Annotated in this window: 48 protein-coding genes and 2 pseudogenes (1 of these 50 running past the window's edge); 32 read left to right on the top strand and 18 right to left on the bottom strand. The window is 47.4% G+C overall.

The window, feature by feature from the left end; translation table 11 throughout:
* The 4 genes from K0T92_RS04570 to K0T92_RS04555 form a co-directional block, all read left to right on the top strand.
* Positions 1-672: the 3' portion of a dihydrodipicolinate synthase family protein gene (locus tag K0T92_RS04570; protein WP_219871257.1), read on the top strand. It extends 204 nt beyond the left edge of the window; only the last 672 of its 876 coding nucleotides appear in the window; the start codon falls outside the window, past its left edge; the stop codon is at positions 670-672.
* Entirely contained in the window at positions 669-1,568 is a 900-nt protein-coding gene (locus tag K0T92_RS04565) for a dihydrodipicolinate synthase family protein (protein ID WP_219871256.1), read from the top strand. Before K0T92_RS04570 ends, K0T92_RS04565 begins: the two co-directional genes overlap by 4 nt.
* A 131-nt stretch (positions 1,569-1,699) precedes the next feature.
* On the top strand, positions 1,700-2,557 hold the full coding sequence (locus tag K0T92_RS04560; protein WP_281423105.1) for an aldo/keto reductase: 858 nt from the start codon (positions 1,700-1,702) through the stop codon (positions 2,555-2,557).
* Between the two features lie 338 nt (positions 2,558-2,895).
* A complete protein-coding gene (locus K0T92_RS04555; protein WP_219871255.1) occupies positions 2,896-3,123 on the top strand; it encodes a hypothetical protein in 228 nt (75 codons plus the stop codon).
* Between the two features lie 232 nt (positions 3,124-3,355).
* Here K0T92_RS04555 and K0T92_RS04550 read toward each other — a convergent pair whose 3' ends face one another.
* The 5 genes from K0T92_RS04550 to K0T92_RS04530 form a co-directional block, all read right to left on the bottom strand.
* Entirely contained in the window at positions 3,356-3,997 is a 642-nt protein-coding gene (locus K0T92_RS04550) for a L,D-transpeptidase family protein (RefSeq protein WP_219871560.1), read from the bottom strand.
* A gap of 180 nt (positions 3,998-4,177) precedes the next feature.
* Positions 4,178-4,576, bottom strand: a complete 399-nt coding sequence (locus tag K0T92_RS04545) for a LysM peptidoglycan-binding domain-containing protein (protein ID WP_219871254.1) — start codon at positions 4,574-4,576, stop codon at positions 4,178-4,180.
* 92 nt (positions 4,577-4,668) lie between these two features.
* Complete coding sequence (locus K0T92_RS04540) at positions 4,669-5,769, bottom strand: hypothetical protein (protein ID WP_219871253.1); 1,101 nt, start codon at positions 5,767-5,769, stop codon at positions 4,669-4,671.
* A gap of 127 nt (positions 5,770-5,896) precedes the next feature.
* Positions 5,897-6,202, bottom strand: coding sequence for a DUF6809 family protein (locus K0T92_RS04535; RefSeq protein WP_219871252.1), 306 nt, complete (start codon positions 6,200-6,202; stop codon positions 5,897-5,899).
* 324 nt (positions 6,203-6,526) lie between these two features.
* Entirely contained in the window at positions 6,527-6,769 is a 243-nt protein-coding gene (locus K0T92_RS04530) for a hypothetical protein (RefSeq protein ID WP_219871251.1), read from the bottom strand.
* A 451-nt stretch (positions 6,770-7,220) separates the two neighbouring features.
* Between K0T92_RS04530 and K0T92_RS04525 the strand changes: the two genes are divergently transcribed.
* The 8 genes and pseudogenes from K0T92_RS04525 (at position 7,221) to K0T92_RS04490 (ending at position 15,783) form a co-directional block, all read left to right on the top strand.
* Positions 7,221-7,586: a hypothetical protein gene (locus tag K0T92_RS04525; RefSeq protein ID WP_219871250.1), complete on the top strand. Its 366-nt coding sequence runs from the start codon at positions 7,221-7,223 to the stop codon at positions 7,584-7,586.
* Positions 7,587-7,674: 88 nt separating this feature from the next.
* On the top strand, positions 7,675-7,989 hold the full coding sequence (locus K0T92_RS04520; protein WP_219871249.1) for a hypothetical protein: 315 nt from the start codon (positions 7,675-7,677) through the stop codon (positions 7,987-7,989).
* Between the two features lie 551 nt (positions 7,990-8,540).
* Positions 8,541-8,796 (top strand): annotated as a pseudogene (locus tag K0T92_RS04515) (nitroreductase family protein); the annotation flags it as partial.
* Between the two features lie 464 nt (positions 8,797-9,260).
* Complete coding sequence (locus K0T92_RS04510; RefSeq protein ID WP_219871247.1) at positions 9,261-11,024, top strand: sensor histidine kinase; 1,764 nt, start codon at positions 9,261-9,263, stop codon at positions 11,022-11,024.
* An 8-nt stretch (positions 11,025-11,032) separates the two neighbouring features.
* Positions 11,033-12,595 (top strand): response regulator transcription factor, encoded by a 1,563-nt coding sequence (locus K0T92_RS04505; protein WP_343223638.1) that lies wholly within the window; start codon positions 11,033-11,035, stop codon positions 12,593-12,595.
* Between the two features lie 102 nt (positions 12,596-12,697).
* Positions 12,698-13,987 (top strand): ABC transporter substrate-binding protein, encoded by a 1,290-nt coding sequence (locus K0T92_RS04500; protein WP_219871245.1) that lies wholly within the window; start codon positions 12,698-12,700, stop codon positions 13,985-13,987.
* A gap of 90 nt (positions 13,988-14,077) precedes the next feature.
* Positions 14,078-14,953 carry a carbohydrate ABC transporter permease gene (locus K0T92_RS04495; protein ID WP_219871244.1) on the top strand — a complete coding sequence of 292 codons (876 nt, stop codon included), beginning with the start codon at positions 14,078-14,080 and terminating at the stop codon, positions 14,951-14,953.
* A 44-nt stretch (positions 14,954-14,997) separates the two neighbouring features.
* Positions 14,998-15,783 carry a carbohydrate ABC transporter permease gene (locus tag K0T92_RS04490; RefSeq protein WP_219871559.1) on the top strand — a complete coding sequence of 262 codons (786 nt, stop codon included), beginning with the start codon at positions 14,998-15,000 and terminating at the stop codon, positions 15,781-15,783.
* 133 nt (positions 15,784-15,916) lie between these two features.
* On the opposite strand, the gene K0T92_RS04485 is transcribed toward K0T92_RS04490, so the two are convergent.
* Together K0T92_RS04485 and K0T92_RS04480 are read right to left on the bottom strand one after the other, a co-directional pair.
* Entirely contained in the window at positions 15,917-16,618 is a 702-nt protein-coding gene (locus K0T92_RS04485; protein ID WP_219871243.1) for an ABC transporter permease, read from the bottom strand.
* Positions 16,615-17,568 carry an ABC transporter ATP-binding protein gene (locus K0T92_RS04480; protein WP_219871242.1) on the bottom strand — a complete coding sequence of 318 codons (954 nt, stop codon included), beginning with the start codon at positions 17,566-17,568 and terminating at the stop codon, positions 16,615-16,617. Before K0T92_RS04480 ends, K0T92_RS04485 begins: the two co-directional genes overlap by 4 nt.
* Before the next feature lie 144 nt (positions 17,569-17,712).
* Here K0T92_RS04480 and K0T92_RS04475 point away from each other — a divergent pair, with 144 nt between their 5' ends.
* From K0T92_RS04475 to K0T92_RS04455, 6 genes and pseudogenes are all read left to right on the top strand, one after another.
* Positions 17,713-18,387 (top strand): response regulator transcription factor, encoded by a 675-nt coding sequence (locus K0T92_RS04475; protein ID WP_219871241.1) that lies wholly within the window; start codon positions 17,713-17,715, stop codon positions 18,385-18,387.
* A 155-nt stretch (positions 18,388-18,542) separates the two neighbouring features.
* Complete coding sequence (locus tag K0T92_RS04470; RefSeq protein WP_246627892.1) at positions 18,543-19,475, top strand: HAMP domain-containing sensor histidine kinase; 933 nt, start codon at positions 18,543-18,545, stop codon at positions 19,473-19,475.
* A gap of 820 nt (positions 19,476-20,295) precedes the next feature.
* Positions 20,296-20,523, top strand: coding sequence for a hypothetical protein (locus K0T92_RS04465; protein ID WP_219871239.1), 228 nt, complete (start codon positions 20,296-20,298; stop codon positions 20,521-20,523).
* Between the two features lie 562 nt (positions 20,524-21,085).
* Positions 21,086-21,228: pseudogene (locus tag K0T92_RS25585) on the top strand (IS701 family transposase); the annotation flags it as partial.
* 271 nt (positions 21,229-21,499) lie between these two features.
* A complete protein-coding gene (locus K0T92_RS04460) occupies positions 21,500-24,610 on the top strand; it encodes an ATP-binding protein (protein ID WP_219871238.1) in 3,111 nt (1,036 codons plus the stop codon).
* The gene (locus K0T92_RS04455; protein ID WP_219871237.1) at positions 24,607-25,602 is read left to right on the top strand and encodes an RNA-binding domain-containing protein; all 996 of its coding nucleotides are present in this window, start codon (positions 24,607-24,609) and stop codon (positions 25,600-25,602) included. The genes K0T92_RS04460 and K0T92_RS04455 overlap by 4 nt, the downstream gene beginning before the upstream one ends.
* Before the next feature lie 503 nt (positions 25,603-26,105).
* On the opposite strand, the gene K0T92_RS04450 is transcribed toward K0T92_RS04455, so the two are convergent.
* The 3 genes from K0T92_RS04450 to K0T92_RS04440 form a co-directional block, all read right to left on the bottom strand.
* Positions 26,106-29,255: a DEAD/DEAH box helicase gene (locus K0T92_RS04450; protein WP_219871236.1), complete on the bottom strand. Its 3,150-nt coding sequence runs from the start codon at positions 29,253-29,255 to the stop codon at positions 26,106-26,108.
* 428 nt (positions 29,256-29,683) lie between these two features.
* Complete coding sequence (locus tag K0T92_RS04445; RefSeq protein ID WP_219871235.1) at positions 29,684-32,659, bottom strand: DEAD/DEAH box helicase; 2,976 nt, start codon at positions 32,657-32,659, stop codon at positions 29,684-29,686.
* Positions 32,660-33,251: 592 nt separating this feature from the next.
* Positions 33,252-35,360, bottom strand: a complete 2,109-nt coding sequence (locus tag K0T92_RS04440) for a heavy metal translocating P-type ATPase (RefSeq protein WP_219871234.1) — start codon at positions 35,358-35,360, stop codon at positions 33,252-33,254.
* Positions 35,361-35,677: 317 nt separating this feature from the next.
* Between K0T92_RS04440 and K0T92_RS04435 the strand changes: the two genes are divergently transcribed.
* The 6 genes from K0T92_RS04435 (at position 35,678) to K0T92_RS04410 (ending at position 41,200) form a co-directional block, all read left to right on the top strand.
* Positions 35,678-36,574, top strand: coding sequence for an SDR family oxidoreductase (locus K0T92_RS04435; protein ID WP_219871233.1), 897 nt, complete (start codon positions 35,678-35,680; stop codon positions 36,572-36,574).
* 146 nt (positions 36,575-36,720) lie between these two features.
* Positions 36,721-37,398 (top strand): NAD(P)H-dependent oxidoreductase, encoded by a 678-nt coding sequence (locus K0T92_RS04430; RefSeq protein ID WP_425517624.1) that lies wholly within the window; start codon positions 36,721-36,723, stop codon positions 37,396-37,398.
* Positions 37,399-38,072: 674 nt separating this feature from the next.
* Positions 38,073-38,552, top strand: a complete 480-nt coding sequence (locus K0T92_RS04425; RefSeq protein ID WP_219871232.1) for a DUF6530 family protein — start codon at positions 38,073-38,075, stop codon at positions 38,550-38,552.
* 21 nt (positions 38,553-38,573) lie between these two features.
* A complete protein-coding gene (locus K0T92_RS04420; RefSeq protein ID WP_219871231.1) occupies positions 38,574-39,728 on the top strand; it encodes an AAA family ATPase in 1,155 nt (384 codons plus the stop codon).
* A gap of 40 nt (positions 39,729-39,768) precedes the next feature.
* A complete protein-coding gene (locus K0T92_RS04415; protein WP_219871230.1) occupies positions 39,769-40,800 on the top strand; it encodes a vWA domain-containing protein in 1,032 nt (343 codons plus the stop codon).
* A 40-nt stretch (positions 40,801-40,840) separates the two neighbouring features.
* The gene (locus K0T92_RS04410; protein WP_219871229.1) at positions 40,841-41,200 is read left to right on the top strand and encodes a GIY-YIG nuclease family protein; all 360 of its coding nucleotides are present in this window, start codon (positions 40,841-40,843) and stop codon (positions 41,198-41,200) included.
* Positions 41,201-41,247: 47 nt separating this feature from the next.
* Here the strand turns inward: K0T92_RS04410 and K0T92_RS04405 are convergent, their stop codons facing one another.
* Both K0T92_RS04405 and K0T92_RS04400 read right to left on the bottom strand, forming a co-directional pair.
* A complete protein-coding gene (locus tag K0T92_RS04405) occupies positions 41,248-42,609 on the bottom strand; it encodes an SEC-C metal-binding domain-containing protein (RefSeq protein ID WP_219871228.1) in 1,362 nt (453 codons plus the stop codon).
* Positions 42,610-42,777: 168 nt separating this feature from the next.
* Positions 42,778-43,464 carry a hypothetical protein gene (locus K0T92_RS04400; protein WP_219871227.1) on the bottom strand — a complete coding sequence of 229 codons (687 nt, stop codon included), beginning with the start codon at positions 43,462-43,464 and terminating at the stop codon, positions 42,778-42,780.
* A 236-nt stretch (positions 43,465-43,700) separates the two neighbouring features.
* On the opposite strand from K0T92_RS04400, the gene K0T92_RS24850 reads away from it, so the two are divergent.
* Entirely contained in the window at positions 43,701-45,815 is a 2,115-nt protein-coding gene (locus K0T92_RS24850) for a hypothetical protein (protein WP_281423104.1), read from the top strand.
* Between the two features lie 59 nt (positions 45,816-45,874).
* Here the strand turns inward: K0T92_RS24850 and ytxJ are convergent, their stop codons facing one another.
* The 4 genes from ytxJ to K0T92_RS04375 form a co-directional block, all read right to left on the bottom strand.
* Positions 45,875-46,219 carry a bacillithiol system redox-active protein YtxJ gene (ytxJ, locus tag K0T92_RS04390; RefSeq protein ID WP_219871557.1) on the bottom strand — a complete coding sequence of 115 codons (345 nt, stop codon included), beginning with the start codon at positions 46,217-46,219 and terminating at the stop codon, positions 45,875-45,877.
* A gap of 116 nt (positions 46,220-46,335) precedes the next feature.
* Positions 46,336-48,252 carry a glycosyl hydrolase family 18 protein gene (locus tag K0T92_RS04385; RefSeq protein WP_219871226.1) on the bottom strand — a complete coding sequence of 639 codons (1,917 nt, stop codon included), beginning with the start codon at positions 48,250-48,252 and terminating at the stop codon, positions 46,336-46,338.
* 142 nt (positions 48,253-48,394) lie between these two features.
* A complete protein-coding gene (locus K0T92_RS04380) occupies positions 48,395-48,673 on the bottom strand; it encodes a YxcD family protein (protein ID WP_219871225.1) in 279 nt (92 codons plus the stop codon).
* A 5-nt stretch (positions 48,674-48,678) separates the two neighbouring features.
* Positions 48,679-49,098, bottom strand: a complete 420-nt coding sequence (locus K0T92_RS04375; protein WP_219871224.1) for a hypothetical protein — start codon at positions 49,096-49,098, stop codon at positions 48,679-48,681.
* Between the two features lie 133 nt (positions 49,099-49,231).
* Here K0T92_RS04375 and K0T92_RS04370 point away from each other — a divergent pair, with 133 nt between their 5' ends.
* Positions 49,232-49,774, top strand: a complete 543-nt coding sequence (locus tag K0T92_RS04370; protein ID WP_219871223.1) for a DUF309 domain-containing protein — start codon at positions 49,232-49,234, stop codon at positions 49,772-49,774.
* Positions 49,775-50,247: 473 nt separating this feature from the next.
* On the opposite strand, the gene K0T92_RS04365 is transcribed toward K0T92_RS04370, so the two are convergent.
* Together K0T92_RS04365 and K0T92_RS04360 are read right to left on the bottom strand one after the other, a co-directional pair.
* Positions 50,248-50,829, bottom strand: a complete 582-nt coding sequence (locus K0T92_RS04365) for a beta-class carbonic anhydrase (RefSeq protein WP_219871222.1) — start codon at positions 50,827-50,829, stop codon at positions 50,248-50,250.
* A gap of 114 nt (positions 50,830-50,943) precedes the next feature.
* Entirely contained in the window at positions 50,944-51,261 is a 318-nt protein-coding gene (locus tag K0T92_RS04360; protein ID WP_219871221.1) for an iron-sulfur cluster biosynthesis family protein, read from the bottom strand.
* A 125-nt stretch (positions 51,262-51,386) separates the two neighbouring features.
* Between K0T92_RS04360 and K0T92_RS04355 the strand changes: the two genes are divergently transcribed.
* The 6 genes from K0T92_RS04355 (at position 51,387) to K0T92_RS04330 (ending at position 57,263) form a co-directional block, all read left to right on the top strand.
* Positions 51,387-52,901: a carboxypeptidase M32 gene (locus tag K0T92_RS04355; RefSeq protein ID WP_219871220.1), complete on the top strand. Its 1,515-nt coding sequence runs from the start codon at positions 51,387-51,389 to the stop codon at positions 52,899-52,901.
* 148 nt (positions 52,902-53,049) lie between these two features.
* Positions 53,050-54,051, top strand: a complete 1,002-nt coding sequence (locus K0T92_RS04350) for an ABC transporter substrate-binding protein (RefSeq protein ID WP_219871219.1) — start codon at positions 53,050-53,052, stop codon at positions 54,049-54,051.
* Positions 54,052-54,079: 28 nt separating this feature from the next.
* Positions 54,080-54,859, top strand: coding sequence for an ABC transporter ATP-binding protein (locus tag K0T92_RS04345; RefSeq protein ID WP_219871218.1), 780 nt, complete (start codon positions 54,080-54,082; stop codon positions 54,857-54,859).
* A gap of 4 nt (positions 54,860-54,863) precedes the next feature.
* Entirely contained in the window at positions 54,864-55,685 is an 822-nt protein-coding gene (locus tag K0T92_RS04340) for an ABC transporter permease (RefSeq protein WP_219871217.1), read from the top strand.
* Positions 55,686-55,729: 44 nt separating this feature from the next.
* Positions 55,730-56,230 (top strand): hypothetical protein, encoded by a 501-nt coding sequence (locus K0T92_RS04335; RefSeq protein WP_219871216.1) that lies wholly within the window; start codon positions 55,730-55,732, stop codon positions 56,228-56,230.
* 70 nt (positions 56,231-56,300) lie between these two features.
* Complete coding sequence (locus K0T92_RS04330) at positions 56,301-57,263, top strand: aromatic acid exporter family protein (protein WP_219871215.1); 963 nt, start codon at positions 56,301-56,303, stop codon at positions 57,261-57,263.
* The last annotated feature ends 408 nt before the right edge of the window (positions 57,264-57,671 follow it).

Genomic DNA, 57,671 nt, shown 5'->3' with positions numbered 1-57,671 from the left:
CGAACGGCCGGCAGAGTTCCTTTCCTGATTCATGTAACCGCTTCAAATCTGCGTGACAGCCTCAGGCTGGCCGATCACGGAAGAGCGCTCGGCGCAGACGCGCTGGTCGCCGTATCCCCCTGGTTCTGGAAGCATGACGACGAATCGTTGGCGGGCTTCTTCGGAGCGATAGCCGAGCGGGTTCAGGATACGCCGCTGTATCTCTATAATATGCCGCATACCGGCAATGATCTGAAGCCGGAGCTGGTGCAGCGTTTAGTCGGGGAGTACAGCAATATTGCCGGGCTGAAGAACAGCCAGGACGATATGCTCCGCACGATGGCCTATTCGGCTATGCCGGACACCACCTTCTTCACAGGCTCGGATATAACCGCGCTGTACGCGCTGTCCCATGGCACGGATGGCATTATATCCGGGATGATCAATATCGTGCCCGAGCGCTTCGTCACCTTGAAGCGGGCGGTAGACTGCGGCGACAGCGCAACAGCGCTGAACTGCCAGATGGACTTGCATAAGTATGCGCAGCTGTTCGCCGGAGATATCCGGAAAATGAAGGCCGGAGCGGAAATAGCGGGATACGGCTCAAGACGCTGCAGAGAACCGCTCGGCACGCTGTCGGATGCGGATTACGAGGCGCTTCGGCTGACCTTGGTGAAGGAGCTGGCGCTATGACATATGCGATCGAGGATCTGAAAGGAATCGTGCCGCCCTTGTTCACTCCGCTGAACGAGGATGAAACGCTCGATGAAGGCAGCTTCGTGAAGCTGATTCATCATTGTCTGGAGGGCGGTGTCCACGGCTTGTTCCCGATGGGCTCGGCCGGAGAAGGGACCAATGTAAGCAGAGAGGTGTGGGAGCGTGCGAATGTGCTGTGCCTGCAAGAGGCAGGCGGCAAGATCCCTGTCTATTGCGGCGTCATCGATGTCTCCACACCCCGTGTAATCGAGGGCATCAAGAGGCTGGAGCAGCATGGAGCGGAGTATGTGGTGGCGACGCCGCATTTCTATATGAACACCTCCTGCCAGGAGGAGATTATCCGGCATTTCGAGGCGATAAGCAGCAAGACGGCAGCCAAGATGCTCGTCTACAACATCCCGGCACTAACACAAGTGAACATCCTGCCGGAAACGGTGCTGGCGTTGTCGCGGATCGATAACGTTGTCGGATACAAGGATACTTGCGGCAACTGGGATCAGCATTTCAAGACGCTGTCATTGCTTGCGGACACGGATATGCGGATTTTCTGCGGCGGGGAAGAGCTGTGCGGGCCAAGTCTCTTGTTCGGCACTCACGGGAGCATTGCGGGACTTGCGAATCTGTATCCGAAGGTATTCGCTGAAATTTATGAAGCCGCTCAGCAAGGGGATGCTGCCCGCACCAAGGAGCTGCAGCAGCAGATTATTAGCATCAAGCGAATATGCGGGATTGGAAGCTCTTGGCTGACCGGGATGAAATACGTGATGCACAGAATGAATCTGGGCAATCCCAAGGCGTCCATGCCGGTTGAACCGCTTCTCCCTGAAGAGAAACGGCAAATCGATGCTTTGCTTGAAGAGCTGAGCAGATGAATGAAAGCAATTTTGGAATGGAATGAACGTAGTCGAAATGAATGTAATCGAATTGAATGAAAGCAATCAGTATGAATGAACGTAATTGATATGAATGCTCAATGAATGAGGAAATGAAGGCGGTGCAACGAATGCAGCAGGAAAGTGGAAATATGAAGGGAATCCGGCACATTAGCGACACAACGATATTGAACAACGGCGTGCGGATGCCTTGGTTCGGGCTTGGCGTATTCCAGGCGAATGACGGGGAAGAGGTGAAGCAGTCCGTCTTGTCCGCGATCAAGGCTGGTTATCGCAGCATAGATACGGCGGCAGCTTATGATAACGAGCTCGGAGTCGGGGAAGCGATTCAGCAGTGCGGCATTCCCCGGGAGGAGCTGTTCATCACGACGAAGCTGGCGAATCCTGATCAAGGATACGAGAGCGCTTTGAAGGCATTCGAGGACAGCCGCGGCAAGCTGCGGCTGGATTACATCGATCTGTATCTGATTCATTGGCCGGTTAAAGGGAAATATAAGGAGAGCTGGCGGGCGATGGAGAAGCTGTACGGCGAAGGACGAATTCGCGCCATCGGCGTAAGCAATTTCCAGACCCATCACTTGCAGGATCTGATGGAAGGAAGCGCGGTCGTGCCTGCCGTTAACCAGGTGGAGCTGCATCCCCGCCTCTCGCAGCGGGAGCTAAGACAGTTCTGCGCCGAGCACAATATTCAGATCGAAGCGTGGAGCCCGCTTATGAAGGGCCAGCTTCTGGACAATGAAACCATAGTGCAGTTGGCGGAGAAGTATCGTAAAACACCGACGCAGATCATTCTGCGGTGGGATGTTCAGAGCGGAATCGTCACGATTCCCAAGTCTGTGAAGGAGGCGCGCATCCGCGAGAACGCGGACATCTTCGATTTCGAGCTGTCCGATACGGATATGGAGGCTATCGATGCGCTGAATCTTGACCAGAGGATCGGCCCCGACCCGGACAACTTTGATTTCTAGCGCTGCTTCTTGGGAGAAGCTTTTTTCTTGGGTGAAGTCTGACCCGAGCAGGTGTGTTGTTTCGCCGTAAGCAGGCATTTCCGCGTTACAGTAAGGATGGGGAGCGGCTAGAGGCGCTGTAAGCCGGAAAAATCGTGTTACTGCTCCATCAAAGTCAATCTGGACGCTCTTCCTGCCGCTTTAAACCGGAAAAACCTGCTTACAGAGCAACAAACTAACATCTCACTGTCTGTAAGCTGGAAAAACCTGCTAACAGCTGCGCTTGATGAGCCGAATCGCACAAGCGGCACAGATCCCGCTATCTGAAAGCTGGAAAAACCGGCTAACAGCTGCGCTTGGTGAGCCGAATCGCACAAGCGGCACAGATTCTGCTATCCGAAAGCTGGAACGATCGGCTAACAAGCTGGCTTGATGAGCCGAATCGCACAAGCGGGAGCTGCAGCTTGTGGCGGACTAGCTTGTATATCGAGCAGCGGCGTTTCGAGGAGAGTTTGCTGGTGGAGAATGCGGTTCGGCACGGCATTCTGAGGCTGACGAGAGGCGGGACGGCAGCATATTCGGATTGATCGGCAGGCGGATGAGGTTCATTTGACCATACCCGATACGGGCATTGGCATGAATGACGAGTATTATTGAAGGAACGCTTAGTAGGTGAGCATGTCTAGTTTATGGAACGTCACCCTTGGAGGGTGGCGTTTTTCGTGTATGTGCTGCGTGGGCTGGTTCTCTTGAAAAGCTAAGCAAGTTCAGAAAATGCACCTTTATCAAGGGTGAACTGAAATGTAATTAAAAAGATCGTCAATCCAGCAATCCAAGCGTTTCATACACCTGTATCGTGACGATGCCGTTATGCATCAAATGATGGTCGCTTTGAAATTGAAGGAGCGCTGCCGTTGTGTCGGAACGGAATTTGCCGTCGCAAATGCCTTTGAAATAACCGGCGCTCTTCAACCGGGACTGGACTAGCTGCACATCCCCACCGACGTCCCCCTCCGCCAAATTCCTTGGCTCATGATTCGGATCTCCCAGCACATGTCCGTGAATGGTCACTTTCGTGCCCAGCGGAATGATTTCGTACAGCTCCATGACATCGCTATTGCGCATGCGAATACAGCCGTGGCTCAAATGCTGCCCTATGGAGTACGGCTTATTCGTACCATGTATTCCGTAGCTGCCCCATGGAACATTTAACCCTAGCCAGCGGGGCCCGAAGGAAGCTCCCCAATCCTTCCCCTTATACACGACCTGATATTCTCCAATCGGGGTAGGCGTTGATGGATTTCCAACGGCAATCGTATAGGTTTTAAACTTTTGTCCTTGCGCTCGCACAATTAACTGGTGATACAGCGGGTAAACATCAATCGAATAGATCCCTTGGTCGGCCACAATCGGCAGCGATGGATCGGCATAGGCAGGATGGACGATAACGGTCCCGTGCATAATTACGATTAGGGCTGCCGTTACAATGACGCGAAGAATGCCCGTCCCATTTTTTTTCAGCAATCGAATCACCTTTTTGGATTTATTATTCCAGCCTCCTTTAGTATGGCGGACATGATTTTCAATTATGAAAAAAATCCCCCTCGGCGCGATGGCAGTGGGGGATTAGCAGGGGCATCATTATCCTTGCTGCATCATCGACTGGCTTTGCTGCATGGAGGCCGGCATCTCCGAATAGGTTTTCTGGCACATCATATTAGATATTCGAGGGATGTAAATGACCTCTCCGGCACTTAATTGCTGCGGATTGGCCAGTTGCGGGTTGGCCTCCTCAAGAATGGCGACAGGCATATTATATTTGTGTCCCACCGCAGCTAAAGTGTCCCCTTTCTGCACCTGATGCTGCGCGAATAACATGTCGTCGGATTTTCCATCTCTAAAGAATGGGAAGAAAAACGGAGAAAAGAAGAAAAATGGAAACAAAAAGCGCCGAGGAAAAAAGGGATGGGCGAACGGGCGAAAGAAGGGACGTCCGAATCCTCCACCAAAGCCGCCGCCGGGAACAAATCCACGATCCATTAACAATACCTCCATAGAATAAATAGTCATTTGTCTCTATAGTGTATTGCTGTCGATTCTGATGGGTTCCATAGCCGGGAGTATTTCATTGGTTATTCCGAATATTTTTCTATAGGTGTTTCTTTTGTTCCATTGATTACAACAAGGTCCTGAATACGCCATGGGGAATGAACGAATTGACGGTCAAGCATGAAGCGGAGTTCGATGCGCTGTTTCTTCCTGTCTTTATACCGAAGCATGGCTTTCATTGCAACAGAGGAGAATAACGTATCATCGGAATATTCGGTTTCTCGCGTCTTGATCATTCGTATAGAGTCGATGGAGCTAAATGCTCGAAGAAGTTGTGCCTCTGTATCCCGAGGTGTTCCTTCAAGAATTAAGCGGATCAATTCGTCATCATGGAGATTCACTGCGCCAACCAGATTCTGGACAAGCGTGTGCGGGGAGGCAGCATTGAAGTAGGCCCTCAAATTCCCGCCCGCTTTAAGAACCATCAACTGGTGATCGGGGTCTGGCTCGTCAGACCGGTGAGTTGTACTGTTCAGAAAATGAACGCAGAAATGACCCGAGAAATCATTATCCGGTATGCCGTCTCCTCCGTGAGGCATTCCGTTCATGGAGGCGGCAATCCAATTATTATTCGAGCCTGCGAGTACTGCTTTGCGATCCCAGCTCCATTTGCCCTTAAAAATTTGTTTCATAATTTTTGTATCCTCTTTAGTTAACGGTTGTACATCCGCATGAGCGCTTCCGGCCCGCCGCTGAACACGAAAGGTTAAGCCCGATTCCAAATCCTTGATGGAAAACACGGCTTTGCGTGTAATGATCCGCTGAGCTTCTTCCCAGTCGATTATTTTCCCGAAATGCTGTCTTCTCAACATGGATGCTTTCTGCAGCAATTTGGCTGCGGCAGCTTTGTGCAGGACGAGGCGACGGGATGAACGCTCATCCCATAGATTACCAGACCGCTCTAAGCGATAATGCTCTAATTGCGAGCCCGTCCTCAGCGTAACATATATATCTGTCAAGTAGGGGGCATGTGCAAGTGTAATGAATTCCGTTGGCAAAGAAAGTATGGAACTGTCTATCGCATGCATTGTTTGGTATACGGAAGCCGGGCTCGAACGAACCGTTAATGTCATATTGTCAGGGTCTGGATATGCGGCACTGCATAATAACAATATTGTCAGCAAAACAGCAGTGCTCCTAAGCAACGTCCCTTGCAATGCGTTATCCTCCTTCCTCAGGAAGTTTTTTATCATCATTCACTTTTCCCGTAACTTGATGTGATCATTCAGATGGATCGGTTGGTTTTTCGTTTCATTTGTTAGATTCAAATTTCGTACGAATTAGCTCGCTTCTCCCATTAAGCACTTCCAGCATGATCGACGCGCCCAGCTTGAAGCCATAAGCAAATGATGCGGTTGTATCCATGTCGTGTATTTGAGCGTGCTGGTCCAATAAATCAATGAGCTTATCATAGTCCTCTTTTGTTAATTTTGCCCTCCATTTGTCCATTTCATCGTTAATTTTATTGCCGGAAACGCGATATTGCGAGTCCTTAGTAGCAGCATGCGCACTAAGCAGCAAATTGTCATTGTAGAGGTGTTCTATAATGCTTTTCATATCGGATTGTTCCTTTCTGCGGGAAGGTTGATAGTTTATTATGGAAAGTATGTAGAATTGCGAAAATCGAAATCATGTCCCAAACCATTGTATATCATGAAGTTTTTATATTTTACTTTTATGCAATTTTCGTATAATTAGATTTTATTTGTTGATAAATATAAACATAAAAATCAAGGATTTATGTGAAGACGAAAACATGACACAAAAGCAATTGGCAGTCTTTTTGAATTCTACACAAAGGCTATTTGCATTTTTTGAGAACGATTTGTTACAAAGGGTGAAAGGGCGTTTAGTCGATTTATTTTGATAATGATTTAATCTCTAGTCCATAACATCTTCAATGTCCTCATCTTTAAAAGTGGATACTAGTACGATTCTTGTTGCATTTATTCCTTCATCAAATATCATGTTGTTCCAAAGGCTTTTAGGCTTAATAAAGCCAAGATTGGATACAAAAGAGGGGAATTTTTTCATAGTAACAGGGTGAGCGATACGAACCTTTCCATCAGTAAAATCTTTACACTCCTGTGGTAAACCAAGAACATCTTCTAGTTTTTCAGTCACAGTTATCTCTCCTCTGAACCTTTATTTGTTATTCATAGCAATAGGTGATGGGAGCTATATTTTGCCCCCCCCCCCCCATATGGACAATGAAAAAATATTCGTAAGTTTCTTCGTATTTTTCATTCCTAATGTTCACTTCAGGAAACTTCTTCATAGACAAAAACAATTCTCCTTAGCAGTTAACATCAGTTATATTACATAAGTAGACAATTTAACTCGTATTTCGCAAAATATATAGTTACATTTATTTACTTATTATCGAATATAAAGGTCATTTGCACCATTTTACACAACTATATTTGGTTATATAATGCAATTATAATATATTTATTGAAAAATAAGGAGGATATTAAAATGAAAAAAAGTCGTAGTTTTATTTCTTGTTTTGATTTTGTCTATCTCCATCATTCCGTTTGCTTCAGCTTCAGCTGCAACGGTAGTAGAACCTCAGTTGGAATCCCTAGCATCATCTAGTCCCGATTTTGATTGTGAAGTTGTAATATCACCTTTCGGTGGCGTTACTGGGAAGTGGGATTTTAACTACTCTGGTAAAATTATTACTTTCGTTAACTTAGTCATGGAATTGCAATACCGTAAGAACTTCTTGTTTGCTTGGGAAGAGGTTGATAGTGAAACCTTTATATATGCTGGGGGTCAAGGAAGCAATGAGTCCAATCAATCTTATTTCATGCCTACTGATGCAGGGCAATACCGAGTAAAAGTTTCAGGAACCATTACTAACACGACTGGCTCAAACTATATCATTCATTACTCTGGACAAAAGTATTTTGATGGAGAATATACAGTTGGTGGTTAACCATTGAATAATTTAGCAAAGAATTAGAGCCTATCTATTGGGTATGGTATAATCCCACTAGATAGGCTAATCTTGGGGGTGTATCTTGATGTATAAAAAAATTGTTAGCGAAAGAATCTATATAAGAACAGGCATATTGGAAAATTTGTACGCACTATGGTTTAAAGAAAACCCTATGTTGGTTACCACCAAAGAAATGTTCTATCAGCAATCTGATATTGAGCAACATAAGGCGATTGTTTACCTATTGGACAAAGGGTTAATTGAAGTTAAGCCATTGAAAGATTCTTCGGATGAAATTACAATTACGATTACAACTGACGGAATTGATGCTTTTGAAAAGAGGGTGCTTGAAGATAATCTAGGTTGGGGAATCATCTTAGAGAACACTAAAGAAGATTGACCGTATGGGAATGGAAGAAGCCTTACCACGTGGTATGACAATTCACCGAGTCGAAATCGCAAAGCTTGACCTCCACCGCTGGTGTGAGCAGAGGAGAAAAATCGACCACGAAGCCATCAAAAACGCACTATAAACGATGTGTAATTGGCATGAAAAGAGTATCAATTACCCTCGATACCGATTTTAGTTGAATGCAACCGCAATCGACTAAGTGGAATAAATCAAGCACTGATTTTGAGGTTGAGCCTAAAAAAATGGAGAGTCTTTTGACTCTCCAACTTAAGAACATCGTGTTCGGGTGTTTAATAGATTCCAACAAATGACCTTGGGTTAACTAATTGATCAAACCATTCTGAAATCGTGACATCATCTAGTCCCATACTATACACGACACCACACAACCACTCTAACTCCGCAGTCGGGTAGCAAATCTCTGGAATAGGGCCTATTGGAGTGTCCTCTACACGGTGCAACATAAAATGCATGCTGCCGCCTGTGTCAACGACCTTTTGCAGCACATCTAGCACCGAAGCGCGGGTTGTTGTTGAGTGATGCTCGAATGGGCCTTGCCGTCAAACGTATATTGCATTAGGCAATATGATGACTGCTGCCGCACGGATTGGTATTGATTCTTGTCCGATTGAAGGAGTTAACAAGGAGAAGATTAGCGATGTATTAGTTGCAGAAGGAATAATGGACTCTGAACATTATGGCGTTTCAGTTATGGCGGCTTTTGGCTATAGATTGCATGCCCCGACTGACAAGACACGTCGATGCGCGCAGGAAGTAGTGGCGTGGGTGGAGTAACGCAGAATTATTTCACAGCTATTTCAATAATAGGGGTTAAGCTTAGCAGGTGTTGAAGAAGCCCATTTTCTACCGCCAGACTGAAAAAGTTCGGTATCAGTAAAGTCAGCCCTGAGCAAGAAAGGCGGGGCGGTAATCTGTGAGAATTCGACACATAACACGGCGATCAAGAAAGAATAGTGCACTCAAAGGGTTCAAAAAAGAAGACATCGGTCCCATAAATGGGATACGGATGTCTTCTTTTTTGTACCTGCAACATGCCAGCCCAGAAAAAACATAAGCTCGTCAGTGGCCTCGTGCTTGGCGGGGATTTTTTGAGCACATGTCAAGTTTGAAATATCACGTTGCTGGTAGTTTTTTATTGATGTATTATCTTGTAGATCCATGTTATGTTCATCGAAGAATATATTTCTTATCATTTATTTATAGTAAAAAAACTACCCTTGCAAAGGAACAGAATCCGTATGCTATATAAAAAAAGTTTATTTTTCAAATTACTGGTCGACATACTCATTGCTGTCGTATTACCATTTGCACTATCCAATCTGATCTCGTATAAAATGACATCGGATTCGGTAGAAGAGCAGGTTATCGCGCTCAACCAGAATACGATGGAGATCGGCATGGACAATATGAAACGTTATTTGACTAACCTTAACAGATTGTCGGTTGCGTTCTATAATGATCAAACGCTTATGAAATATTTGCGCGCTAAGGAGACGGCCCCATTCCAAATGCTTTACATTACCGATAAGGTCTCAAACTTATACAACAGCTATTCGGAATTAAAAGCGGTACGTTACGTTAGCGCGGGAAGCGGTCAGACGTACTTGAACTCGCATTCTGCGCTGTTGGAGTTATCTCTTAAGCTATCCCCTTCGGAAATTCCGAAGAAAGAGGGGGAGAACTGGGATATAAACCGGGGGTATGAAGTGTTGATGCTTGGCGAGGAGAGAGTGTTGGCTTTCCACAAGCCGCTCGTCGATTACCCGAAGCCTGATGTTCTCGGTCTCGTTTCCCTTTATGCAGGACAAAAAGAAATCTCTGAAATCATTCGTCCGTTATCCGATGGCCATAGGGGAGAGGCGGTATTTCTTCATATTCAAAAGCAATTTAAGCTGCTTTATGCATCCAGCCTGGAACCGGCCATGGAATTTGACGGGCCGGAGTCTCAACCGGAGCATTGGGGTGCTCGAGGTTATGTGAATGGACAACTTGACGGAAGAAAAGGAGTGTTTGTGTACGTTCAGGGCCAGTATCAGGATTTACCGTTGTCCCTCGTCAAATTCGTACCAGCCGATATCATTAATGGGGCGGCTGAACGGACCTTAAACTTTACTTTGGTTCTTCAACTCATCGCGCTCTTTTTTCTAATCCTGCTCGCTTCCATCTTATCTTATCGGACGATTGTTCCGATTAAGAGACTGCTGCGCAACATCGTGCAATTAGAATCAGGCAATTTCCGCGTTAGGGAGACTTCTGGGCGTATGGACGAGATCGGTGTGTTGGAACAGCGTTTCCAAACGATGGTCGGCAGGCTGGACGACTTGATCAACAATGAATACCGCAGCCGATTGGAGCTTACGACGGCAAGGCTCAAGATGCTGCAGGCGCAAATCAATCCTCATTTTTTATATAATACTTTGCAATCAATCGGAACGATGGCACTTCGCCACCGCGCCGATGATATCAGTGATAAGATCGCCGATCTCGGTGCAATTATGAGATACAGCATGGATTTGAAATCGGAAACGGTGCGCCTTCAACAGGAAATCGAGCATATCGAACACTATTTGTCATTGCAAACGGGCAGATTCAAAAATAAGCTCTCTTATACACTGTCCTGCCCCAGCGAGGCGCTGTCCATTAGTGTTCCGAAGATGATCCTGCAGCCGTTGGTGGAAAACAGTATTATACACGGCATAGAAAAGGGCACGGGAACAGGAACGCTTCATATCAGCATTGAGCTTGGCCGAGATCTCGTGATTCGTGTTATGGATAACGGGAAGGGAATCGAGCCTGAAGTGCTGGAACGAATCAGATTGAGTTACGATAAGCGTCAATTGCAAGGACCGGATGAAGGCGGTATCGGGCTCCTCAATGTGTTGCACCGGTTGCATTTGTCTTACGGACCGGATTTCGAATGGGACATAAGCAGCATGCCTTATGCAGCCACTGTTATTACGCTTCGTTTTCCAGTTGAAGTCAGCATCGCAGGAGGGGAATGACCTTGAAAGTGTTGATCGTTGACGATGAAGAACATGTGCGGGAAGGCATTGATTTGGCTATAGATTGGGAGAAATTCGGGATTTCCGAGAGGCTGCAGGCTGAGGACGGCCGAGAAGCACTCGACTTGCTGCGGCTGCATAAGCCCGCAGTTATGTTTTGCGACATGCGTATGCCAGGAATGGACGGTACGGAGCTTTTGCGTCAACTGCGGGAAGAATGCTTTGATACACAAGTCATTGTAGTCAGTGGACATGACGATTTCCAATACACGCGTGCTGCAATTCGGGCGAATGGGCTTGATTATTTGCTTAAACCTTTTTCCAAAAGGGATCTTGAACAAGTTCTCGAACAAGCTGTAATCGCTTGGAGGGATCGGGAAGTGAGTCTGCTGGAAGAGCGGGAAACCGGCTTCAAGATCAAGTGGGCCGACGCCTTAGTCCATGAGCAGAAGCTGGCGGCTTATTTAAAGGGGGAATCCGTCTTTCATGAGGGGTTACGGGGCATGCTGCATAAAGTGGGTCTTTCTTCAGAACGTCTAAGGGTGTCGCTGATACTGCCATGCAACCGCATGGATCTTGTGGACCGGCGCTTTAAGGGAGATAGAGAGCTCTTTGTTTTTGCGATCAATAATATTGCCCATGAAACGCTTAGAGCTTATGGCGCTCATTACTTATGCAGATTCGATGATTATCAGTGGATTCTGCTAACGGCCTTGACCTCCGGTTATCAGTCTGCGTCAGAGCACCGGCGCTGCATGGAGAAGGTAACCAAAGCATGGCGGGACATTTTGGGGCTGGATACGCTTATAGGAATATGCGATTCGGAAGCAGACACTGCCGGATTGCCGGGTGCGATCGGTGAAGCTCGCTCTGCCTTGTTGAATACTGATATATGGAAATCTTCCACTGGAACGAAACTCGACCCTGGGGAGCCCCCGCGGTTGACGGATCAACAGTTTCTGCTGCAAACCACTCTTGATACCGGTGACAAGGCTTATGCAGCCGAGATTATTCGCTCTTTCGTTCAAAGCCTCCGGCAGAGAGGGAATTTTCGGCTGAAGGATCTGCAGGCCTGCACAATTGAGGCCAACCTTCTTTTGGAGCGGGCCAGTCGGCTGATGCATTCCAGCAAGGAGGCGTCAGATCTTCTGATGCCGCTATGGATTAGCGATTTGAATGAATGGGAGAGGACGTTCATTCAGCATTGGTGGGCTCTTATGGAGGAGCAAGAGCGCGAAGGCTTGGGTAACCGCGGCGTGAAGGCGATCCGAGATTATATCGAACGACATTTTCATGAGGATCTGTCGCTGTCGATGCTGTCGGAACGATTTCATTTCAGTCCGCAGTATATCGCCAAGAAATTTAAGGAGCTATATAATACGACCGTGATGACGAGTTTAACCGAGATTCGGATGGATAAGGCCAGGTCACTGCTCCAATTTACGGACAAGCCGGTTTCGGAAATCGCGAACTCGCTCGGCTACGACGATGAGAATTACTTCGGTAAAGTATTCAAGAAGCAGCAGGGTGTCTCTCCTCTTCAATTCCGGAAGCAGAACCGAGATTCATAGATTCCTTTTTTGGGCGAATATATTCCCTGCCCCTGAGCATACGGAAAAGATACAATCGGAGTGTAAGCAGGATTCACTCTAATTCAAGGGGGATAAACACGAATGAAAAAGTCGATTTCTATGGTCTGCACCATGGCATTGCTCATGGTTTCCTTAGCGGGTTGTGCTGGTGGAGGGAATGCCCCGAGCAATAATGCCGATTCTCCGAACAGCACGTCCAAATCAGGCGAAGGTGAAAAAGTGACCCTTAAACTGCTGCAGTTCAAAGCGGAAATCACCGACAAAGTAAAGGCGATGGCTGACGACTACATGAAGGAAAATCCGAATGTTATCATTGAGGCTCAAGTAACCAAGGATTACGAAACGATTCTCAAAACCCGCTTTGCTTCCGGTGAAGAACCTGATATTTTCATGACCAAAGCCTTCACCGATATTAAGGACTGGTCCGATAAGCTGGTGGACTTGTCCAATGAACCTTGGATGAGCAAGGTATCCCCTTCCGCAGTGGCAGGCATGACGGTTGACGGCAAACAACTTGGCTTTCCGATTGCTTTCGAGGGATATGGCTTCATCTATAACAAAGATCTTTTTGCTAAAGCTGGTATCGACAAGGTGCCGACAACGCTGACAGAACTTACGCAGTTGAACGAAAAACTGAAGGCAGCCGGCATACAGTCTTACGCCGAGGGTTACAAGGAATGGTGGATACTCGGACAGCATCTGTTCAACCTACCGTTCGCAGCTGAACAAGATCCCATAGCTTCCATTGAGAATATTAATAAAGGCCAACTGAAAGTCAAAGATATCGCCAATATTAACGGGTTCTTCGATGTTCTTGACTTGACCGTAAAATACGGCAAAGGAGCGGAATCCGTCGGTGTCAGCTATGATAATCAGGTGTCTGATTTCGCCTCTGGCAAAACGGCCATGATGCAGCAGGGCGTATGGACCATCGATTCCATCATGAAAATCAACCCCGACATCCAAATGGGTATGTTCGCGATTCCACTGAACGATAACGCAGCTGAAACGAAAATGCCAGTAGGCGTTCCAGGTTATTATGTCCTTAACAAAAATTCCAGGCATGTGGACGAAACGAAAAAATTCCTGACATGGCTGCATCAAAACGGCCAGAAGTATTTGGTCGATTCCTTTAAGTTGATTCCAGCGTTCACTGATCTGAAGACGACTCCGGAGCTCGGACCTTTGGCGAATGACCTGAGTGTCTACGTGGAGAAAAACCAAACCCTTCCTTGGGCACATACGCTATGGCCATCCGGTTCGAACCAGGAGTTCGCGAAGCCGCTTCAGGCCTACGTCGGCGGACAATTTACGAAAGATCAGGCTATCAACGAAGTTCAGAACATTTGGAATACCCGCATCACAAACTAATCCATCTATCACCGTAACGATTCGATGTATGTCTTCCGTAGCAGGGGCATACATCGAATCGTTTATAGAAAGATAAAGGAGACGGACAGTATGAACTCGAGCAATCGTAAGCTATGGACGTATGTGGTATTTGTCGCGCCTGCTTTATTTTTTTTCACGATGATTATCCTGGTGCCGTTTTTGCGGGCCATTATATATTCATTTCAGGATTGGAACGGAATCAGCAGCGATATCGCCTGGGCTGGCTGGGATAATTATGCGACGATTTGGAAGGACGCCGGGTTCCATAAGTCGTTTGCATTTACGCTTAAATTTGTGCTTGTCATAACAATCTTGTTGAACGTGTTCGGATTTTTGCTTGCCTTGGTGTTGAACTTGTCATTGAAAAGCCGTAATCTTCTTCGGACCGCTTTTTTCCTTCCTTACGTCATCGGACCTGTCATCATCGGCTTCATATGGCAGTTCATTTTCACGAATCTGTTCGCGGAAATCGGCAAAGCCACCGAGTGGTCCATGTTTATGAAAAACTGGCTCAGCTTGCCGGGGTATGCCTTCTGGTCGTTAGTTATTGTCACCGTATGGCATTCCGTCGGTTATTTCATGGTGATTTACCTGGCAGCGCTTCAGGGCGTTCCGAAGGATTTGCTGGAGGCTGCGGAAATTGATGGTGCTGGAAAATGGAAGCGTATGCAGAACGTAGTTCTACCACTCATTCGCCCGGCGATGACAATCAACTTGTTTTTGGCGATTTCCTCAGGCTTCAAGGCTTTTGATTTGAACTTCGCCCTGACGAGAGGCGGGCCTTTCGGAACGACGGAATCGATCGCCTATCACATTTACTTGGATGCCTTCACGAAGAACTTGTTTACTCTTGCTTCGGCGAAAGCCGTCGTGTTCTTCCTGGTGCTGGCCGGTATCACTCTTGTGCAAGTCTCAGTAATGAAACGCAAGGAGGTAGAGATGTGAATAACGGTCGCTACAACATAAGAACTCTCGGACTCGAGCTGCTCATGGTTGCGCTGGCGCTAATATTCTTCGTCCCGCTGTACATGACGTTTGTCAATGGGTTCAAAACCTATAACGAGGTCGTGACCTCCGTCGCAGCGCTTCCTGAGGTGTTCCAATTGGAAAATTTTATTACGGTATGGAAGCAGATCAATTTCTTCGGCGTGTTCATGAATTCTATCATCGTCACTGCCGTGTCCGTAATCGGCATTCTGCTTATCAGCTCGATGGCTGCTTACCAACTCGTTCGCCGCCCAGGTAAGGTGAGTAACGTGATTTTCATGTCTATTCTTGCTTCATTGATTATTCCGTTCCAAACACTGATGGTGCCTCTTGTGAAGGTAGCTAAGGATCTCAGTATTATCAATTCACTCCACGGAATTATCATGATGTACTGGGGTTTTGGCGTTCCGCTTGCGATATTCCTGTATCACGGCTTCATCAAAGGAATCCCGCGCGAATTAGAGGAGGCGGCTCACATTGACGGAAGCGGCACATTCGGTGTGTTTTTCAGGATTCTGCTTCCGTTGCTCAAACCCATCACCACGACAATCGCCATTTTACATTCACTCTGGATATGGAACGACTTTCTGCTTCCGCTAATAACGTTGAGCAGTGATAGTACCAGAACGATCCCGCTGGCCGCGAACATTTATTTCGGCCAATATACGAATGAATGGCATCTGGCGATGGCGGCTTTAACGATGGCAGTTGTCCCGATCATCCTGTTCTTCCTATTCATGCAGCGTTACATTATCCAAGGTATTACGTCCGGTGCGGTGAAAGGCTAATCCCAGTCCATAATAATCCATTAAAAGTCGCTTAATTCGCGGCTTTTTTTAATTTTGTGTGATCCAGCAGAGGAAGCTATGCTTACTCATTATGTGGAAAGTAATCTTTTTCAAGTCCTCCTTTTGAGGGCTGTTACTTATGCTCGGCAAATCGCCACCAAGCCACTGTTCCGGCGAACCCTGCTATTCCTGTGGCAGCCAGTACGATCATGCTGATGAAGTCCAGCTCTGCTCCGGTTAGCAGAAGGACTGGAATCGTCCAGGGGAAATAAAGCCCATATCCTAGCTGTACGACCACATTCGATACAATTACGATTACAAAGGTGATCCCGATCGGAGCGAGGTAGCCTCGGGTGAGATTGGCGAATAAAGCGCTCGTTGTGCTGACAAGCATAATCAGCAGGGAAGCCGCCATGAAAGGCCAGCAAATAGTCAGAATGGTGGATAATGAGCCTCCGCTAACGCCAATCACGGTACCAGCGCCCGCGATTACCGCAAAGGTGAAAACGGCGATTCCTGTATTCCACAGGGCGATGACGATAAATTTGGCCAATACCGAATATGACTTGGGGACCGGCTTAACAAGCATATCCTTGAGGGTATTGTTGGTGTACTCCATTCCGAACACCCAGGCGGAGGTGAATGAGAATCCTACGACCAGCAAGGAGCCTATGGAGCCGAGCAGATCCGCGAAGTAGGCTTCCCAATTGGCAGCGGAACTGTTAAAAACAGCGATCATCAAGGGCAATACCGTAAAGACTGCGAGCATGACCCAGAAGACGACAGACCGCCCTATTTTACGAGCTTCGTTGTGAATGAGAGAAAGGAGCTTCATGCCTGCTTCCTCCCTGCTGTACGGATCATGCGCAAGAAATAACCTTCCAGATCCTCCGTAACGACGCTCAGGTGAGTCGGCGGCTGACCAGTTCGCACCAACAGTTCTGCAAGCTTCTCCGGTTGCGCGATCGCGCTGCCTTCTGCCAAGACCAAGCGCCCGTCCGCGGCTTCTGCATAGCTGTACCCCTGTTCTGTGAGAATACGCATCAGGGCACCGCGATTGCGTCCGTCCAGCATTAAGCTTTTTTGCAGAGATTGCTCCAGTTGGTTCATCTTCATGTCTTGGATGAGCTGCCCCCTGTGCATGATGCCTATACGGTCCACCAGCTTGGATAATTCTTCTAGTAGGTGGCTGGAAATGAGGATTGTGACGCCACGATTGCGCGACAAGTCGAGCAGCAGCTCCCGTATTTCGACGACACTGGCCGGGTCAAGTCCGTTGATCGGCTCGTCCAGAATCAATACCTCCGGGTTGTGGAGCATCGCTTTTGCCAATCCTAGCCGTTGCTTGTTTCCCAGTGAAAGCCTTTTGGCCTGCTTGTCCTGATGGGCGCCTAGATCAAGCTGCTGGATGACGCGAGCAATGGAATTGCGGTCGGAGAGCAGATGCATCCTGCGGGCAATGTCCAGATTTTCCGTGACCGTAAGTTCTGGATAGAAGGTGGCCTCCTCCAAATAGCCCACCCTTTCCCACAGCTTATAATTGCCGGCGTCAACCTTGCTTCCCAACATGTGGATGCTGCCGGATGACGGCCTCAACAGCGAAAGGAGCATTTTGATGGTCGTAGTCTTGCCAGCTCCGTTCAACCCAAGGAAGCCGATAATTTCTCCGCGGTTCACCTCCATCGAAAGATTGCGCACGGCCGGGAAATCGCCGAAGCTTTTGCTGACATTCTCAAGATGGATGGCGATAGCACTGCCGATTTTGCCTCTACTGCTTGTTCTCATAACATAATCTCTCCTTTATTCAGGGATAACCGAATTTTAATGGCTGAATATCAACTGAACCTCAAGCGGCGCAGCAAATAGGGGTTGATGTTCCGTTTATTTTGGGACAGTATATTAATGATGTGGTGGAGGGAGGAGTGCGCATTGTTCGATATTCTCGTGGTCGAAGATGATGCCAGTACGCAAAAGCTGCTATGCGCTGTGCTCAAGCATGGAGGCTTCAATGCCCATTCGGTTAAGAACGGGCTCGAAGCGCTGAGCCGGATGGAGGAGCAACGATTTGACTTGATTGTGCTGGACCTGATGATGCCGGAGATGGACGGTTATCAATTATGCAAGGAATTGCGCAGCGCCGGGGACCATATCCCGATTCTGATGGTCACGGCTGCGCATGAAATCACGGACAAGCATCAAGGCTTCCTTGCTGGCACGGACGATTACATGACGAAGCCGTTCGACGAGCAGGAGCTGCTGTTCCGCATCAAGGCGCTGCTTCGCAGGGCGCAGGTTGCCAGCGAGCATAAGCTCGTGCTGGGAGATACTACATTGAATTACAATGCTCTATCGGTTACGAGAGGAGAGGTGGAAACCTTTCTGCCCCAGAAGGAGTTCTACCTGCTATTTAAGCTGATGAGCTATACCGACAAAATTTTTACCCGCATGCATTTAATGGAGGAAATTTGGGGGCTGGAAACAGAGATTGATAGTCATACCCTGAATGTCCATATTAATCGATTGCGCGACAAATTCAGGGACAATCCTGATTTTGAGATTGTGACGGTGCGCGGGTTGGGGTACAAGATGGTGAAGCGCGGGTGAAGGGGATGAAGAGGATGCCAAGAAAGCGAAGGATTTTTCCGCAAAAAATCAGTCTGGCGTTTTCCTTGGTGGCGTTAGTGTTTGTAGTCATGGTGCTATCTATTGGTTCCGCGGGTTTGCTTGCGTTTTTCCTTTATCGGGCAGGCCTGCTTGACATGAGTCACCCTGAGCCCATTCGCGGGGTGTATGTGTTGTTATATATCAGCCTTTTTCTGGGGGTGGTGATTGCCGCGCTGCTGAGCAGGCGCTCGGTGAGGCCGATCCGGGATATGATGGAAGCCACCAGTAGGGTGGCGAAAGGAGATTTTTCCGCTGAAGTGAGGGCGAAGGGCAGCATTGTTTTTGAACTGGATGCGCTGGCGGCGAGCTTTAACAAAATGGTGCAGGAGCTGAAGGGGATTGAGACGTTGCGCAGCGATTTCGTGCGAAATTTCTCCCATGAATTCAAGACCCCCATAGCCTCTATCAGCGGCTTCGCCAAATTGTTGAAGAAGGGTGGCCTTAGCGAGGCGGACAAACAGGACTACTTGGACAGCATTATCCAAGAATCTGAACGATTGGTCGGCTTGTCGGCCAGCATTCTCAACTTGTCGAAGGTAGAGAATATCGAAATCGTGAGTGAAAAGTCCTCCTACCGCTTGGATGAGCAAGTCAGGCTGGCGATTCTGATGCTGGAGCCGAAGTGGAGCGCCTGCAATCTCAATTTGGAGCTTGCCTTGGACGATGAGATCGAAATATGCGGTAATAAAAATATGATTCAGCAGGTATGGATCAATTTGTTGGATAATGCGATCAAGCATTCGAACAGCGGAGGGATGCTTAAGGTTAGCTTATGGCAAAGCGGAGGGAAGGCGGTGTTTCGGCTTGAGGACCAGGGATGCGGGATGAGCGAAGAGACGATGCGGCGGATGTTTGATAAATTTTATCAAGGCGATGCCTCTCGCGCAACGGCGGGGAACGGACTCGGATTAACACTGGTAAAGCGCATCGTCGATTTGTGCGAAGGATCGATTGAGGTAGAGAGTGAGCTTAATCGAGGTTCGATTTTTACGATCAGGCTGCCCTTGGGGGCAGAAACGAAATTGTAGTTTTAGGGAAATAGTAAACATTACATCTGATTGTTATAGCCACTCGGAAATAAAGTCGGCCAAAAGGGTGAAAAACCAAGTGTGAGGGCAAATGAAGCTGGAAAAATTGGGGCATAAAAACCGTTTTGAAACAAGGCGGACGCCACAATGACATAGCTCACCGATTCGCATCCCCGTTTCAAGCAACACCATCATCATAGTAAAATCCCGGTAACCCGTGAACGTTTTTTTATCAAACTGCTTTATCGCCTTGATTCGTCCGTTCACCGTATTGTCTCAAAATAGGGCTCGTATAACACCGTGATATGCGAACCAATTTTTGACCTATCAAAATGGAATCCCATGTTCAATAAGGCTTATCTCTATTCCACTACTTCGCTTTTCTCGCTTCGTATTCGCATAACTTTGAATTTGTCAGCCAAGATATACGAAACAGGCGCTAATGGGTTATACACAGAAAAAGACATACGCACCTGATTTTTCAGTGATATACGAAGCTGATAGTTAGAGCTTACCTTGTGTCAAATTATCAGTCAAGAGTTAGGAATGAGAAAGCAGCAATCTGAATCATTAAAGTGACTTTACATAAAGAGTGCTTCCCGTCACTCGCCGTGTGGCAGGCCCAGCAAGCTTTGCTGGGCCATGAAGAGTGGTAAGGACGAGATCGCAGGTCAAGGCTGAAATGAACGCTTCGAGGCCTTGACACGCTTGCTGTATATGAACTAGAGAATTGTCGTCTTTAGCAGTAGCTCTCCCGGCTGTATTAAATTGTGTTGAATTACCCCCAAAAAACCTTTTTGTTCTGGATGATATTGAATTAGTGGATGAAGGTTATAGAGAACGAGAAGAATCAAATACTGAAGCTAATGATGTTCGAAACAAACCTCTTATTTTGGAGATGAATAGAGAAAAATTAAAAGGAGTTGCAGTTGCTATAGGGATTACTGAGGAACAAAGTGAACTTGCTAGTGTACCACAGAGTGTAGAAAAAACTATAATTCAAATTGCAGAATCTAGTATAAATAAAATGGCTACAAATTTTGATTAAAATGGTTCCAGTAACGGCAGTTTGTACTTGGAGAAAACTAATCAAAAAAATGAAAATGAAAATGATATAAGATTAAGTGGAATTTGGGAACAAATAGGATGTGGAACCCGCAATTTTTTAGTCCGTGGAGCAATCCAGGTTGCAATGAAGGACATGTTCAAGGAAGTGGTGTGGGCCACATTGACAGCTGAGCTTGACACCTAATTGGACATTGCCACTACGATCATAATAAAGAAACCAAGAATAGTTGAAACGGCTATATGCTAAGATAACCGGTGCACACCGAGTATGGCGATCAGGAGATCAAAGTCCCCCATGATCGGCTGGACGGATTCGAACCTGTCGTTGGTTGCAATTTGTCAAATTTGCAGGACTTTGTACCTGTTCTATAGAAGTAATTCTAGCAGAATGGATTTTTATCATTCTAACTATAAATGAGCAAGTTCACTTCTAATAAATGTCACTTCCAGTAAACTGTAAAGACAAAAAGAATAGAGGCAAAGCGCTCTCCTTGTGGTAAAAAGTAGTCACCACAACCCCATTTACCCAAAGAGAACTCGCAATGTCTCATACTGCTATCGTACCCGATCACTTCGCAACTTTTTGTTACATCACCGTCTTACGCTTAATTATTCTAAGTCGGTTTTGCAGCCTATCGAATCGTATATGGCGGCCGCAACCGCGACAGGTTTTAGCGGTAAAGTGGGTGGATTTTCAACAGGAACGCTTCCTAGTCGTTTATGAATGTGGACGAAGTTGCGATTCCTTTCATGTCGTTTGCGAGTTGTTCAAAATTATATAGGGGATAATATGATTTTTAGTATTCGTTTTTGCTCATTTATAGAGTGTAGGTTAAATAATTGAACTGTTAAAAAAGACTATTAAAACTGAATAAATAACGATGATATAAAATACATATTTTTATTTGAAAGTTCAAATTAACTTATTTTATATTACTTTTTTTGGAGGAGGAAATATGAATAAAGAACATTTGCAGAGAAGTATAGTGGAAGCAGATAATAATTCATTAAGAATAGGTGCTGCAAATCGTATTGTTCAATTACTAGATAAACTTCGACATAGTAATAACGAGAATAGTGCTAAAAGATGGATTTGGGAGTTATGCCAAAATGCCAAAGATGTGAGTAACAATACTGGTAGAGTGAAAATAAGTATCAACTTTAATAAAGAAAACAAAATTGTTGTATTTAAGCACAACGGTAAAGCTTTTTCTATGATGAATGTGATGTCGCTCATTAATCAATCTTCTTCTAAGGACAGAACTGATGAAGTCGACAGAGAAAGTGGAAAGTTTGGAACGGGATTTATTACAACGCATTTGCTATCTGAAATAGTTAATGTGTCAGGAGTTTTAGAATCTGAAACAGGCAAATATTCAAGATTTGATATCACTTTAGATCGCACTGGACACGAGAAAAATGAAATTATTAAAGCATTGGAAAGATCTGTTGAGCAGCTTCAGGAATGTCAGCCACTATTAGAGGAGGATTTGGATCCAAATGCGTACAATACCATGTTTGAGTATGAGTTAGATGAGTATGGGGTGGAAGTGGCGCGGCAAGGAATTGAGAACTTAAGAGTCTCGGCTCCATATGTTTTGTCCATGCTCAGAGATATTGAAGAAATTACACTTGAGTCTACAGGAGAAGTGTATAGATATATAGATAAAAATTCATGTGGATTGGAAAATGCATTTATTCATGAAATATTATATGAATCTGCTATTGAGAAAAAGAGCATTTTTGTTTTGAATGTAGAACAGGATGATACTACAATATCAATTGCATTGGATTGCTGCGATAATACAATGAACATTATGCCATTTGCAGATGAACAATCCAAGCTGTTTTGTGATTTTCCACTGATTGGTACAGAGGATTTCCCTTTTCCAGTTTTAGTTTGCTCGAGGGCTTTTAATCCGACAGAACCAAGAGATGGTATTGTTATGTTCAATTCAAAAATGAAGATTGACAATAAAATAGAGCAAAATCGAAATATCCTTGAAAAGGCATGTGAATTATACAAGAAATTATTAGCTCATGTTGCGGAAGAGAAATGGAGTGGAATTTACAATATAACTTGTATCAATCCATCTTCAAAAAAAGAATGGTACGATAAGGAATTTGCAGATGAAATAGTTGATTGTTGCAAAGATACTATTCTCCATACACCTATTATCAGAACAAGTAGTGATTCTATGATGGAATTGCTAAATTGTTTTGATTCCGAGCAAGTATTTATCATTTCTGAACGAGATGATAAAATACGTGAAAATGTATGGGATTTGATGAATAGAATAATGCCGGAACGCATTCCGTGTAAGGAAGATATTCATAATTGGTACCATTCATTATGGAGTGATTGTAATAGCTACACTTTTAAAACGTTAACGAAGCAACTGCAGGATTATAGAGATGTAGAACAACTACAGAATAATATAGCAGAGAAAAAGTGGAAAACATGGTTATCAGATTATTATGATTTGATAAGTGATAATAAAAACTTTCAGACATATATTAGCTCAAATAAGATTAAAGTAATACCTAATCAAAATGGAGTATTTTGTGGTATTGAAGAATTAAAATTAGATAATGAGATTTTGGCAGAGTATAAAGATATATTGAATATTCTTGATAATGATTGTAGGGAGTGGCTTCTTGATTTAAATGTTAAAAACAGAGAGTGGTTTCAGTTTAAAGAATTTGATAACGAGCAGACTTTAAAGCTTATTGAGGGTAAATTAGATGACGCTGCTCGACAGCAAAAAACAGATATTTTTTTAAAATTGGCTTATTTGTATAGAAATGGTCATGAACTTCTTGGTGTGCAGATAAAAATTTGTCAATATGCAAATAAAATACTTGAAACTGATAATCAACTGATAGAGGTACCTGTGATTTCGGAAAAATTATTGCAGGAAGCGCTAAAATATATAATGACCAGTGTGGCAGACAAAATTAGTGAATTGGGAGATGTTGTTGATTTTTCACAATACATGAATTTGCCTGAAGCTAACGCTATAGAAATATTGAAAGAATTTGTTGAATTTGCAGTACAACATGGATACGACAACCTTATTAATAAGTCAACGAAACCGATTCTTCCAAATCAGAACGGGAAATTTATGATAAAAGATGACATCTTCCTTGATAATGAGATGGATGAAACATTGAAAGAATTAGCAGTCAGCGCAGGACAAGATATTAAGGCGGTTTTACTGATAAGAAATATTTATTTGGATTTACCAGAAAGTAGATGGAAAAATGATAGCGATGTATCACAAGCAATTGTACAATATGTAAATAAATATAGGAATACAAAAGAAACTGAAGTTAGAAATAATTTTAGAAAGTTATTATTGTGGTTATCTGATCATGAGGAAAAGGCAAAAGATATTTTCCCGGAATTATATCGTAATAAACACTATTTATATGACGATGAAGAAATTTCTCTAAATATTAAGCAGGCTGAGACATTGCATAATATAATGGATAAATTCGGTATTTCTAGTCCGGAAAAACTTGAGGAAATCATACGTAAAAGTCAAGTCCATAAGAATGAGGATACTGATGTAAGAATTGAGATTACAGAAGATATACTATTACAATATGGTATCGACTCAGAAGATGCATTAGAAACGGCTTTTACTAATGCTGACTTTGCAAACCAGTTTATAAGGCCATCGAAACACAAAGTAGAGTCATTTGAGTATGTAAAGTCCATAATTGATAAATCAAAAGATACAATTATTTCATATCTGAAAACAAAAAAAGATGATGGATATGATCTTACTGATATTCAACCTTTAGTCAACTCTAAATTTGCGATTAACACAATATTTGTAATAAAGAAAGATGGAAAAGAAATATATTTGCTGACAAGACCCTCTAATGGTGGAGAAGTAAGAATATTTTACAGTACAGAAAAGGATATTCTTGACTACTCCATGGATTGGGAACTATGGGTTTCAAATGGAAAAGACGATCCACAAAAACTTACCTTTGGAAAAATAATTAAGTTGACTAAACTTAACAGGATACCATTGAAAGGCATGATGGGTGAATGAAATTGAACGAAAAAGATATTATAGACATAATTAGTAAAAGCAAATTAGATAATTTAATATGTAAACCATTGGAGTCACGTCCCGGGGAATTAGCAAAATTCATATGTGGATTAGCCAATAACGAAGGGGGTTATATTCTTATCGGAGTTGAAAAAGATAATGGGATATTGAAACCAGTAGGACTCCAACTTGCGTTTGACATGAGTAGCATTATGGAGTCGACATATAAAAAATTGACAGGTGACGCCTATAGCGTTCATCAGTATGTTAGTGTAGCAGGGATTAATATTTTTGCTATTAAAGTTAAAAAATCAAAAAGAAAAATAATGGTAGATGGTACCTATTATTGTTATAAGAATAATGGTGTGGAGATAATTGGTGCAAAGGTATCAAACGAGCCTCCAACTTTGTTTATTTCATATACGGAATGTGATACACCAATTGTGGATATTATTGAAAAGGGAATTCGAGAGAAGCTGAAGAATGAAGTAGAAGTTTCACGATATACCGAATTGAGGTACAAAGATAGTTTTATGGCATTTATGAATACATTGCAGGATCATGATTACGTATTAATAATTATAAGTGATACGTATCTGAAAAGGCAGGCATGTATGTATGAGGTTGGTGAAACCTTAAAAGATCACCACTACAAGAACAAGCTTTTGTTTGTTGTATTAAGCGAAAATGAAAGAAGATATTATGGCAAGAATGCTCCGGAAAAGATTGGAACAAGTATCTATGATGGAGCTCAGGCAAAACTTGAGTATATAGGATTTTGGAAAGATAAGCATGATAATCTACGGGAAACAATGAATAAGATTGGGGATTATGAAGCGACGCGTGAGGCAGCTAAAGATCTTCAAATAATGGGTCAGATATATAGAAAGGACATGGGGGAATTATTGCAGTTTTTATCTGATGAGAATGGGAAAAGTTTTGAAAAACTTTATGAAAATGAATTTACAGATATTGTAGAGTGGATTGTTTAAAATTAGTTTAATGATGAGCGGTAATAAGTAGGTGTTTGTCGAGATAGTTGTCACATTGCCTCAGAAAAAGATTAGAGAGTCGACTTCGATTCTGGATACTAGAGATAGCGTCATCATCCTGGTACAGGCGCACTATCTGCCCGCCAAAGGCATGACGCAGCTTTTGCAGACGGTTTGCCCGCGTCCGGCGTCAAATTAATCCAAAGCTTGCTGTGGACGGTGTGCTGCTCACAATGGTAGACAACCGCACCAAAGCGGCTTGTAACTCTTCATGTACGAGCTCCTCTCGATAAAAGATTTATCGATATTCGAGCGACATACAGGACAACGAAAAGCCGTACTGCGTCTAGGACACAGTACGGCGCGGTTAATGCTTCCGTTTGTGCCTGCTTCACCCATAGTGTTTATGGATGATTATGGCTCGGCCTTATCTATCGCACCGGATTGATGCAAGGGTCAATAAGGCTTCATATCTTTTCCAATTTATCACATCAAACTTGAACTTAACAACCCAGTTTGTCAACCAGTGTTCTAGCATTTGGATACTGCATCCATAGCCGCCTATCTCCTACAACGAAAAGCCGATGTTTGGCGCGAGAAACGGCGACATTCAACAGATTGGGTTCGGTTGTCGCCCATTGAATCGCAGGTTTTTGTGTGGTATCCGTACCCAAACAAAGCACCACCACATTCGCTTCTTTTCCTTGGAAGGTATGCACGGTTCCGATGGACCGGTATAGCCACCTGACATACGCACTCTTCGATATATTACCTTTCGTAACATGCTGGTAGTGTTGCTTCAACAAATCAATGAGATTTTGTTTAACCGCCGTAAATGGTGTGATGACATACAATTCAGGAAGAATACTTCCTGAATTTTGCGTCGCCATAATGGCAAATGCCTCGGTGACAAGAAGGACGATCTCCATTCCTTGCTGCTGAACATACTGTTTTAAAATTGCTTCTCCGCATACATCAATCCATCGGCTTGCTCCCAAATCTTCGAATGTTCTTGATACATCCGACGAAGGAGTCTTCTTATCAAGCACCATCCGATTATCATAAGCAATCTCATTGCTAATATCGAACATTGGATTGTCGCACCTTCGATGTACCCATAATGGGCTGCCAAGCCAACTCCCTTTTAGCCATGTTCCTTGCGAATTTGCTATATCCGCGAGCGTTTGAACGGAGGCGGTGGAAGATACGTATGGAGCATTTACATCATAATGCTGTTGCAGATCGGAGAAAATCGATTCTGGTAGAGTTACAACAGGTTCGATTTGCTTCGGGTCACCGACAACAACCGTTTTTTGAGCACGCCATATGGCACCAACTGCCGCTTGAGGCACTGCTTGTCCCGCTTCGTCAATGAATAACCAGCCGAAGGATTCTTTGCCAAGTCCCCTTAGCATAGATTGAACGGAAGCAAATGCAGTGGAGACGACAGGAGTAGCAAGAGTAAAGATGTCCCAGATCGCGCGAATGACTTCAGGTTCCTCTGTATTGACCAATTTTCTTAGCTTCATGAACTCATAGAAGCCCCCAATGATCTGAGGCTGTGCAACAAATAAAAACTGTTCGTGAAGCCGCAATGCCTCCAAAAACAACAGTTCACGGGCTTCTGCCCATTCTTTCGTCATCCACGGCGTACTCTTTTGTTTATCTTCATGAGATAGCTCCCAGAATGCTTCATCCATGAGAACTCTGCCAGTGGTCTGTCTATCTTCATCAATAAACTGCCGAAGTTCATCAATGCGGACTTGCAATGCTTTCATTTTCATAGCGGAGTCTTGAAGCTGGGAGTCCCATCGCTCGATGTTCTGCTGCAAGTCTTCTAAGCGGTGTTTGGCTTTCGCTTGCTCTTGCAGTTGCTCCGATAACTTGCGATGCGCTTCCCGATGCTGTAAACGATGAGCTTTATACTCCTTGCGTTTCCAAAACCGCTCCCAGAATCCATATTTCACCTTGTCGAGCGTTTCAGCAATTTCTTTCCACTCCGCCAAACTTTCCTGACAACTGAATAGTACACGTTCTTGCTGCTGTTGTTCTTCCAGCACTTGCTTCCGTTGCCTTGCAAACTCGTTGTGTTCGATTCGTTTTTTATGTAATGCTTCTTCCTGTAACGAATGTTCCCTCAGCGCATCAAATACTCGGACGGCCCTTGCTTGATGCTGTTGCACAGTTTGCAAGGCTTGTTGGAAAGATTCTCTAGCCTCATTCCACGATTTGAAACGATCTGCGCTAGCCGCGAGAGCATGCTTTGCATCCATTAGCCAGTGTCTGAACGCGTAACCTTCGTTTGCCTTTTTGAACCAAAAGTTTCGGTTGAATTTAGAGCGATTATTACTGTTGCCCAGTCTGGCCGAGATCATTCCCCAAGAGCTCTCGCCGTATACGGTTTTCGCTACACGTTGCAAATACTGCGCTCCGGGATGTGAGCGATAAGACGGAGGGATTGTTTTCTCATCAGGCAGCTCAAGAGAAATATTTTCAACAGCGCCATTATTAGAAGAGGCAATAATGATGCCATATCCCGATAGTGAATCCGCAAGGCGATTTATCACTGACTGACCAATACTTTTAATTTTGACGAATGCATCTGCGGGATTATCAAAGCTCACCATGTTGCAGGCTCGTTCTACAATTATGGCAGCAATGACGTCACGAAGGAGCGTTGTTTTACCCGTACCTGGCGGACCGTTCACTGAAGAGATACCCGGCTCATTTCCCAAGCGGCTCATAATTTGGTTTACAGCAGCTTGCTGCATGAGATTCAAATGATAGCCACTTGGCCATTTGCCCAACGGCACTTGGCCCGGAGCAGCAACAGCCAATAAATGTTCTGGCTGTCGTTCTAAATCTATTCTTGATCCCGGTTCGAGCAAGTCTTCTCCATTTAGATAATAGTGCAATCCTTGACCTACAGACCCTTGTGTTACTTCTTGACGGATTGTCTCCAGATCTCGCAAAAAGAAGCTATTCAGGATATCGACTTTACCTGGCTCTTGTTCATTTTCTTCTTCGGACTTTTCTTCTTCTTGTTTCTTCTTCATTTTATTACTGCAAATCCAGAAAGGATGCGAGTGAAAAGGGGCAGTCCAATTGAATTTTTCTGTAAACATTTCGAGTAGTGATTGCAGTGAAGCAATCGTCACTTTATTGCGACAAATTTGCAAGATTGCTAAGCTAATATAAGTTTCTAACTTACGAAATTCATTGTGCCAATCATCATAGAGCATGCCTTGCTCCAGTTTACCGAGAGCAAACGGTACAGTAGAAATTTTGCAGGAATCTGCTACAAATTCGCCTTTATGACTTACGCGTATCTGAGCATAAACAGTTCTTCCATTATCGTTATGATCAGTAAAACGATTAGAGTTATTTGTGAGTCGGTTTCTCACAATTTGTTGAACTTCCCTAATTTCGAAAACGCCGATAAACACGGTGTGCATATACGTCCAGTCTTCTGTTTCGACTAAATCAAATTTATCAGGCCGCAGCCACGGCAGATCATCGTCGATTCTAGCTAGCGAAGAAGCAGCAATTTCATTGTCCGCTAAATCTTGGTCAAAATTCGTTTCGTCAATTTCGTAAATTCGTAAATACTCGATTTTATGCCATGCTTCTATTTTGTTAAGTGTGTGTTTCATAACCGATTAAATCTCCTGTTCGTGCGAGGTATCCTTATATTGGCATATAGAGGAGGTCGTTGGAAAAATATGAATGTTTATGAGTTTATATGACACCCCCATCGCTAGTGATGTTACTCTCCTTAATGCTGAAAGCATACAGCTAATCTTTATAAGAGTGACTATAAACCTAATTCCATTGAGTATGTTTTTAAAGGTTACTTAAAATAATCAAAGGTGGCAAGTTAAAACTTAACTAACTTTAGAACGGTAGCGCCGCACTCTAAATTGAGCTGTAGCACTACCTTTTTTGTTCGAAAGCTTATTAGAGAAAATTATATCAGTTCACACAGATTTAGAGGAGGATTTGGTTATTCAAACATTGGCAATCATATTTAACCGCTTCGAGTCTAGTTCCTCGCAGCTTGCTGCGAGGTAATTTATTTGGATCAGCTGCAAATGATTTTGAGGTCAATACTGTAGGTATCCATTAAATACGATGCGGTTCCGCTTAAAATACGAAGCATATCGTCCGTAATACCTTGTGAATTAATACCTGGCTGTACGATTTTTATTTCAACTTTTACTGGAAAAACACGCATCTTATTTTTAATCTCGCGAAGTTTTCGCAAATCACCAATTTCAAACCTAGTTCCACCTGATCGTGCACGAGAAGATTCGCGTTTCATAAGCCGATCAATAATTAAGGCGGGATCTTGGCACCATTTAACAGATTTTTCAGCTTGTCCACAGACTTCATACAAATCTGCAACTCGCGCTCCAGGACTTTCACCATGTGCATATTTACAGTGATAAAATTGAATGGTTATTTTACCAGACTCATCGATAATACTTATAATATCTGCAACTTCACCTGCACCATCATCATCAAATATCACACAATATTTATTGGAGGAGACCAATTTCTGAATGGTGTGATATTGAATGCTTTGTATATCACGTTGTATACCTTGAGATTCTTTCTGGATATCTACATTGCTCCAATCCCATGATATTATTCGTTCTTTATTGAATACTGGTGGCGCTGAAGTCATTCTAACAATGAGATTTCCCTCCAACATTGATTGATCAACAAACTTTATGCGGGGTGGGAATTCATTGAAAAACTCTGTCATCCGGTATTCGCGTTTACTCCTTTTGAGTATTAATCCTGTTGGTTTTATGGCTTTAAATTCAAATTTCCTGTTCGATATTTGAAGCTCATATTCCTCGCAAACATATTCGTTTCCGATAGTGAATCGGATCGGATCGGTTTCACTATTACTTGAAAGTTTGATTTCCAAATCATAAATCGAGTAAGTGTTTGGACCATGTTTGATAAGAAAACTGCTGTCATTAATCAAATCCATATCAATTGGCCATTCTATTCCGTAAGGAACAGATGTCGGACGATCATTAATGATCTCAGGTACTAATGCGCCTTCAAATATCTTAGAGGTATTGATTTTTTCATTTTGGAGTCGAGCAGCTATCTCATTGCACCAGTTCAACCAATAATCCATGCTCTCAACCCACTTAGACCAAATACGACCTTTGTAAGAGCACCCAATGCTTATCTTGCCATTTCCGCTATATCCAGCACCAAATAAATTGGATTTGTACGAGGTTTCTTTTTGTGATTCAGTTATACCATTGCCTATATCAATCCCTGCAAACATTCGGTATCGAATGGGACCGTCGATTGCTGACTTAAGTCCGACAGTACCCAGCATTAAACGCTTGATCTCATGCAAACACCGAAACACTGTTTCTCCGCGAATTTTATCGTGTTGGGCAAATAGCACATCTGCTAGGGTATCTGAAATGCTCTTATTCGTACTGTTTATAAAGAACATATTTATTTCGGGATTCCAATAGACTAAGTGTAAATGCCAGTTAGTATCACTAATTCCTTTGAAAGAGGTCCAATCAATATTTGAATCTTGTTTTTCAACAATGACTATAATTCCAGTTTCATTATTTATAGTGAAGAAGCAATTATCAGGGTCAAACACATTATAAATTCCATCTGGATTCCAATTTTTCTCTTTGGTATTGTATGCTATCATACTAATCTTAGGTCGTAGTTGTTGTATTGTCATTCCATGTAGTGAAGAAACATCAAATCCTTCTGCAAGTTCTTGAAGGGATAACTCTCTATTAATTTCTCGGTTAGCCAAAATATGAAGTAATACATTCCAGTCGGAATCCTGGGAGTACAGTTCTCGGAGTGATTCATTGAGTTCATCATTCGCTATATTTGTAATGACTGTTGCCGTACCAAGCCCTTTTTTTGACCTTGCAAATCGTCCGATAAATTGCAACGTTATAGGCAATGATTTGTACTTATCATGTACTGCAGCTATTTTGAGGCTGGGTATGTCAATGCCTTCTCCAAACATATCGACACAAACAACAACTTTTGCGTCTCCATTTTTAAGTGCTGTCATTGAAGCTGCTCTATCAGTTGGTGGAATATCGCTGTGTATTAACACAGGATTATACTTTGAAAAGTAAGGGTGATATATCGTTTTATACAAACGATCCGCAGAACGCTTATCTTTAGCACGGACAAGAATGACGTGATTATATCCAGCTTCAAGATCTTTTTCAAGTTGGTTTACTGCAGCCGTAGCAATAGCCAAGTCTCCTTTTTCTTCGTCAAATTCAAGGATAGGAAGAAAATTGATCTCTTGAAAATACCCCTGTTCTTGAGCCATGGATAGTGGGAAATTGTAAATTATTCTTCCGTCAACCTTCTTCCCATCATTTCTAAAAGGCGTTGCTGTGAACTGCAAGCATTTTAATTTTCTTAATTTGTATTTTACTGATGCCCATGTATTGGCTGCGATATGATGTGCCTCATCTACGATTAGTGTATCGCAAGTATTCCGTATTGCCTCCAAATAATTATCAGGAAATCTTTGCAATAGTGCCATTGTAGTCACTACAACATTTGATTTATAAAGGATTGTCTGAAGATCAGAAAGCTCTTTTGGAGTTCTAAGTAGTGTTGTCACGGCAGGCTTCAATGCAATGTCATTAATGACACCGATATCTTGTAAAATTCCAAAAGTCATAAATTTCTCAGCAGTTTGCTTTCTTAATAAGTTACTTGGCACAACAATAAAAGTTCGATCTATCATTTCCGATACAACAGTTGCAATCATTGTCTCTGTTTTGCCTGTGCCTGTTGGCATAACGACAGTAGCAGGCTCACTCGATACAGTCCAGTGCGCTTTTATTGAAAATAAAGCACCAAGTTGTGCAGGACGAAGTCCAGTAGAACCTCCGTCTGGTGCTACAAGCGATAAAACACCACGCCAAGAGGAGGCAACTCGACTAACGTCTATAAGTTCAGCTTCTGGTGTCGATTGGACTTGCACAATTTGATTGTTCCCTACCACATGACTGATAATATTCATATAATCAGCTCCCTTAAGCCAATATGATGATAGTTCAGATATAGATGAACAGAATTGAATGAGTAGTTTTGATCAATTACCTATATTATACCATTTCAAGCTCCTGCAATTGTAGTTCCAACAAGACGAGATGTTGCCGGAGTTTTTTAAACCATTATGGTAGCGGCGAATGCTCTCCTTGCTCAAATTTCTGACTTTACAGTCCTGCAAAAACAATTGGACAGTATCATTCCAATCTGAATTTAATATGAAGTTTTCCTGGTTCGGCACTTCGTATTTCCTCCCTATGGAGTTATGCGAACCAAAGCGGATATGCGAAGGAGGGGAGCGGGATTCGTATAACAATCAGTTATACACTTTCGTATAACTAGCCCGAAAAACCAGGTTATTTGAAGGATATTCGCGTTCCTCCAAAATCGCTGGAATCCCTTGATGCACATGCGTTTTCGGGTGTTTTGAAGGTCAGAGATTCTCGAAGAATGGCTCGTATAACACCGTAATATGCGAATCTATCAATAAATTAAACCGAAGTCATATATGAAACAAAACCAGTCCGACACTTTCGTGTTCCCGACTGGTTTCTCTCCCCAGACTACCCCAATGATTTCCTCTCAACAAGAACAGTCAAACTCACCAAAGTAACGAAAATAGTCGCTCCCATATCGGATAGAATAGCGACCCATAGCGTTAACCAGCCTGGAATGGTTAGGAGTAAGGCAATAACCTTCAATCCTAAGGAAATACCGATGTTAAACCGGATAATACGATTCACGCGCCGGGCTACTCGTATGGCTTCGGGCAGCTTGCCAAGGTGATCCTGCATGAGTACGATATCAGCAGTCTCAATAGCGCTGTCCGTACCTTTACCCATCGCAATGCCGAGCTGCGCGGATGCCAGGGCGGGCGCATCATTGATGCCATCACCGATCATGCCGACATTGCCTTGCTCGGCAAGCCGCCTGACTTGCGCCACTTTATCTTCTGGCAGCAAGTTTCCATAATACGCCGTAACTCCAACTGCCGCTGCTACTTTCTCCGCCGTCTTCTGATGATCGCCCGTCAGCATAACGGTATGGCGGATGCCAGTTCGATGCAAGGCAGCTATTACGCTTCTGCTCTCCTCACGAATTTCATCAGAAATACCGAACATCCCGATCACTTGCTTCTCATCTGCTACAAGAACGAGCGTAAGGCCGCTTTCCTTAAGCTGCTCAATCGTTGATTGGACCTCACTTGGAATCGAAAGATGCGCCATGCTTCCTTCGTTGCCGAGCCAATAGTTGTTTCCTTCGTAAGTTGCCACAATACCGCGACCTGAGACGGCCTGAATGTCTTCCGCTTCCTTAATCTCAATTCCATGGCGGGCTACTTCTTTCATGATCGCTTTGGCGAGCGGGTGGGTGGACGATTTCTCGATAGCGCCGGCTACTGCAAGGAATCTCTGCTCGTCATACACGACGGATTTCTCGACATGAGGCTCTCCCTTCGTCAACGTCCCGGTTTTATCAAAAGCGATTGTATCCAGCTTGCCTAACTGCTCAAGGAACACGCCGCCTTTAATCAATATTCCGTTGCGCGCATTGCGTGTAATTCCCGCTACTATAGCGATTGGAGAGGATAAGATCAAAGCACACGGGCAGCCGACGATCAGGACGGCGAGGCCCTGATACAACCATTCTGTCCAATCGCCCCCGAGTAGAAGGGGAGGGAGCACGATGACAAGCGCAGCGACGATCATAATAATCGGCGTATAATATTTGGCGAATTTGTTGATGAATAGCTCTGTTGGCGTTTTCGTTTCTTGCGCTTCTTCGACCAGATGCAATATTTTGGCCAATGAGGAATCCTGATAAGCTTTGTCGATGCGGACCCGGAGTACGCCTTCGTTATTGATGCTTCCGCCGAATACGGGTTCACCTTCTGCCTTCTCAACAGGGAGGGATTCACCGGTAATGGCCGATTCATTGACTGAGCTGCTGCCGGAAAGCACAGAACCGTCGGATGGAATCTTCTCTCCCGGCTTAACGATAACGGTATCACCCGCTTGGAGTGTTGCAATGGGGACGACGGTTTCGATGCCGCTCTCCAGCTTGGTCGCTTCTTTGGGGGCGACTTTGAGCAAGGTTTCCATAGAACGGCGGGCTTTCTCCATGCCGAGTCCTTCCAACAGCTCGTTTAATCCGAACAAAATAGCGACCAGCGTCGCTTCTTTCCATTCTCCGATGGAAACGGCACCTACAAGGGCAATCGTCATCAACGTGTCGATAGTAAACTTTAGCCGGAATAGATTTTTAAGACCCTTCATGAATGTGGAATAGCCGCTTAGCACGGTCGCGATCAGGTAAAGCAAGATGACGGTAGAAGCGGCCGCTTGGCCGTCCACCCCTATCGCACTTACATAGATGACAGCAGATACCGCGAGAATTCCGATCATCCTCTTATTGCCCTGACTATGATCATGGTCATGATCGCCTTGATGATCGTGTCCCTCATGGGAATGGTCATTCTCTCGCTCGATGTAGGCACGATCGGATTTTAGAATAGCCTTCACTCTATCCAAGGGTACACGCTCATCAACGATCAATTTGCCGCTGTTGAAGCTTAGTGTTGCTGTTTCGCCATGCTCCAATTGCCGGATCTCATGCTGGAGCATGAGGGCGCAATTGCCGCAAGACAAGCCTTTAACCCGATATTCTTTCATAATTATCATCCTCCAACAATGAATGAACACTTGTTCATATGTTAATCGTTATTAGATGGAAAGTCAATCCATGGATGATGTCATAGAAGGATTGGACGGGCTTACATAGCAAGAACCGGAGGGACACAGCAGCGATTGAATGTCTGAGCTGCGGAGACAGGATTGTTGATTCCAATACCTATTGGAGTGATCCAGAGGTATTCGGGATACCTTAGACACCTATTTATAAAGGACTAGATACACGCAAGACCTCTCATACCATCCGCCGTCTAGGCATAGGTTGAAGTAATGATCGACGAGGATATGGGGGATGCGCGATGAAAGTGCCACCTAACATACACGGGTATAAGACCAATTGTGAGAACGTTCCGATCTTTTATTTGCCGGAATACCAGCCACAGCAGCCCGGGTTGGAGTATTTGATGAAGCAAAGACCGGTATCGGAAGCCCCTTCCTCTCAAGGCTGCGGGAAATTATCCGGCAAAGTGGCGGTTATTACAGGAGGAGACAGCGGGATTGGAAGAGCAGTCGCCTACGCATTCGCCAAAGAGGATGCGGACATTGTGGTGGTGTACTACAACGAGCACGTAGATGCCGAAGAAACGAAGGCGCGCATCGAACAATTGGGGAAGCGTTGTCTGACAATTGCAGGCGATATCGGGAATGAAGAGTTCAGCAGCCATATCGTTGAACAAGTTGTTCGCGCATTCGGGCGGATCGATATATTAGTGAACAACGCCGCGGTGCAGTTCTATCAAACATCCATCGAGGAGATAAGTCGCAGCCAATTAGAATTGACGTTCCGTACGAATCTATTCGGCATGTTTTATTTGACCAAGGCGGCTCTCCCTTACATGAAGTGCGGCAGCTCAATTATAAATACGTCCTCCGTTTTGGGAACAACCGGATTAAACGTCCTGATCGATTATTCCGCTACAAAAGGCGCGATCAACGCCTTTACGCGTGCGCTAGCGACTTCACTAATCGATCGCGGCATCCGAGTTAATGCTGTTGCACCCGGCTCGACGTGGACACCGCTTGTACCGGCATCGTTCCCGCCGGAAGAGTACGCCTCGACTGGTTATTCAGCTCCGATCAGACGCGCAGCACAACCGTTCGAAATTGCGGGGGCATACGTCTATTTGGCGTCGAATGACGCTTCTTACGTCGTAGGGGAAATCATCAATGTCAACGGTGGAGAACATTTCGTATAAGGATGTGGCTCCTATGGCGATGAGCAGGGGGAACGCTACGCGCGATCCTCATGAACTCTGAGGTGTACCAGAATGATTTGTTTTATAAATATGCTAAAATAGCAATTGAACCGCAAAACCTAAGAATGAATAAAGGAGTTCATCCATTGAGTGATCTAGAGGGAAAGAAGAATGAGATTCTGTCGGCATTTCAATTCCGACATGCGACTAAAGAGTTTGATCCTGATAAGAAAATAAGCGACGCTGACTTTCAGTACATAATAGAGACGGGGCGTTTATCGCCAAGCTCGTTTGGCTTTGAACCGTGGAAATTTGTCATGGTGCAGAATAAGGACATTCGAGCCAAGTTAGCGGAGTATGCTTCTGGAGCTAGAAAACAATTGCCAACAGCAAGTCATTTTATGATTATTCTATCAAGATTGCCGAAGGATATGGTTGCAGGCTCTGATTATATTCGGAGAATGATGGTGGATGTCCAGCAGCTGTCACCCGAGACTGTACAGGGGAAGCAGGCGGTCTATGATCATTTTTTGAAAACAGGGTTTGCGATTGAAGATGATCCGAGAGTGATGTTCGAATGGGCCTGCCGTCAAACGTATCTTGCATTAGGCAACATGATGACCGCTGCTGCAATGATTGGCATTGATTCTTGTCCGATTGAGGGATTCAACAGAGAGAAGATCAGCGATGTATTAGTTGCAGAAGGGATAATGGACCCTGAACATTATGGCGTATCGGTTATGGCTGCCTTTGGCTACAGATTGCATGACCCGGCGGAAAAGACACGTCGATGCGCGCAGGAAGTCGTTGCGTGGGTGGAGTAACGCTGAATTAGACAGGACAAAAGCCAAGACACAGATCCAACCCGTGTCCTGGCTTTTTTTACTTTATCCAAACGGAACGGCATACCTGGTAGGTAAGCTCAGCGAGACATCCTCTGTACAGGTTTAGTTATAAGCCGCCGAATGGCGGCTCAGATTGTCGAGAAAGTCAGTCCGGATATTCGCTGTATAAGGCGGAAATACCGCGCTACAGCACGGAAAAGTAGAGCGAGACGCGCTGTAAAGCTGAAAAACCATCGTACAGATGGCCAGGCATTGCAAAATGATCTTCGGCTAACTCCATAAGGTGGAAATACCGCGTTATAGCACCGACAAGAGGGGCGAGGCACGCTGTGTAACTTTGAAAAACCTTCTTACAGGTAGCGACAGAGCAACGCAGGATGAGCATCGGCTATCTCTGCATTGTCGAGATGCGATGCAAGCGATGACTGATGCGGCCCCCGCACCGCTGAATAACGTCTCCCGTGGACTTTCCACAGAGCCTGGGCCGCCGAATGGCGGCTTTTTATATTCCCCAAGACCAAAATTTGCTCTAACTGCCACATTGACAGATGATGAAATGAAGCGTATTATGAGCTTTAGATTTAGTAAATTAGTAAATTATAAAACCAGTAAATAAGTAAATTCTAAATATCCCGATGGAGCGTGTACACCAAATGAAAATACCAACAACATTAAAACATAAGCCCGTTGTCGTAATAGAAAATTACGAGCAGGTTGACGGCCGTTATGCGGGTAACACAGATGCGAAAGGTTTATCCCTGGGCTTGGCCCAGTGGAATGATCGGGGGAAGGTCGATATTTCGGCCAAAGTATGGCGATATACGGGGGAGAAATGGTCGAGGCAGTCGGAGGAACTGCCCATGCACCGTGTTCTTGACCTTGCCATTCTGATCTGCAGAAGCAGCTTGCATTTCCAGGATGCCTATCGGTATCCGAAGCTGTATGATCCTGAGAACACAACGATCGACCGCATTGGACTGCAGGGGGATGCGATGAGCGTAGCCGTCTGTGAGGAGAATCCGATGATTGACAGCGACATCAAGCTGTTCGCTCAGGCGCTTAGCGACGATGGCGAAATGATCGGAGAACGGCTTCGTGTCCTCTCCCGCCTTTTGAAGGAAATGGGGTATTAATAGTTTGAAGAGGTGAGTGTAATGAACATCCAGGAGCAATACGCGGTCTCCCCTGCAAGACTGCTGACTGAGATCGAACAAGGGCTTGTTTGGACAAAGCCGGCATCTCATAAGGTCAGTGAAGAGGAGCTGCGTATTAGCAACGAAATAAAGCGCAATTGGCATCGCGGCGAAATGAAAATCGCCACTATTTTGTTAGAGGGAGACGCAGGCTCCGGCAAGACGCAGCTTGCCAAAGCGCTGTCGGCTAACTTGGGATTGCCTTATACGAAGGTCACTTGTTTTGCCGATATGGACAAATCCGATATTATTGGCGCTATTTTGCCGGTGATTTCATCGGAAAGATTAGAGAAGCTGGAGCTCTCGGAGCAGGCCGTTCTGCAAGCATTGTATGAAAGCGACGGCTTCCATAGCGCTGCTGAAATATTGATGGATGTGCTGGGCGTCACTCAGGAACAGGCAGCCTTGAAGATGAAGCAGTTATTGAACAAGGTGGAGCATAGCTCCGGGGATGAAGAGGCAGTGGAGTATCGATTCTACCCTTCCGAAATCGTCAGAGCTTATCAGAAAGGCTATCTGCTGGAAATTCAAGAACCAACTGTTATCCGGGATGCCGCAGTGCTAATGGCGCTTAACTCTGCCTTGGAGCTGGACGGAAGCATTAATCTTCCAACAGAAATCATACGCAGACATCCCGATTTCGTAGCAATCATCACGACCAACCGCAGTTATGCGGGAACGAGACCGCTCAATGAAGCGCTGCGCGACAGGGTTCAGCATACGGAGAAGATGGATCTGCCGACTAAGGAAACCATGATTGAACGGGCCATGTCGAAGACCGGATATAAGGATGAGCAGGTGCTGGATGTGCTGGCGGATATCATTATCGTGCTGGACAGAACTGCCCGGGTCAATGCGATTAAAGGCGTGGCTGGCATGCGCTCCTTGTTCTACTGGGCGGACGCGGTCGCCGGAGGCGCCCTTGCCGGGCAATCGCTTTATCATAAAGTCATCTACAAGATCACAACCGATTCCGATGAAATCAAGCTGTTGGAGGATGCGTTGAATACCCATGGCTTGCTGGCGGCTTTAGATAACGTAGAGCTGGAATGTAAAAAAAAAAAGAATCTTGGGTCAGGCCGAGATAAACATATCGGGCAGCATCGACGACACTGATTTTGACCCTGGCACGGCGACAGAGGAGCAGGGAATCGCGTTGAAAAAATCTGCGGACAGCGATGATAGCGCAGCATCCGATGCGTCCGAATCGAATGAAGCTTCAGACATGGAAAGCTCCGATACAGGAGAGGACGGCAAGCCGGTCTATCATCAGGCCAACCCTGAGCCGATGCCAGACGAAGAAGCGAAGCGGCAAGAGCGGGATTACCGCAAAGGGCTGAATCGCGATGCAAGGGAGGCTGTGTCCGATTCGATCCATAAACGGGTGAAGCTCATCGTTCACCGTCCCGATTACGATATGGCGTCCCGGCAGGAATATGACAGTCTGAGCAAGGAGCTTATGCCCATCATCCGGGAAATTGCCAGCAAGACACTTCCGCTGCTGGAGCATGAGGTTTCCTCCGAATTTGCGGGGCGTCAATTTTATGGCAGCAAATTTCAAGCCGATCGTGTTGCTTACCGGGATTTCAGATATTTTGCCAGGAAGCTTCCGCCAACAGAATCTCCCTCCCTTGCAGTCGGTCTGAGGGTGGATGAGTCGGCATCGATGTCGGCCTTCGGAAGATTGGAAGCTGCGAAGCGCGCCGTGCTTGCCGTATATGAATTTTGCCGGATTTGTAGCATTCCCGTATTCATCTATGGAGATACAGCAGATGTCTCCAAGCTGGAGCAAATGTCGATCTATGCCTATGCCGATTCCGACAAACCTGATGTCAATGATCGGTTCAGACTGATGGGCATTCGTGCCAGAAGCAACAACCGCGACGGGATGGCGCTCCGAATTATGGGGGATCGGTTGGCGGCTTCGCCGCAGCAGACCCGATTGTTGATCAGCATAAGCGATGGGCAGCCCAAAGCGATGGAGGACTATACCGGAGGGTATGCGATCCAGGATATGCAGCAGACGATAGCCGAATATGAACGGAAAGGCATTACATTTCTTGCAGCGGCAATAGGCCAGGATAAGGAAGTCATCAATCAGATCTACGGGAACGAGAGATTCCTGGATATTACCAATCTAGCGGAGCTGCCTGCCAAGCTGGTTCGTATTATCGCACGGTATTTATAATTTTTGCAGTTATTTTAGCGGATCGAGAGGAGATAGCACCATGGACAAGAACAAGCGCAAGGAGCTTCAGGAGGCATTCAAGGAGATTAAAACCTATATGGGTGCCATACAAATCAAATGCAGCGTCAACGGCAAAATTTTCGTAAAAAGCTATCCCAACCTGAAAAACAAATGGTCGTCCATACAGACTCAGCTGAACCTGGGCCAGTTTCTGAATATCCAGTTACAGAAGGATTGGAAGGAGCTGGGGAGTGAAAATTTCACCTTTGAGGTGCTGGAGCAGAAGGATGCGGGCGAGATTACCGACATGCGCTGGGAGCTTAAGAAACTGGAGAAGCAGTGGGTGGAGAAATTGCAGCCCTACGGTGATAGCGGATATAACAAGGCGCCAGTGCAATAATTGATAAAACACATGGCGCACAAGCCGATATTTGCTCCCTATTGCACTTATTTCGTTGACAAAAGCTGCAGCAGCTCTGGACGAATCAACCAAAGATGGCGGCTGATATGCGCATATACGATTGCTTCCCGGTCGTCTCCATAACCTGTATATTCCGGCATTTCACGAGGAAGCCGTTTCTTGCCTTGCAAATAAGCAGGAACATAAGGATTATGTCCGATTGCTTTCTTGATTAGCTTAGTAAGCTCGGGAGATTGTCCTTTCAACCCATATTCGACAAGAATTCGGCTATAATTGAAGGCTGCGCTGCCATCTTCATCAAATTGTTGAATAAGCTTTGCCGCGCTCTTCCAATCTGCCGTCTCGATATAGGCTGACAGAAGCAGCTCGCGTACACCTTGATTATCATTCGGATTAAGCTCCAACAGCTCATTGTAATGCTTAATGGCCTCCGGCATATTTCCAAGCCCGGCATGCGCTTCTGCGTAGCCCTTCTTCGCTCTCATATAAGGTCGTGTCGGTGCATGGAGCCAGAAGTGTCCCTTATGTTCCTTGAAGAACGCTTCGCCGAAACTCTGCTCTCCGGCCAACATTCCCTGCTTGTAATAAAAGGCCGCATCTTTAAGGGAAGCAGCCGCACATTCGGCGAGTATGTTGTATGCGTCGACGCTATTGGGATCAAGGAGCAGCGCTTCCTGCGCCATCTTGATCCTTTGTTTCGGATTCGGTTCATCCCATGCAGCATACAGAAGCTCCGCAGCTTGTTCTGATTTGCTGAGACTTTTACGTTTGGCAGGCTTCGTATTTAAATTTTGTTGAAGAAATGCATTAGCTTCCTCAAGGGTGCCGAAATCCTGCTCATCGAGCAAGGTGTGAATACGCTGCATCTCCCGTTCCATCCCCATCTTTGAGAGAGGAGAAGCAGGGGATATGCCATGGCTTGATTCATTCGGCAACTGAGGCAGAAGTTCATCGAGAAAAGAGAATATCTGATTCGCCCGTTGCGATAATGTGTTGACTGAAACGTCATATTTGGCGGCCAGCTCGCTTTGGGTAGTTGTGTAACCGAAGATCTGACAGAGAATATACTCTAATGCAGCAGGGTACACCCCTATTTTTTTGGTGACTGGATCAACGGTATTGGCATATTTATTCCACATTTGGATGACCTGATGGATTTCATCGGTTTCATACAAGCTGGCGGTTTGATTAAAGAAATAAGTGGCTATCGATTTGTGCAGATCGTTATCCCATGTCAGCTTGTCCTCGATGATGTTAGCGGGTGGTTTCGGAATAGTTTGCGTTATCCGGGTGACATTGTTTCCCTCATCCTTATTCAGACAGCACTTTTTGTATTTCAAGCCGCTGCCGCAATGGCAAGGGTCGTTTCTTCCGAGTTTCTTCATCATGTGATTCCTCCGGGATCTAAGAATAACTTTAATTATTCACTGTTAATTACAGCTTGTCTATCCACAGTGAATGTGATTCAATTTTCAGGCCAACGAACGGCATGAAAAAAATCCCGGATGAGCTGAAATCATTCGGGATTTTTGATGTATTCGGAGGCCCCCCCTTTATTACTGTTCTTCCCCAGTGACAGAATGACCGGCTTCAATCACTTGCTCCCGGAGCGACAGCGCGGACTTGTGCAGCACAAGCATTTTGGCTAATGGGTCACTGCGTTTAATAACCTTGTTCTGTCTCGGCTCGAAAGCAATAGGAAGGCCAAGGCCGCTGTGAAAACGGTCGAGACTTTGGGCCGTAAGCAGTCCGGGATGAATAATGTAGCTGTTGTCCGTATGCTCAAGCGGTTGGAAAAGCAGCACGTGGTCATTGGGAATTTGAACGCTCCAGCCCATCCTCCATTCAAAGGTGCCTTCCCCGTTTGGAATGAACATTTGATGCCAGTTGTTGTCGACTTTGAATTGATGCAGCTGGAACCATCCGGATGGTTTGACACCCAAGTAGATATCCTCTCGCCTCTGCCAATAATGAATGCCTGTCAAATGTTGAATGTGGGGGATCTCTTCCGCATGCTCCGCGCCGATCTGAATCTCAGTTGCGGGATAAATTTCGACATCAATCGGAGATAGAATTGTCCAGCCGATCTCTCGGGCAGCACGGTATGGCCAGCAGGCTCCTTTCACGCGTCTTTGCTTAATCCAGCGAAAATCCTCGTCATGAGAAGGCTGTACGGTGACGTGCTCTTTTACGGGCGGTATGGCCCAGGCTGCTTTTTTGCTGAAAATGACCTCGGGCTGCATAGGTCCCCTCCTGTCTGCGGAGTTCATGTTTGGAACAAGTTGATGAAGCCTATGCGTTCTTCCTGCGGATTATGTTCAGAGTCTGAGTTTGAAAGGTGTGAGGGCTGGTAACCATTTTTGGCGTCCAAGCTGCCATTTGTGCGAATATGCATAGACTTTAGTAAAGGCGCCTCTGGAATAGACAAGTTAATGAAGGATATTAAGCCGATGAGCCTTGAATCGGAAGGGGGGAGTTCATGGCTGACAGTTGTCCACCCGATATAGATAAACCGGAAGAGAATCTTCCTGAGACAAATAAATGCCCGCCGAAACGAACTGCCATTCGCAAACGATGCAAATGCTGCCGAAAAGCTGCACTCAAAAGAAAATCGACTGGCTGCTATTGTGCGAAATGCAAGAAGCCATCGGAGCGTAAACGTTGCAAAAAGCGCAAGAAACCAAGCAAACGATGTATCAAATGTCCTCCCGGACCACAAGGGCCACAAGGGATAAAAGGGGCAAAAGGTCCAAAAGGGGACATTGGAGCTACAGGAGAAAGAGGGCCGCGTGGGTTTCGAGGACTGGCGGGCGCGACAGGAGCAACTGGCTCTAAGGGAGCCACGGGAGCAGCAGGTGCAAAAGGAGCCACAGGTGTCAGCGGAGCAAAGGGCGCGACAGGTGCTCCAGGGTCTGCGGGCGCAGTTGGTGGGACAGGCGCTACCGGAGCAGCGGGCGCGACAGGTGAGCGAGGCGAACCGGGAGTAGCCGGGGCTACCGGAGCGACGGGTGAGCGGGGCGAACCGGGAGTAGCTGGAGCGACCGGGGCCACGGGTGAGCGGGGTGACCCAGGTGTAGCTGGAGCGACCGGGGCCACGGGTGATCAGGGCGAACCGGGAGTAGCCGGGGCGACCGGGGCCACGGGTGAGCAAGGCGAACCGGGAGTAGCCGGGGCGACCGGGGCTACAGGTGAGCAAGGCGAACCGGGAGTAGCTGGGGCGACCGGGGCGACGGGTGGAACCGGAGCGACAGGAGGAACGGGAGCTACCGGGGCGACAGGAGCGACAGGAGGAACGGGAGCTACCGGAGGAACTGGTGCAACCGGAGCCACCGGAGGAACGGGAGCTACCGGGGCGACAGGTGGAACGGGAGCCACCGGAGCGACAGGTGGAACGGGAGCGACCGGAGCGACAGGAGGAACGGGAGCAACCGGAGGAACTGGGGCAACCGGAGCGACAGGAGGAACTGGTGCAACCGGAGCAACCGGAGGAACGGGAGCTACCGGAGCAACCGGAGGAACGGGAGCTACCGGAGCAACAGGTGGAACAGGAGCCACGGGAGCAACAGGAGGAACGGGAGCTACCGGAGCAACCGGAGGAACGGGAGCTACCGGAGCAACAGGTGGAACAGGAGCCACGGGAGCAACAGGAGGAACGGGAGCGACCGGAGCAACCGGAGCGACAGGAGAAACTGGGGCAACCGGAGCGACAGGTGGAACAGGAGCCACGGGAGCGACAGGAGGAACGGGAGCTACCGGGGCAACCGGAGGAACTGGGGCAACAGGAGGAACGGGAGCGACCGGAGGAACTGGGGCAACCGGAGCGACCGGAGCGACAGGAGCAACTGGGGCAACCGGAGCGACAGGTGGAACAGGAGCCACGGGAGCGACAGGTGGAACGGGAGCTACCGGGGCTACCGGAGGAACTGGGGCAACCGGACCGACCGGAGGAACGGGAGCGACCGGAGCGACAGGAGAAACGGGTGCAACCGGAGCAACAGGCGGAACGGGAGCCACCGGAGCCACCGGAGCCACCGGAGCCACCGGAGGAACGGGAGCGACTGGAGAAACTGGGGCAACCGGGGCAACCGGAGGAACTGGAGCCACCGGAGCGACAGGAGCAACTGGGGCAACGGGAGCCACTGGAGCCACCGGAGCCACTGGAGCCACGGGAGCAACAGGTCCGACGGTTACCGCGAACAATGCTTTTGTCGATGCGACGTTCTCGACGGTAGGAACGGGCAACGGATTCCCGTTCAATACGAACGTGCTGATCAATGGAACCAGTATTACGAGGTCACCGGGACTAGATACGCAAGTATTTCTAGAAGGCGGAGGAACCTATCTTGTCGTATACGAAGTAGACAGCATTCAAGGTATAGCAGCGAATGTGAATGCGCAATTCCAGCTGTCTCTTAACGGGGTGCTGAGTGGTGCCAGCTTCTCAAGCTCCCCGTTTGGCGGCTTGCAGGCTACTGCGGCAGGCACGGCGATTTTTAACACTCCGGCGGGTCCGGCCAGTACGCTATCACTTGTAAATACGAGCGGATTCAACGTCTCGGCAGGAGCTACAATGACGATTGTTCGACTTGCATAGCTGGAACGAAGCAGAAGAGCAGCCTGGGAATCTCCTCCCAAGCTGCTCTTCATCGTCAACTAATCGTTTAATACAGCACGGATATGCTCTTCCGTGATTGCCCAGTGGGTAGCGCTCCAATATTTGGCTTTGTCCTTCACCATAATAATTTGGGGCGACTCATGCTTGACGGCTACATCCTCGGCGATCTGGTTCGATACCGGGCGCGATTCAATGACCTTAACCAGCACATAATCCGCATTCGGTGCCGCGCTGGTCTTCAAATAATTGCTGAACTCGCTATATGCGTTCGCACTGACCGGACAAGTCGTGCTGTGCTTGAAAACGACCAGTGGACGTTGGCTGGATGCTTCGAATGCTGCATTCCATTCCTCGATGGTTTGAATTTCCTTTAGCTGTGAAATATGAATGTCCCCTCTCGCGAAAGTTGCTTGTCTCTATAGGCAGAAACAAGTTTTCAACATCATACCACAACGGAATTCAAGAATACAGCACGCGGCCGCAGAATTCATCCCTCAATCTATTTCTGCTGCAGCATCATGGTCCACAGATCTGCGCTTTCATAGCCAAGACGCCATGCGGCAACACCTGCCAGATCATACTTGGCAGCAATATCAATTCGCGCCTTCACAGTACCCGCTGTCTCCGCCCAGAATACATGCGTGTAGCCATTCTTGGCATAAGAGTATTTGGTCTGTCCTGAGGCGGCATCATAGACGCCCTTTGCATTATTTTCCGCAATAATGCGGGGTACTTCCTTCATAATTATCGCCTTGTTATCGACCAATGCTCCCGAAGCGTCCACACGCCATTCCCGTACATAGAAAGGAATGCCGAGCATCAGCTTGCTGCGGGGAATACCATAAGCCAGGAAGGTCTTGACGCCGTCCTCAACCCATTTCAGCTGGGCTACAGAGCCTGCTGTATCACTGCCGCTCCAATGCTGATCGTATGCCATAATCATAATCATATCGACAATGCCCGCAAGCGCGGCATGATCATAGGCGGTCTTGTGATCCCACAGGACATCCCCGCGCGGCAGGTCGATAGATACAGTCAATCCCTTGGCATGAGCCGCTTCCGTCAAGCTGCGGACAAATGCCGTATACAGAGCCCGGTCACCCCCGGCAAGCGCTTCGAAATCCAGATTGACGCCATCAACGCCAAGTGCGGCAAGCCTGCCGACAAGTGCCCCAATAAACTTCGACTTCGCAGCTTCGTCCCTTAGAAAGGCACTTGTCATCCCCGCGTCAAACTGGTTGTGCACGAGCGGTGTCAGCTTGATGCCTGCTGTTCTCATCGCTGTTACTAGCGCCGGATCGGAGCTGTCAGTCAGTGTTCCGGCTGCATCCGCAAGCTCGAACCAGGTAGGGGAATCAACATCCAGGCCCTGTGTTCCGCTGACCTGAGCCAGAACCGTATCTGTGCGGGAGGTTCCGTTCCATGCCAGATACATCAGCCCTTGCCTGTTGTTCCAGATTGCCCGGCCGTCTGCGGTGGCAACAACCGCATTCTTATATCCGTTTGCAAAATCTACTGCCCCTTTGCGGGTATGGAAATAGCGGATAATACGGTCATTCTGCTTCACCTTCAAGTAAGGCACATTCGTCCACCACTCGCTGCCATCCTTCGTTACAGCCGAACCGGACAGAGTGGAGGCGTATTTGACTGCGCTGCCCGCGCCGTAGAACGACTTTACTGCTTTGCCGTTCTGTGTCACCACGAATGAGGGCGTGTTCATATGAACGGTGCGTCCTGTAGCCGTATTCACAACTGAGCTGCCGGGCAGCATCGTTGAAGCGCGAATGGCATCGAGCAGGAAAGGGTAGAGCGGCCCGCCGCTTGTAGCGCCATCCACGGTGATATCGTATACGGGAGCAGCTTTGCGCTGCGCTTGCTTCTGCGCGGCAGTAAGGTTATCCCATATCCATTGATTGGTGGACAATTCAATGATATGTATGTTGCTGTACGCCTTGGCTGCATTTTTCGCTTCGGCAAGCGTGGCAAACGTCCAGTTCGGCAACGTTTTATCTCCTTGATACATGGCATAATTCGCATAAGTGCCGGATACCCAGCCCGGCTTCTGAAGGTCGCGGATTTGGGCGAACCGCAGCTTTTTCGCGAACGCCTTGGCTTCATTCAACGTGGCAAATTCCCTGCCTGTGGTCGAATAGCCATTCTCGTACACCTTGTAGCGGGGGAGATTGTCCCATATCCAGCCTCGGCCCTCAATTCGCTCCACATGACTGTATGGATAGCTCTTGGCAAAGGCGATCGCTCTTGCCGAAGTGGCGAACTCCTTCACCGCTCTATCATTCTGGTAGACCCGGAATTTCGTTGTCTGATCCGACCCGCTGCCTGCTGCCGACACGATGACCGCCATAGAAGCTTGCAGAATCAGCATGACAGCCAGCACTAAACTCCATTTTTGCCGCATGTGCCTGGAATCATCTCCTCTCTTAATCTACCTCATTAGACGCCTAAGAGAGGGCACGGTTGCGCAAAAAAGAAGATTGCATAAATTTGCATAATATCGCTAATGAATCAGCAGGCAAAAAAAATAACGGATCGACTGATCGTCAATCCGCTATATCGGCCCAAAACTCTTCATCCGCATCCAGTGTAATCTGTGACCGGAACACCCGGCGGTTATACTGATTGAACATATATTGCTCAATCGCTTCCAGCAGATTGGCTTCGACCAGATACTGGCTGCGCCCTTGTGTCCACACCTCCGCTGTAAATCCGTACTCCTCATCCCAGGACAGCTGCACTTCCACTTCTGTGGGCTGGATGCCCTTGCGCCCTGCAATGTTCAGACAGACCGCATTAATAATTTCGTCGGTATAAATTCGCATTGCCGCTATCTTCTCCAGTCATCCGGATTGGATGGCTTGCGGTTGTTGCGGAAGTATCGGAAAATGCCGCGTATGGCTATGAACAGCACGTAGATCGCCAGCACGTTTATTAGCAGGCCGAGAAAATCGCCGAGAAACCCGAGATTGGCGAACATTCCTCCGAACAAGAGGCCGGCAATTCCGCCGATCATCAGCCCTTTCATCAGGCTGCCTCCGCTGAAGAAGCCGCGATTCGCCTTCGTGCCTGCTGCGGGAGTACCGGGAGCCTTCGTGCCTGAGTTGCTCTCGTTAACCTGCTTCTTGGGTGTCTGCGTAAAGCTTTTCTTGGGGGACTTGATTCCGCCTCTTGGCCTGGCATCCGCCGCCCCTGCGCTGAAAGCGACGAATAGGGTGAAGGCCATTAGAAGCAACAGGGTCTTTTTCATGATGTCATTTCTCCTTCAGTTGATTTGGGGCTAGCCTAAGCGTTGCCTTTCCCTTCAATTACGACTAATATAATCAAAGGTTACACTTTTCATTCTTCTTCCGTGAATAGCGGGTCCGATTTGGGGGATATAGATGGACGCACAGAACCTTTATCCAGCGGCGTATGTACAATTCCTGATAGAATTTCACGCAACACGTGATTATTTTGAATGCCATGAATTATTGGAAGAATATTGGAAGGATCATCCCGGCGACCGTTATGCGGAGCAATGGGTAGGGCTGATCCAGCTGGCTGTCGGAGCCTATCATCACCGCAGGAACAACACGGCAGGCGCGGTCAAAATGTTCCGTCAAAGCTTAACAAGGCTGTCTGCAGACGGGCAAAAGCTGCAAGAGCTCGGTCTCGACAGCGGCAGGCTGCTCCCGCTAATAGCGGAACGAATGGCTGCGGCCGAGGAGCAGCGGCCATTCGCAGATCCCGATATGCCGTTTGCGGATGATTCGCTTGTCAGGCGGTGCCAGGTGGAATGCCAGTCAAGCGGTCTCGTATGGGGAGCGCCCAGCAGCACAGACGAAGCGCTGACGAACCGGCATACGCTGCGTGACCGGAGCGAGGTTATAGCAGCACGGCAAGCCTCGGCGGAAACGAAGCGGCAGCAGAGAGCCCAGCCTTGAACAGAGTCTTGACCTCTATAGAAAGAGGGGGCTGTCTCGAAAGTCCGTTTAGGAAATTTCAGCTCCCGATGCGAGATGCGAGTTGGGCGAAACATGCGAAACAGCAGTTTTTTCTCTTTTCTAACCCCATGAAGGTGAAATGCCTGCCAACGTGCAGGTATTTCACCTTCATTTCCCCTTAAAGGCCGATTCTCCCCAAAAATTCATGCATGATTGCAGGAATGTTGCCATTATGGCGTCTTGCAACCGAAATTCATGCACATTCGCAGGCTTCTTACTCCGCCACGCTGCCTTCAAACCACACTTGGAGTAGGGGGAAGGCTGCGCTGGGGAACCTCCCAGCCGATGCTAACCTCATATACAAGAAAAAGATGCTTCCAGCCACACTTTTTAGTGGTTTTGGAAGCATCTTTTTACATCTATAGGACTGACTCAGTGGATAGTGGATTTTTCGGACAGCCCCGCTATTGGTATCAGGATTGCTTGGCTTTCAAATGCTTGTAGCCGTCTGTCCGGAGATCAAGTCCACCGGTCTTAGGATCTATGATGAAGCCGTGCACAGCCGTTCCCGGCGGCAGCAGGGGATGATTGCGAATAATATTAACGCTGTTCTCTACACTTTCCTGAACGCTATCGAAGCCGGTAAGCCACCGCTTCAGGTTAATGCCGGAATGCATCAGCGTATCGATGGTATCGTCTTTAATGCCGTTCTCCTTCATATGATCGATAACAATCTCCGGATTAAGACCTGTCATTCCGCATTCATAATGTCCGATTACGATGACTTCCTCAGCGCCAAGCTCATAGACGGCAACGAGTATGCTCCGCATAATATTGCCGAAGGGCTGAGTGACGATTCCGCCCGCATTTTTAATGATTTTGGCATCGCCGTTCTTCAGGTTCAGCGCCTTGGGGAGAAGCTCTGTAAGACGGGTATCCATACATGTGACGATGACCATGCGTTTGTCCGGGTAACGGTCGGTCAAGTAGGGCTCATAGTCTTTGTTCTCGACGAAGCTTTTATTGAATGCTACGATCTGTTCAAGTTTGTTCATAAATGAATAGGCCTCCATCCAAATTTGTCTTTCATGCTTCTTCAGCAGGTTTCTCTGTGTACACTAATAATTCCGTCCATCATACAGCTATTGCTGGCTGCAGGGGGGCTCTTGCTACTTCACCAATCGCAGGTTGTTCGTGTAGATCTGATTGTCGCTCTTCAAGCTGAATGAGTGGCGCTCCTTGTTATAATCAATTCTCAGGTTCGGCTCGAAAAATACTGCAAAACGCGGCTCATACCATACGGCATAAGGCGTGCCGTCGGCTTGTTTGTCATCGGCATCAGGCGCTCCAATCAGCTCAAGTGCCGGCACACCGCTGACCACGCAGCCGCAGCCCTCTGTATCATACTTTAGCCTCAGGCTTCGGTTACCGTCCTCAAGCAGGCCTGACAGCTGTTCAACCGCAGAATCGGTGAAAGTAAATTGCATGTTCATTCCCTCCTCCAATCTCTCATGCTGTAAATTTCCGGCTAAAGTTGATTATACGTTTTGCAAAAAGTATGATCAAGTAGAGTCTGCAAGAAAGAAAATAATGGAAGGGTGGATTTAGCCAAATGACAACAAGCGCGGAAAATGTATTGCAAAGGTTCAATGAGCGGATTAGCCAGATTAAAAGTTATGAGGAAGCACTTGGTGTGCTCTACTGGGATTTGCGGACGGGAGCGCCCCGCAATGGCATGGAAGCCCGTTCTGAAGCGATTGGCATGCTGTCGGGCCAGATGTTCAAGCTTTCGACAGACCCTGAGCTTGGAGAATGGCTATCGGAGCTGGAGCGGCCTGAGGTCATATCGGGATTAACCGAAATCCACAGCAGATTAGTAACGGAGACACGCAAGGATTATGATCGCAGCATCAAAATCCCGCCCAAGCTCTATCAGGAATATGTCGTGCTCACCTCGCAGGCGGAATCGATCTGGGAAGAGGCCAAGGAGAAGAACGACTATGCGATGTTCGAGCCCTATCTGGACAAAATCATTACATATACGAACCAGTTTATCGATCTGTGGGGCCCCAAGGCTACCCGGTACGATACGCTGCTTGATGCTTATGAGCCGGGGATGACAACAGCTGAGCTTGACCGTGTGTTCGGAGGACTGCGCGAGAAGCTTGTTCCACTGGCTGCTGCAATTGCCGCGTCGCCGCATCAGCCGGAAACCGGATTTCTGCAGCAGACCTATGCAAAGGATGCGCAGAAGCAATTCAGCCTGTTCATTCTGGAGCAGATGGGCTTCAACTTCAGCTCCGGCAGGCTGGACGAGAGCGTCCATCCCTTCGCAACGGGCCTCAATCCGGGCGATGTCCGCATAACGACCCGCTATCTGGAGGGGGATGTGACAAGCGCGCTGTTCGGTACGATTCATGAGGGCGGACATGCGCTCTATGAACAGAACATCATGAAGGCGCTTATCGGAACAACGCTGTGTACGGGTACATCCATGGGCATTCATGAGTCGCAGTCCCGCTTCTGGGAGAATATCATCGGCCGCAGCAAGCCGTTCTGGAGCCGCTATTACGGAGACCTGCAGAAGCAGTTCCCGAATCAATTGGATGTGCCTGTCGAGGATTTCTACCGGGCGACCAATGTGGTGCGTCCTTCGCTGATCCGGATCGAGGCCGATGAGCTGACCTACAACCTGCACATTATTATTCGCTACGAGATCGAGAAGCTGCTGTTCAACGGAGGTGTGAAGGCTTCCGAACTGCCCGCAATCTGGAATGAGAAGTACAAGGAATATCTTGGTGTTGTGGCGGACAACTACAGCGACGGCGTCCTGCAGGACGTCCATTGGTCTGGCGGCGCCTTCGGCTATTTCCCTTCCTATTCGCTCGGCAACATGTACGCGGCGCAAATTACCGATACGATGGAGAGAGAAGTGCCTGCTCTGTGGGAGATGGTCGGACGCGGAGAGCTTCACCCGATCAAGGAGTGGCTAACGGATAAAATCTACCAGTACGGCAAGCTTAGAACACCTTCTGAGCTCATAACAAGCATTACCGGCAAATCGCTTGATCCCGATTATCTGGTCGCTTATTTGGAGCGGAAGTACAAGGATATTTATCGGCTGTAAGACCCGATCAGCCCATGCGGTTTCTCAAGTGGATTCACACTCTGAGAAACCGCTTTTATTTTGCGCCCAAAAGAGCCCGCTGCTCCTCACCAAACCTTTGCCGCTGCATAGGCTGAAATACAAGACATGTGCAGCAGGAGGACATCTGATGAAACGAAGAATACTGCCTTTTCTAATAGCTGCAGGGCTTATTATCGCTCTGCTGGCGGGATGCGGCAATAAAAGCGGTGAAGATCAGCTTGTGAAGGTCAGGGTAGGCGAGGTGACGAGGTCGCTATTCTATGCGCCGGAGTATGTAGCAGTGGCCAAGGATTTGTTCAAGGCTGAGGGGCTTGATGTGGAGCTCACAACAACATTCGGCGGGGACAAGACGATGACGGCACTGCTGACGGGGGGCATCGATATCGCCTTGGTGGGCTCGGAAACGTCGATCTATGTGTATCAGCAGGGGGCCGATGACCCCGTTATTAACTTTGCGCAGTTGACGCAGACCGACGGAACCTTTCTTGTGGCGCGCGATGCGGGGGAAGAGTTTCAATGGGAGGAGCTGAAGGGCAGCGTGTTCCTTGGCCAGCGCAAAGGCGGCATGCCGCAGATGGCCGGGGAGTTCACACTGAAGGGGCATGGCATCGATCCGCAGAAGGATCTTGAGCTGATCCAGAATATTGAATTTGCCAATATACCGGCTGCATTCGCCTCCGGCACGGGCGATTATGTACAGCTGTTCGAGCCGCAGGCATCGATTTTTGAGCAGGAGGGCAAGGGGAAGGTCGTTGCTTCCTTCGGGGTAGAGAGCGGACATCTTCCTTATACTGTCTTTATGAGCAAGGGGAGCTATATCGCTGAGAACGGGGAGACCACGCAGAAATTCACCAATGCGATCTACAAGGCGCAGCAGTGGGTAGCGGAGCACAGCGCAGAAGAAATTGCGGATGCCGTTCTCCCGTTCTTCAAGGATACGGATCGCGATATCGCCATCAAAGTCATTGACCGCTACAAGCAGCAGGGCTCGTATGCATTGAACCCGATCGTAGACGAGGAAGAGTGGAATAATTTGCTCGATGTCATGACAGAGGCAGGAGAGCTGGCGGCAAGACCGGCGCATGATGCGCTCGTGAACAATTCCTTCGCCGAGCATGCGCTAGACTGACATGTCTGACGGAGAAGGGGAGCTGGCGATGGACACTGTTCTGGAGCTGAGGCAGGTTACACAGGTCTATGTGAATGACAGCAGGGCGACCCTTGCCGTAGAGGATTTGTCATTCGCGGTGAAGCGGGGAGAGTTTATTAGTCTGGTTGGCCCAAGCGGCTGTGGCAAAACAACCGTTCTAAGCATGCTGGCCGGATTGCTGAAGCCGACCCGGGGGGAAGTGATCGTGGGGGGCGAGAGGGTGCTCAGTCCGTCGCCTAGAATCGGATACATGCTGCAGCAGGATTATTTGTTCCCTTGGCGCACGATTCTGGATAATGTGCTGATCGGACTGGAGCTAAGCGGCAGGAAGACGGAGCAGAGCATCGCATTCACACGCTCGCTCCTTCATGAGCTTGGATTGGGCGCGTTCGAGAAGCGCATGCCGCATGAGCTGTCCGGGGGGATGAGGCAGCGGGCTGCGCTCGTCCGAACCTTGGCGATGGAGCCCGATGTTCTGCTGCTTGACGAGCCATTCTCGGCACTGGATATGGCCATCAAGCTGCAGCTTGAGGATCTGGTGCAGGCAACCTTGAGGAAAAGAGGCAAGACTGCCGTCCTGGTCACACATGATCTGGCGGAAGCGGCAGCGATGAGCGACAGAATTATTGTGCTGGCCCGCAATCCGGGAAGATATTTCAGCTCATTTCGGATTCCGGAGGCCATGAGCAGCGCATTGCCCACGGAAGCGCGCAGAATGAGCGGGTTCCAGCCGATTTTTGACCGGATTTGGGAGGCGTTGGAGATTAGCGGGGGAAAGGAGGCGTAGTGACATGAGCATGAACATGAGCTGGATTCACGAAATTCACAAAAGGCATTTGAGCGCTGCAAGGCGGACGAGATGGGCCGTACGGGTGTCGCAAGTGCTGCTGCTGACCGGGCTGATGGGCTTATGGGAAGCAGCGGGCAGATTAGGCTGGATTGATGTGCTGCTGTTCAGCTATCCCAGCAAACTGCTGATCCAGATCTGCAACACAGCTGCTGACGGCTCGCTGTTTCCTCATCTTGGCATAACTGTGCTGGAGACAGTGGTGGGATTCATACTAGGGACAGTGTTCGGAACCGCTATTGCCGCCCTGCTCTGGTGGATGCCCTTCGTCTCCCGTGTGCTGGACCCCTTCATCGTCGTACTGAACAGCTTGCCCAAGGTAGCGCTCGGTCCTGTATTCATCGTCGGTTTCGGCCCCGGATTTATATCGATTGTAGCGACAACGCTGTCGCTTACCGTCATCATAACGACGCTGGTTATCTACAATAGCTTCCGCGAGGTTGACCAGAACTATATCAAGGTCATCTCACTGTTCGGCGGCAGCAAGGCGCAGACCTTCCGCTATGTTGTCCTCCCCGCATCCTTCCCCACGATTGTCTCCACGCTGAAGGTGAATGTGGGACTCGCCTGGGTGGGCGTTATCGTCGGCGAATTTCTTGTTGCCAAGGAGGGACTCGGTTATTTGATGATCTACGGCTTCCAGGTATTTAATTTTACACTGGTGCTCTCCAGCCTGCTCCTCATAGCTGTTGTAGCCACGTTAATGTATCAGGGCGTCACCTATATCGAAAGACTATTGATGGGATCAGACATGCGCAAACCATGAGCGTGCAGCTCGCACCGATCTCGAAGCACATTATGGAGGAGCAGGTGGCGGACGAACTTGAAGCGCGATATGGAGGAGCAGTGGCGGACGGCTTGAAGTACGATATAGAGGAGCAGGCGGCGGACGAACTTGAAGCGCGATATGGAGGAGCAGTGGCGGACGGCTTGAAGTACGATATAGAGAATCAGGTGGCGGACGAACTTGAAGCGCGATATGGAGGAGCAGTGGCGGACGGCTTGAAGTACGATATAGAGGAGCAGGCGGCGGACGAACTTGAAGCGCGATATGGAGGAGCAGTGGCGGACGGCTTGAAGTACGATATAGAGAATCAGGTGGCGGACGAACTTGAAGCGCGATATGGAGGAGCAGTGGCGGACGGCTTGAAGTACGATATAGAGGAGCAGGCGGCGGACGAACTTGAAGCGCGATATGGAGGAGCAGTGGCGGACGGCTTGAAGTACGATATAGAGAATCAGGTGGCGGACGAACTTGAAGCGCGATACAGAGGAGCAGGTGGCGGACACAAACGGAGGGTGAATGGTTGACTCCTTGTCCAGGCTAACGGTACGATAGAGGAAAATACCGGAACTATCGGATGAGCAGAGGTCACCAATCATGGGAATTCGAGTCATCAAAACCGCCCTGGCGGCGCTTGCCGCCCTCTATACCGCCTATTCTATCGGTCTGGAAACCCCTCTATCAGCAGGATTGCTGGCGATTCTTGGTGTTGAGGTGACACGGATGAAAGGGCTGAGAAGCGCCCTTGTCCGATTCGTTGCCTCTGTGCTGGGGCTTTTTTTCGCTTCGGTGCTGTTTGTACTGCTGGGATTTCATATATGGACGATCTCATTATTCATCCTGCTTGTCTTCCCGATCTTGTCTCGTGCGCAGTTGAAGGAGGGGATCGTGACAAGCTCGGTTATCGTCTTCCACGTCTTTGCCAGAGAAGAGGTGACGGTCGCCCTTATAAGCAATGAAATTATGCTGCTGCTTACCGGACTCGGCTGGGCAACGGTCATTAATATGCTCTATATGCCTAAGGAAGACAACAATCTGGCACTGCTTCGCCAGCAGACGGAGCAGAGCTTTGCCGATATTTTTCAACGGATGGGACAGACGCTTCGAGATCCTTCGCTAATATGGAACGGGGAGGAGCTGCTGCAAGCCAATGGGGCGATTGAGCAGGGGCTGCGCCGTGCAGAGGTGAGTCAGGAGAATCGATTGTGGGGACAAGCCAGAACGGCGTGGAATTATTATCCCTCTTACTTCGAGATGCGCCGTCAGCAGCTGGAATCGATTCAGCAGATGCTTGTCCAGCTTTCATTCGTCTATGAATCCTTGCCGCAGGGAGAGCTGGTGGCGGAGCAATTCGATATCTTGGCGGATAATGTGAAGTCCGAGGTCTATGAAGGAGCAGTGGAGCGCAAATTGCCGGAGCTCAAGGAGCAGTTCAGAGCGATGCCGCTGCCCTCCAGCCGCCAGGAATTCGAGGTGCGAGCCGCTATTCTTCAACTGATGCACGAGCTTGCAAGGTATTTGAATATTGCCAAGCGGCTTAAGAAGCATAGGGAAGAATAATCTCGAGCAACGTAAATGCGGGGCAGCTGGGGAGTGGATAGGAGCAACTGAAGGTTGCTTAAAAAGCGGCCGCATGGTGCGAAAAGTTCCTGCGGACGCCCACAACTGCCGTTATCCCGCAGCTCCCACAGCCGCTGCCCGGCAAGCGCAGCACACCCGCAACCCGCAACCCGTAACCCGCAACCCGCAACCCGCAACCCGCAACCCGCAACCCGCAACCCGTACCCCGCAACCCGTACCCCGCAACCCGTACCCCGTACCCCGTACCCCGTACCCCGTACCCCGTACCCCGTACCCCGTACCCCGTACCCCGTACCCCGTACCCCGTACCCCGTACCCCGTACCCCGTACCCCGTACCCCGTACCCCGTACCCCGTACCCCGTAACCCGTAACCCGTAACCCGTACC

Origin of the sequence: Paenibacillus oenotherae (assembly GCF_019443105.1) — a bacterium.
GTDB classification, from domain to species: domain Bacteria; phylum Bacillota; class Bacilli; order Paenibacillales; family Paenibacillaceae; genus Paenibacillus_Z; species Paenibacillus_Z oenotherae.
This window is presented reverse-complemented; position numbering and strand designations above follow the sequence as displayed.

Excerpts from the sequence above, each read along its gene's own strand:
- K0T92_RS04340 (WP_219871217.1), top strand. The coding sequence starts at position 54,864 with ATGAGCATGAACATGAGCTGGATTCACGAAATTCACAAAAGGCATTTG.
- K0T92_RS04440 (WP_219871234.1), bottom strand. The coding sequence starts at position 35,360 with ATGAAAGAATATCGGGTTAAAGGCTTGTCTTGCGGCAATTGCGCCCTC.
- K0T92_RS04365 (WP_219871222.1), bottom strand. The coding sequence starts at position 50,829 with ATGAACAAACTTGAACAGATCGTAGCATTCAATAAAAGCTTCGTCGAG.
- K0T92_RS04370 (WP_219871223.1), top strand. The coding sequence starts at position 49,232 with ATGGACGCACAGAACCTTTATCCAGCGGCGTATGTACAATTCCTGATA.
- K0T92_RS04545 (WP_219871254.1), bottom strand. The coding sequence starts at position 4,576 with ATGGATCGTGGATTTGTTCCCGGCGGCGGCTTTGGTGGAGGATTCGGA.
- K0T92_RS04405 (WP_219871228.1), bottom strand. The coding sequence starts at position 42,609 with ATGATGAAGAAACTCGGAAGAAACGACCCTTGCCATTGCGGCAGCGGC.
- K0T92_RS04385 (WP_219871226.1), bottom strand. The coding sequence starts at position 48,252 with ATGCGGCAAAAATGGAGTTTAGTGCTGGCTGTCATGCTGATTCTGCAA.
- K0T92_RS04450 (WP_219871236.1), bottom strand. The coding sequence starts at position 29,255 with ATGAAACACACACTTAACAAAATAGAAGCATGGCATAAAATCGAGTAT.
- K0T92_RS04345 (WP_219871218.1), top strand. The coding sequence starts at position 54,080 with ATGGACACTGTTCTGGAGCTGAGGCAGGTTACACAGGTCTATGTGAAT.
- K0T92_RS04330 (WP_219871215.1), top strand. The coding sequence starts at position 56,301 with ATGGGAATTCGAGTCATCAAAACCGCCCTGGCGGCGCTTGCCGCCCTC.
- K0T92_RS04510 (WP_219871247.1), top strand. The coding sequence starts at position 9,261 with ATGCTATATAAAAAAAGTTTATTTTTCAAATTACTGGTCGACATACTC.
- K0T92_RS04490 (WP_219871559.1), top strand. The coding sequence starts at position 14,998 with ATGGTTGCGCTGGCGCTAATATTCTTCGTCCCGCTGTACATGACGTTT.
- K0T92_RS04375 (WP_219871224.1), bottom strand. The coding sequence starts at position 49,098 with ATGAAAAAGACCCTGTTGCTTCTAATGGCCTTCACCCTATTCGTCGCT.
- K0T92_RS04355 (WP_219871220.1), top strand. The coding sequence starts at position 51,387 with ATGACAACAAGCGCGGAAAATGTATTGCAAAGGTTCAATGAGCGGATT.
- K0T92_RS04410 (WP_219871229.1), top strand. The coding sequence starts at position 40,841 with ATGGACAAGAACAAGCGCAAGGAGCTTCAGGAGGCATTCAAGGAGATT.
- K0T92_RS04400 (WP_219871227.1), bottom strand. The coding sequence starts at position 43,464 with ATGCAGCCCGAGGTCATTTTCAGCAAAAAAGCAGCCTGGGCCATACCG.
- K0T92_RS04500 (WP_219871245.1), top strand. The coding sequence starts at position 12,698 with ATGAAAAAGTCGATTTCTATGGTCTGCACCATGGCATTGCTCATGGTT.
- K0T92_RS04535 (WP_219871252.1), bottom strand. The coding sequence starts at position 6,202 with ATGAAAAGCATTATAGAACACCTCTACAATGACAATTTGCTGCTTAGT.
- K0T92_RS04435 (WP_219871233.1), top strand. The coding sequence starts at position 35,678 with ATGAAAGTGCCACCTAACATACACGGGTATAAGACCAATTGTGAGAAC.
- K0T92_RS04350 (WP_219871219.1), top strand. The coding sequence starts at position 53,050 with ATGAAACGAAGAATACTGCCTTTTCTAATAGCTGCAGGGCTTATTATC.
- K0T92_RS04460 (WP_219871238.1), top strand. The coding sequence starts at position 21,500 with ATGAATAAAGAACATTTGCAGAGAAGTATAGTGGAAGCAGATAATAAT.
- K0T92_RS04420 (WP_219871231.1), top strand. The coding sequence starts at position 38,574 with ATGAACATCCAGGAGCAATACGCGGTCTCCCCTGCAAGACTGCTGACT.
- K0T92_RS04425 (WP_219871232.1), top strand. The coding sequence starts at position 38,073 with ATGAAAATACCAACAACATTAAAACATAAGCCCGTTGTCGTAATAGAA.
- K0T92_RS04520 (WP_219871249.1), top strand. The coding sequence starts at position 7,675 with ATGTATAAAAAAATTGTTAGCGAAAGAATCTATATAAGAACAGGCATA.
- K0T92_RS04550 (WP_219871560.1), bottom strand. The coding sequence starts at position 3,997 with ATGCACGGGACCGTTATCGTCCATCCTGCCTATGCCGATCCATCGCTG.
- K0T92_RS04455 (WP_219871237.1), top strand. The coding sequence starts at position 24,607 with ATGAAATTGAACGAAAAAGATATTATAGACATAATTAGTAAAAGCAAA.
- K0T92_RS04360 (WP_219871221.1), bottom strand. The coding sequence starts at position 51,261 with ATGCAATTTACTTTCACCGATTCTGCGGTTGAACAGCTGTCAGGCCTG.
- K0T92_RS04495 (WP_219871244.1), top strand. The coding sequence starts at position 14,078 with ATGAACTCGAGCAATCGTAAGCTATGGACGTATGTGGTATTTGTCGCG.
- K0T92_RS24850 (WP_281423104.1), top strand. The coding sequence starts at position 43,701 with ATGGCTGACAGTTGTCCACCCGATATAGATAAACCGGAAGAGAATCTT.
- K0T92_RS04470 (WP_246627892.1), top strand. The coding sequence starts at position 18,543 with ATGAGTCACCCTGAGCCCATTCGCGGGGTGTATGTGTTGTTATATATC.
- K0T92_RS04480 (WP_219871242.1), bottom strand. The coding sequence starts at position 17,568 with ATGAGAACAAGCAGTAGAGGCAAAATCGGCAGTGCTATCGCCATCCAT.
- K0T92_RS04485 (WP_219871243.1), bottom strand. The coding sequence starts at position 16,618 with ATGAAGCTCCTTTCTCTCATTCACAACGAAGCTCGTAAAATAGGGCGG.
- K0T92_RS04565 (WP_219871256.1), top strand. The coding sequence starts at position 669 with ATGACATATGCGATCGAGGATCTGAAAGGAATCGTGCCGCCCTTGTTC.
- K0T92_RS04445 (WP_219871235.1), bottom strand. The coding sequence starts at position 32,659 with ATGAATATTATCAGTCATGTGGTAGGGAACAATCAAATTGTGCAAGTC.
- K0T92_RS04380 (WP_219871225.1), bottom strand. The coding sequence starts at position 48,673 with ATGCGAATTTATACCGACGAAATTATTAATGCGGTCTGTCTGAACATT.
- K0T92_RS04560 (WP_281423105.1), top strand. The coding sequence starts at position 1,700 with ATGCAGCAGGAAAGTGGAAATATGAAGGGAATCCGGCACATTAGCGAC.